The 57,671-nt window shown below is 52.0% G+C and carries 57 protein-coding genes, 4 tRNA genes and 3 rRNA genes (2 of these 64 only partly in view); 33 read left to right on the top strand and 31 right to left on the bottom strand.

What is annotated here, in order from left to right:
- On the bottom strand, positions 1–330 hold the 5' end (the start) of the coding sequence (locus AC6I2O_RS02040; protein ID WP_172510146.1) for an IS4 family transposase. 804 nt of this gene lie to the left of the window's left edge; the window shows 330 of its 1,134 coding nt (coding positions 1–330); its start codon is at positions 328–330; the stop codon falls past the left edge of the window.
- A gap of 61 nt (positions 331–391) precedes the next feature.
- On the opposite strand from AC6I2O_RS02040, the gene AC6I2O_RS02045 reads away from it, so the two are divergent.
- The 30 genes from AC6I2O_RS02045 (at position 392) to AC6I2O_RS02190 (ending at position 23,255) form a co-directional block, all read left to right on the top strand.
- Entirely contained in the window at positions 392–712 is a 321-nt protein-coding gene (locus AC6I2O_RS02045) for a hypothetical protein (protein WP_497741658.1), read from the top strand.
- Positions 696–1,940 carry a head maturation protease, ClpP-related gene (locus AC6I2O_RS02050; RefSeq protein WP_497741659.1) on the top strand — a complete coding sequence of 415 codons (1,245 nt, stop codon included), beginning with the start codon at positions 696–698 and terminating at the stop codon, positions 1,938–1,940. Before AC6I2O_RS02045 ends, AC6I2O_RS02050 begins: the two co-directional genes overlap by 17 nt.
- Positions 1,940–2,320 carry a head decoration protein gene (locus AC6I2O_RS02055; RefSeq protein ID WP_497741660.1) on the top strand — a complete coding sequence of 127 codons (381 nt, stop codon included), beginning with the start codon at positions 1,940–1,942 and terminating at the stop codon, positions 2,318–2,320. The genes AC6I2O_RS02050 and AC6I2O_RS02055 overlap by 1 nt, the downstream gene beginning before the upstream one ends.
- Before the next feature lie 16 nt (positions 2,321–2,336).
- A complete protein-coding gene (locus AC6I2O_RS02060) occupies positions 2,337–3,416 on the top strand; it encodes a major capsid protein (RefSeq protein ID WP_497741661.1) in 1,080 nt (359 codons plus the stop codon).
- A 26-nt stretch (positions 3,417–3,442) separates the two neighbouring features.
- Positions 3,443–3,886 (top strand): hypothetical protein, encoded by a 444-nt coding sequence (locus AC6I2O_RS02065; RefSeq protein WP_497741663.1) that lies wholly within the window; start codon positions 3,443–3,445, stop codon positions 3,884–3,886.
- A gap of 12 nt (positions 3,887–3,898) precedes the next feature.
- Positions 3,899–4,207: a response regulator receiver protein gene (locus AC6I2O_RS02070; protein ID WP_497741664.1), complete on the top strand. Its 309-nt coding sequence runs from the start codon at positions 3,899–3,901 to the stop codon at positions 4,205–4,207.
- A 4-nt stretch (positions 4,208–4,211) separates the two neighbouring features.
- On the top strand, positions 4,212–4,529 hold the full coding sequence (locus tag AC6I2O_RS02075) for a hypothetical protein (protein ID WP_497741665.1): 318 nt from the start codon (positions 4,212–4,214) through the stop codon (positions 4,527–4,529).
- An 11-nt stretch (positions 4,530–4,540) separates the two neighbouring features.
- A complete protein-coding gene (locus AC6I2O_RS02080) occupies positions 4,541–5,170 on the top strand; it encodes a hypothetical protein (RefSeq protein ID WP_497741666.1) in 630 nt (209 codons plus the stop codon).
- Positions 5,171–5,185: 15 nt separating this feature from the next.
- On the top strand, positions 5,186–6,658 hold the full coding sequence (locus AC6I2O_RS02085) for a phage tail sheath family protein (RefSeq protein ID WP_497741667.1): 1,473 nt from the start codon (positions 5,186–5,188) through the stop codon (positions 6,656–6,658).
- A 14-nt stretch (positions 6,659–6,672) separates the two neighbouring features.
- Entirely contained in the window at positions 6,673–7,182 is a 510-nt protein-coding gene (locus AC6I2O_RS02090; protein ID WP_497741668.1) for a phage major tail tube protein, read from the top strand.
- Between the two features lie 69 nt (positions 7,183–7,251).
- Entirely contained in the window at positions 7,252–7,680 is a 429-nt protein-coding gene (locus AC6I2O_RS02095) for a hypothetical protein (protein ID WP_497741669.1), read from the top strand.
- A 120-nt stretch (positions 7,681–7,800) separates the two neighbouring features.
- Positions 7,801–11,049 (top strand): phage tail tape measure protein, encoded by a 3,249-nt coding sequence (locus tag AC6I2O_RS02100; RefSeq protein ID WP_497741670.1) that lies wholly within the window; start codon positions 7,801–7,803, stop codon positions 11,047–11,049.
- Entirely contained in the window at positions 11,042–11,290 is a 249-nt protein-coding gene (locus AC6I2O_RS02105) for a tail protein X (RefSeq protein ID WP_497741671.1), read from the top strand. The genes AC6I2O_RS02100 and AC6I2O_RS02105 overlap by 8 nt, the downstream gene beginning before the upstream one ends.
- Positions 11,287–12,258, top strand: coding sequence for a phage late control D family protein (locus AC6I2O_RS02110; RefSeq protein ID WP_497741672.1), 972 nt, complete (start codon positions 11,287–11,289; stop codon positions 12,256–12,258). The genes AC6I2O_RS02105 and AC6I2O_RS02110 overlap by 4 nt, the downstream gene beginning before the upstream one ends.
- Positions 12,258–12,605 (top strand): hypothetical protein, encoded by a 348-nt coding sequence (locus AC6I2O_RS02115; RefSeq protein WP_497741673.1) that lies wholly within the window; start codon positions 12,258–12,260, stop codon positions 12,603–12,605. The genes AC6I2O_RS02110 and AC6I2O_RS02115 overlap by 1 nt, the downstream gene beginning before the upstream one ends.
- Positions 12,606–12,617: 12 nt before the next feature.
- Positions 12,618–13,304: a hypothetical protein gene (locus AC6I2O_RS02120; RefSeq protein WP_278941911.1), complete on the top strand. Its 687-nt coding sequence runs from the start codon at positions 12,618–12,620 to the stop codon at positions 13,302–13,304.
- A gap of 12 nt (positions 13,305–13,316) precedes the next feature.
- Positions 13,317–13,595, top strand: a complete 279-nt coding sequence (locus AC6I2O_RS02125; RefSeq protein ID WP_278941914.1) for an early E1A protein — start codon at positions 13,317–13,319, stop codon at positions 13,593–13,595.
- On the top strand, positions 13,592–14,938 hold the full coding sequence (locus AC6I2O_RS02130; RefSeq protein WP_497741674.1) for a baseplate J/gp47 family protein: 1,347 nt from the start codon (positions 13,592–13,594) through the stop codon (positions 14,936–14,938). The genes AC6I2O_RS02125 and AC6I2O_RS02130 overlap by 4 nt, the downstream gene beginning before the upstream one ends.
- Positions 14,939–14,951: 13 nt before the next feature.
- The gene (locus tag AC6I2O_RS02135; protein ID WP_497741675.1) at positions 14,952–16,085 is read left to right on the top strand and encodes a phage tail protein I; all 1,134 of its coding nucleotides are present in this window, start codon (positions 14,952–14,954) and stop codon (positions 16,083–16,085) included.
- Positions 16,086–16,109: 24 nt separating this feature from the next.
- On the top strand, positions 16,110–16,421 hold the full coding sequence (locus tag AC6I2O_RS02140; RefSeq protein ID WP_497741677.1) for a hypothetical protein: 312 nt from the start codon (positions 16,110–16,112) through the stop codon (positions 16,419–16,421).
- A gap of 18 nt (positions 16,422–16,439) precedes the next feature.
- Positions 16,440–16,865 (top strand): hypothetical protein, encoded by a 426-nt coding sequence (locus AC6I2O_RS02145; RefSeq protein ID WP_497741678.1) that lies wholly within the window; start codon positions 16,440–16,442, stop codon positions 16,863–16,865.
- Between the two features lie 2 nt (positions 16,866–16,867).
- Positions 16,868–17,260 carry a hypothetical protein gene (locus AC6I2O_RS02150; protein WP_497741679.1) on the top strand — a complete coding sequence of 131 codons (393 nt, stop codon included), beginning with the start codon at positions 16,868–16,870 and terminating at the stop codon, positions 17,258–17,260.
- A gap of 18 nt (positions 17,261–17,278) precedes the next feature.
- A complete protein-coding gene (locus AC6I2O_RS02155) occupies positions 17,279–18,400 on the top strand; it encodes an SUMF1/EgtB/PvdO family nonheme iron enzyme (protein WP_497741680.1) in 1,122 nt (373 codons plus the stop codon).
- A 73-nt stretch (positions 18,401–18,473) separates the two neighbouring features.
- The gene (gene avd, locus AC6I2O_RS02160) at positions 18,474–18,818 is read left to right on the top strand and encodes a diversity-generating retroelement protein Avd (RefSeq protein ID WP_497741681.1); all 345 of its coding nucleotides are present in this window, start codon (positions 18,474–18,476) and stop codon (positions 18,816–18,818) included.
- A gap of 38 nt (positions 18,819–18,856) precedes the next feature.
- Positions 18,857–19,138, top strand: a complete 282-nt coding sequence (locus AC6I2O_RS02165) for a hypothetical protein (protein ID WP_497741682.1) — start codon at positions 18,857–18,859, stop codon at positions 19,136–19,138.
- 101 nt (positions 19,139–19,239) lie between these two features.
- A complete protein-coding gene (locus AC6I2O_RS02170) occupies positions 19,240–20,367 on the top strand; it encodes a reverse transcriptase/maturase family protein (RefSeq protein WP_497741683.1) in 1,128 nt (375 codons plus the stop codon).
- Positions 20,358–20,714: a serine/threonine protein kinase gene (locus AC6I2O_RS02175; RefSeq protein WP_497741684.1), complete on the top strand. Its 357-nt coding sequence runs from the start codon at positions 20,358–20,360 to the stop codon at positions 20,712–20,714. The genes AC6I2O_RS02170 and AC6I2O_RS02175 overlap by 10 nt, the downstream gene beginning before the upstream one ends.
- 14 nt (positions 20,715–20,728) lie before the next feature.
- Complete coding sequence (locus AC6I2O_RS02180; protein WP_497741685.1) at positions 20,729–21,109, top strand: hypothetical protein; 381 nt, start codon at positions 20,729–20,731, stop codon at positions 21,107–21,109.
- Between the two features lie 12 nt (positions 21,110–21,121).
- Positions 21,122–22,699, top strand: a complete 1,578-nt coding sequence (locus AC6I2O_RS02185) for a phage tail tip lysozyme (RefSeq protein ID WP_497741686.1) — start codon at positions 21,122–21,124, stop codon at positions 22,697–22,699.
- Positions 22,700–22,712: 13 nt separating this feature from the next.
- Positions 22,713–23,255, top strand: coding sequence for a hypothetical protein (locus AC6I2O_RS02190; protein ID WP_497741687.1), 543 nt, complete (start codon positions 22,713–22,715; stop codon positions 23,253–23,255).
- A gap of 96 nt (positions 23,256–23,351) precedes the next feature.
- Here the strand turns inward: AC6I2O_RS02190 and AC6I2O_RS02195 are convergent, their stop codons facing one another.
- The gene (locus tag AC6I2O_RS02195; protein WP_497741688.1) at positions 23,352–23,909 is read right to left on the bottom strand and encodes a hypothetical protein; all 558 of its coding nucleotides are present in this window, start codon (positions 23,907–23,909) and stop codon (positions 23,352–23,354) included.
- 137 nt (positions 23,910–24,046) lie between these two features.
- Here AC6I2O_RS02195 and AC6I2O_RS02200 point away from each other — a divergent pair, with 137 nt between their 5' ends.
- From AC6I2O_RS02200 to AC6I2O_RS02210, 3 genes are all read left to right on the top strand, one after another.
- Entirely contained in the window at positions 24,047–24,295 is a 249-nt protein-coding gene (locus AC6I2O_RS02200) for a helix-turn-helix transcriptional regulator (RefSeq protein WP_497741689.1), read from the top strand.
- 116 nt (positions 24,296–24,411) lie between these two features.
- Positions 24,412–24,648, top strand: a complete 237-nt coding sequence (locus AC6I2O_RS02205; RefSeq protein WP_497741690.1) for a helix-turn-helix domain-containing protein — start codon at positions 24,412–24,414, stop codon at positions 24,646–24,648.
- A gap of 62 nt (positions 24,649–24,710) precedes the next feature.
- Positions 24,711–25,754, top strand: coding sequence for an IS30 family transposase (locus AC6I2O_RS02210; RefSeq protein WP_497741691.1), 1,044 nt, complete (start codon positions 24,711–24,713; stop codon positions 25,752–25,754).
- 131 nt (positions 25,755–25,885) lie between these two features.
- Here the strand turns inward: AC6I2O_RS02210 and AC6I2O_RS02215 are convergent, their stop codons facing one another.
- The 29 genes from AC6I2O_RS02215 to tsaD all read right to left on the bottom strand — a co-directional run.
- Entirely contained in the window at positions 25,886–26,956 is a 1,071-nt protein-coding gene (locus AC6I2O_RS02215; protein WP_120393579.1) for a PTS sugar transporter subunit IIC, read from the bottom strand.
- A 180-nt stretch (positions 26,957–27,136) separates the two neighbouring features.
- Positions 27,137–28,759 carry a sensor histidine kinase gene (locus AC6I2O_RS02220; RefSeq protein ID WP_497741692.1) on the bottom strand — a complete coding sequence of 541 codons (1,623 nt, stop codon included), beginning with the start codon at positions 28,757–28,759 and terminating at the stop codon, positions 27,137–27,139.
- A complete protein-coding gene (locus AC6I2O_RS02225; RefSeq protein ID WP_120393603.1) occupies positions 28,719–29,435 on the bottom strand; it encodes a response regulator transcription factor in 717 nt (238 codons plus the stop codon). The genes AC6I2O_RS02220 and AC6I2O_RS02225 overlap by 41 nt, the downstream gene beginning before the upstream one ends.
- 325 nt (positions 29,436–29,760) lie before the next feature.
- The gene (radA, locus tag AC6I2O_RS02230; RefSeq protein WP_497741693.1) at positions 29,761–31,125 is read right to left on the bottom strand and encodes a DNA repair protein RadA; all 1,365 of its coding nucleotides are present in this window, start codon (positions 31,123–31,125) and stop codon (positions 29,761–29,763) included.
- Positions 31,126–31,542 (bottom strand): endosialidase, encoded by a 417-nt coding sequence (locus AC6I2O_RS02235; RefSeq protein WP_120393582.1) that lies wholly within the window; start codon positions 31,540–31,542, stop codon positions 31,126–31,128. It lies immediately after the preceding gene.
- 84 nt (positions 31,543–31,626) lie between these two features.
- Entirely contained in the window at positions 31,627–34,077 is a 2,451-nt protein-coding gene (locus AC6I2O_RS02240) for an ATP-dependent Clp protease ATP-binding subunit (protein WP_497741694.1), read from the bottom strand.
- Positions 34,078–34,266: 189 nt separating this feature from the next.
- On the bottom strand, positions 34,267–35,337 hold the full coding sequence (locus tag AC6I2O_RS02245; RefSeq protein WP_497741695.1) for a cadherin-like beta sandwich domain-containing protein: 1,071 nt from the start codon (positions 35,335–35,337) through the stop codon (positions 34,267–34,269).
- Positions 35,338–35,365: 28 nt separating this feature from the next.
- Positions 35,366–36,637 (bottom strand): phosphoribosylamine--glycine ligase, encoded by a 1,272-nt coding sequence (gene purD, locus AC6I2O_RS02250; protein WP_120393585.1) that lies wholly within the window; start codon positions 36,635–36,637, stop codon positions 35,366–35,368.
- Between the two features lie 96 nt (positions 36,638–36,733).
- Entirely contained in the window at positions 36,734–37,366 is a 633-nt protein-coding gene (gene purN / locus AC6I2O_RS02255; RefSeq protein ID WP_120393586.1) for a phosphoribosylglycinamide formyltransferase, read from the bottom strand.
- On the bottom strand, positions 37,360–38,385 hold the full coding sequence (purM, locus tag AC6I2O_RS02260) for a phosphoribosylformylglycinamidine cyclo-ligase (protein WP_120393587.1): 1,026 nt from the start codon (positions 38,383–38,385) through the stop codon (positions 37,360–37,362). Before purM ends, purN begins: the two co-directional genes overlap by 7 nt.
- A gap of 17 nt (positions 38,386–38,402) precedes the next feature.
- The gene (gene purE, locus AC6I2O_RS02265; RefSeq protein WP_120393588.1) at positions 38,403–38,921 is read right to left on the bottom strand and encodes a 5-(carboxyamino)imidazole ribonucleotide mutase; all 519 of its coding nucleotides are present in this window, start codon (positions 38,919–38,921) and stop codon (positions 38,403–38,405) included.
- 139 nt (positions 38,922–39,060) lie between these two features.
- Positions 39,061–41,136: an aminopeptidase gene (locus tag AC6I2O_RS02270; RefSeq protein WP_497741696.1), complete on the bottom strand. Its 2,076-nt coding sequence runs from the start codon at positions 41,134–41,136 to the stop codon at positions 39,061–39,063.
- Between the two features lie 9 nt (positions 41,137–41,145).
- Complete coding sequence (locus AC6I2O_RS02275) at positions 41,146–41,469, bottom strand: DUF6142 family protein (RefSeq protein ID WP_120393590.1); 324 nt, start codon at positions 41,467–41,469, stop codon at positions 41,146–41,148.
- A 29-nt stretch (positions 41,470–41,498) separates the two neighbouring features.
- Entirely contained in the window at positions 41,499–42,008 is a 510-nt protein-coding gene (locus tag AC6I2O_RS02280; RefSeq protein ID WP_120393591.1) for a VanZ family protein, read from the bottom strand.
- Positions 42,008–42,160 carry a hypothetical protein gene (locus tag AC6I2O_RS02285; protein ID WP_497741697.1) on the bottom strand — a complete coding sequence of 51 codons (153 nt, stop codon included), beginning with the start codon at positions 42,158–42,160 and terminating at the stop codon, positions 42,008–42,010. Before AC6I2O_RS02285 ends, AC6I2O_RS02280 begins: the two co-directional genes overlap by 1 nt.
- A 28-nt stretch (positions 42,161–42,188) precedes the next feature.
- The gene (pyrE, locus tag AC6I2O_RS02290) at positions 42,189–42,860 is read right to left on the bottom strand and encodes an orotate phosphoribosyltransferase (protein ID WP_120393592.1); all 672 of its coding nucleotides are present in this window, start codon (positions 42,858–42,860) and stop codon (positions 42,189–42,191) included.
- Between the two features lie 344 nt (positions 42,861–43,204).
- Positions 43,205–45,316, bottom strand: coding sequence for a glycosyl hydrolase 53 family protein (locus AC6I2O_RS02295; RefSeq protein ID WP_497741698.1), 2,112 nt, complete (start codon positions 45,314–45,316; stop codon positions 43,205–43,207).
- A 150-nt stretch (positions 45,317–45,466) separates the two neighbouring features.
- Complete coding sequence (locus AC6I2O_RS02300) at positions 45,467–46,825, bottom strand: extracellular solute-binding protein (RefSeq protein WP_497741699.1); 1,359 nt, start codon at positions 46,823–46,825, stop codon at positions 45,467–45,469.
- Positions 46,818–48,581 (bottom strand): sensor histidine kinase, encoded by a 1,764-nt coding sequence (locus AC6I2O_RS02305; protein WP_497741700.1) that lies wholly within the window; start codon positions 48,579–48,581, stop codon positions 46,818–46,820. The genes AC6I2O_RS02300 and AC6I2O_RS02305 overlap by 8 nt, the downstream gene beginning before the upstream one ends.
- 32 nt (positions 48,582–48,613) lie before the next feature.
- On the bottom strand, positions 48,614–50,152 hold the full coding sequence (locus tag AC6I2O_RS02310) for a response regulator transcription factor (RefSeq protein WP_497741701.1): 1,539 nt from the start codon (positions 50,150–50,152) through the stop codon (positions 48,614–48,616).
- 237 nt (positions 50,153–50,389) lie between these two features.
- Positions 50,390–53,261, bottom strand: a 23S ribosomal RNA gene (locus AC6I2O_RS02315).
- A gap of 336 nt (positions 53,262–53,597) precedes the next feature.
- Positions 53,598–53,670 (bottom strand) — tRNA-Ala (locus tag AC6I2O_RS02320).
- Between the two features lie 62 nt (positions 53,671–53,732).
- Positions 53,733–53,806, bottom strand: a tRNA-Ile gene (locus AC6I2O_RS02325).
- Between the two features lie 9 nt (positions 53,807–53,815).
- Positions 53,816–53,933, bottom strand: a 5S ribosomal RNA gene (gene rrf, locus AC6I2O_RS02330).
- A gap of 165 nt (positions 53,934–54,098) precedes the next feature.
- Positions 54,099–55,629 (bottom strand): 16S ribosomal RNA (locus AC6I2O_RS02335).
- Together the 16S, 23S and 5S rRNA genes with 4 tRNA genes alongside form the textbook arrangement of a ribosomal RNA operon.
- Before the next feature lie 294 nt (positions 55,630–55,923).
- Positions 55,924–56,012, bottom strand: a tRNA-Ser gene (locus tag AC6I2O_RS02340).
- Positions 56,013–56,054: 42 nt separating this feature from the next.
- Positions 56,055–56,140: transfer RNA gene (locus AC6I2O_RS02345), tRNA-Ser, on the bottom strand.
- Positions 56,141–56,232: 92 nt separating this feature from the next.
- Positions 56,233–56,946 (bottom strand): 2-C-methyl-D-erythritol 4-phosphate cytidylyltransferase, encoded by a 714-nt coding sequence (gene ispD / locus AC6I2O_RS02350; RefSeq protein ID WP_120393391.1) that lies wholly within the window; start codon positions 56,944–56,946, stop codon positions 56,233–56,235.
- Positions 56,947–56,980: 34 nt separating this feature from the next.
- Positions 56,981–57,671, bottom strand: the 3' portion of a protein-coding gene (gene tsaD, locus AC6I2O_RS02355) for a tRNA (adenosine(37)-N6)-threonylcarbamoyltransferase complex transferase subunit TsaD (RefSeq protein WP_120393390.1). The gene runs 335 nt beyond the window's last position; only the last 691 of its 1,026 coding nucleotides appear in the window; the start codon falls outside the window, past its right edge; its stop codon occupies positions 56,981–56,983.

The raw sequence follows: 57,671 nt of genomic DNA on the forward strand, positions 1-57,671 counted from the left end.
CACTGCAAGCACCTGATAAGCTTTAAGCCAGTCAGGCTTTTTATAATGCATAATTGGATTTGGGAGAATGTTTTCCGCCAGCCATTTTATCCAGTCCCTGCACTGGACAAATTTTTTCATAAAAGCAACATCGCTGATCTTTCCAATACCACTTAACAAAGCAAACTGGCTGACATCAACCAGAGATTTATTGCCGGAAAGATAAAATAAGATCAGCCGCAGTAAATCCAGCGGATTTTTTATCGTTCGTTTTCTTGTAATCGCTTTCTTATCAAAACAAGCCTGTTCATAGCCTGACGGCAGTAATTTTATTAAATCATTTGTATCCATAGAATTCACCTCTGTTTGATTATAACAGAAATTTTATGGATTTGCATTAAAGTTAGTGCATATGGGCTATTCCACCCACGAGCAGAGCACGATCCGCCTCAATGGCGGCCAGTGGGACGCCAACGTCGAACAGCTCCAGCGCGAGAACGAAAAGCTCGGCGGGCAAGCGCCGGATCCTCACCAATCTGGAGGCGGCACCGGCGGGCAGGACGAGGAAAGCCCGGAGGGGCCGCAGGAAGGCGAAGAACCGGCCGAGGGGGACAATAACCCGCACAACCCTGAAACGGCCCGCAGACGGGGCGCTCAGGCCCTACGCGACCTCGTAATAAGGGAGCAAATAAAACAAGCCATAGGAGGGCAAGCCAATGAGAACAAAACATAACCGCCTACGCATGGGCCCAGCAGCGGCCCCGCAGGCACCACCCGCGACAAAGTTCTGGAACGTGGCAAGCGTCGGCGAGGACGAGGGCGAGATCACCCTCTACGGCGACGTAATGAGCCAGCAGCCCGTTGACTGGTGGACGGGAGAACCGGAGCCGGGCCTCTACATCACCCCGGAGGGCTTCATGGAGGATCTCGCGGCCGTCAAGGACAAAGGGCACATCACCGTGAAGCTGAACAGCTGCGGCGGCGACCTCTACACCGGGATCGCAATCCACAACGCGCTGAAAGCACTCAGCGGAGAGGTGAACGTCGTCGTGGAAGGTATCGCGGCCAGCGCCGCCAGCGTGATTATGTGCGCCGGTGACACCGTGACCGTGTACCCCGGATCCCTCGTTATGATCCACGGTGTAAGCGTCGTGCTCTGGGACTCCCTGAACATTCAGGACATGAAGCAGCTGATCAAGGGCATGGACGCCAGCGAGCGGGCCGTCGCTGAAATCTACAACGGCAAGACCGGCCTCGGAGTGGACACCCTGCGCGGCATGATGACAAAAGAAACGTGGATGACCGGCCGGGAGGCTCTGGACAAGGGCTTCGCGGACGCTATCAAGGAGGACGAGGACGATCCCGACATGAGCATGAGCTCCGATCGGAAAGTCCTTTTTGTCAATGGCGTGCGCCACAATGTCGAAGGGCTGCACAATGTACCGGGAACTATCCCGATCCAAAAAAGTGCTAAACCGGCAGCAAGACCGGCAGCAAATAAAAGGCCGACCAATAAGGCGGCGAAACCAGAAGGAGGAAAAAACCACATGACACTCGACGAACTGAAAGCTCAGGAGCCTGATCTGGTAAGCCAGATCGAGCAGGCCGCGGTGAACGCAGCACAGGCTCAGACCACCGACGCGGTGACGGCCGAGCGCCAGCGCCTCGCTGCCATTGACTCGATCGCGGCCTCTATCCCCGATCAGCAAATGGTACACGACGCCAAGTACGGCGAAAAGCCCTGCACCGCTCAGGAACTTTGCTTCCGCGTTATGCAGCAGAGCGCAGCGGCGGGCCAGCAGTTCCTCACGAACTACGCGGCCGACGGCAAAGCCTCGAAGGCAGCCGAAGTAGGCGCAGCACCTAACGGCGGCGCTCCGACCACTCAGGCCGAGCAGGACGCAGCCGACATTCAGGCAGTAGTCGCTGCCTACAATCAGACCAAAGGAGGCGCGAAATAATGAGCAAGAGACTGGACGAAACTCTGGGCTATGTAGGCCCTGACAACCTGATCGCCGACATGTACCCGCCCACGGACGTGTTCAGCGTAAAGCTGAAAGCCGGGCAGGGCGAGCTCCAGCGCGGCACGCTTCTGGCTGCCGGAGCTGACGGCAGCATGGAGAAGATCAGCACCGCAACAACCGGCAAGGCCAACGCCGTGCTCTCGGATCCCGTGGACACCGGCGACGCTGAGGGCGAAGCAGTACCCGGTATCGCCTACCGCACCGGACACTTTAACACCAACCGGCTGATTGTGGCCGAGGGCTACGAAATCACGGCAGCAGACAGAGAGGCGCTCCGCGTCGCGGGGATCCTGACCTCTGACGCCGTGGAAATCTAAGAAGGAGGACAGACAAATGGCTTTTAATTACTACGACACCCACACGCTGCTTGCTTCTGTCAAGCAGCTGGCACCGCTTCACACCTTCCTGCTGGATCGCTACTTCCCCACGAACGCAGCGACCGACATTTTCGCCACCGACGACGTGCTGGTGGAATACAAGAAGGGCCACAAGAAGGCGGCCCCGTTCGTCGCTCCCCGCAAGGGCGGGATCACTATCCTGCGCGACGGCTACACCATGAAGCGCTTCACGCCTTCCTATATCGCGCCGAAGCGTCCCCTCACCGTTGACGAGCTGAAAAAGCGCGGCTTCGGGGAGGCGCTTTACACCACCCTGACGCCTCAGCAGAGGCAGGGCGTCATTATGCTGGGCGACCTCGACGAGCTGCGCGGCATGAACAAGCGCCGCAAGGAGGCCATGGCCGCCGAGGTGATTTTCACCAACGGCTGCATTATGGACGAGTATGTGGACGACCTGCACACCTTCGAGGAACGCGAGGTGCGCTATTATGACGGCAGCACCAACCCGGCGATCTACACCCCGGCCGCTGACTGGACGACCACCGAGGCGTCCGGCAAGCAGATGATCAGCGACATGGCCGCCATGATCTCCATGCTGACCTCCCGCGGCTTGCCTGCCAGCGACGTGCTCGTGGCTCCTGACGTGGCCGACATTATTCTGGCGAACGAGTGGATCCTGAAACTGCTCGACAACCGCAACTACCAGATCGGCGGCGTGGATCCCGAAGCGCTCCCGACCGGTGCGACCAAGATCTGCCGCCTGAATGTCAAGGGACACATGGTGGACGTTTTGAGCTACGAGGACACCTACACCGAAGTGGACGGCACCGTGAAGCCCTTTATCCCGAAGGGCAAGATCGCGGTGGGCGCTCCTGCTGCTGGCCGTACCGTTTACGGCGCGATCACTCAGGTGGAGCAGTCCGACGGCGAGTTCCACACCTACACCGGCGTGGACGTGCCGAAGTATCTCAGCGACGCAAAGCACAACGTCCGCGAGCTGACTCTGAGCTCTGCGCCGTTGTGTATGCCTAACAATGAGAACCCGTTTATCACCGCCACAGTAGTGAGCGAATAAGCCACCCGGCAGAAAGGAGCAAAACCATGAAGAAAATTAGAGTAACCCGCGGCGGCTGCGGTATTACCTACACGGACGCGCACGGAGTAAAGCGCCACGCGCTCAAAATGCCGGAGGACGGCCCCTTCGAGTGCGACGACGCTCAGGCCGACCGGCTCGTCCGTCTGGGTGTGGCCGCCTATGTAACAGCAAAAACGCCGGAGGCGCAGCAGGAACCGGAGGAAAACGAAGATCAGGATCCGCAGGAACCAGCCAAAACTACGGGCCACCTCGACGCGGCCGAGCTGGAGAGCTGGGAATACAACCAGCTGAAAAAGCTCGCGGCTGACATGGGGGTGACACCGAAGGGCAAGAAAAAGGCTGACCTGATCGCGGCGATCACGGCCGTGGAGGTAACGCCCGGCAGCGAGGTGGAGTCCGACGACGAGGACGACAACCCGCCGGAGCTGGGCGCTGCCGATCCGGAGTAAGGAGGTAAGACCATGATCAGAATGATAAAAGGCACCTATGGGCTGAAAGTGAACGGAGTCGTGGAAGCCATGACGAAGCGCTCGGCCCCCTTTTCCCTCTCTGTTGAGCGCGAGGCCGAGCTCGTAAAAGCTGGCGTCGCTGCCTATGTGGAAGAAACCGCAGAGGAAAAAGCCCTCAGCAACATGAAAATGGCCGAGCTCCGCAAGACTGCTGCAGCGTATGGCGTAGACGCCAGCAAGTGCCGGAGCAAAGGTGAGGCAATTAAACTGATCGAGGCGGCAAAGGCCAAGGCCAAAACCGCCCAAAAGTCGGGAGAATAACCCTGTGAGCTTCAAAGACCAGATCCAGCAGGATCTCGACGCCGTATTCCTCAACACGGACGAGTTCGCAGAGCTCCACCGCATAGAGGGGAAAGAGATCCCCGTCGTGGTGGACAACGATCAGCTGGTAAAGCTCAAACAAGGCCAGATCCTCGGACTTGTGGAGGCTGACCTGCTGCTCATGGGTAAGGAGTCCGACTTTCCGGCCGATATGGAGCCGGGCCGACTCCTGAACGTGGACGGCAGGGAGCTGATCGTGGCGACCTCCGGCACCGACATGGGGCTCATTGAGGTGGCGCTACGCCAAAACAGAACCGGATAAGGAGGTGCAGCATGTTACTGGTGGAAAGCATTGACAAGGTGGTGGCATGGCTGAACGATAACGTGTGCAGCCAGATCCAGCTCAAACTCCCGGACGACTTCAAGAACGACAAGGAGTACGGCGTGGAGTATGTGCAGCCTGCCGCCTTCCCTCTTTACACGCCGGGGAAAGACCGGCTCCCGCCGAACGTGCGGGCCCCGATCCCTTCTGTCTGCGTGCAGCTGACCGAGGGCAGCGACGACCTGCTCAAACGGCAGCGCAGGCTCCAGATCCGGCTCTGTCTCGCCTGCTGGAACCCCGGAGAACACGGCGGGGAAGTATTACACCCCCGCAAAAATGAGAAAGCCGTCGGCGGGTATTCCTACTACCGGCTGACGGGAGAAGCCGCGAAAACGTACACCCGCAATATGGAAGGCTGGAGAGACTCGTTCAATTTTGCCGACCTCGTGCTGCGGGAAATCGAGGGCGCGGAATATATCGCAGGCCACCGGCTTGTAAAGGAGCAGGGGATCAAGTTCGGACTGTTTACCGAGGACGGCAATATCTGGGACTACTACCCCTACTGGCACAACTGGATCACCTTCACGCTGGAGGCAGGCGTCACGGCTCCAACGCCGCGAGAATATGAAAATCTTTTATAACAAGGAGGCAAAACTATGGCATACCTACATGGCGCATACGGCGAGATCCTCGCCAGCAAAACGACCTCGGCCAAACAAACCGACGCCGTACTGGCCTATATCGGCACGGCACCGGTGAACTTGATCCGGGGCTATGCTGAGAAGGATCTCGTCAACATGCCGCTCAAAATTCAGAACATGGGCGAAGTGCAGGCCAATCTCGGCTACGCAACCGACTGGGACAGCTTCACCCTCTGCGAAGCCTTCGCAGAACATTTTGACAATACCGTGGAAAACGTGGGCCCGATCTACGTCGTGAACGTGCTCGATCCTGACGCCCACAGAGACACCGAAAAGACCACCAAGACGCTGACCTTCAAGAACAACCGGGCAGAGTTTGAAAGCTCCGACATTATTCTGGACACCTTCGCGATCGCGGACATGGCCGAGGGCGTGGACTACACGCTGAGCTATAACTACGCGAAGGGGGCCGTCGTCGTGCAGCTTCTCAAAACGCCTACGGCGGCTGACGTGTCCTGCACCTATAACACAGTGGACGCTTCGGCCGTGGTGCCTGCTGACATTATCGGCCAGCAGACCGAGGAAGGGGAATACACCGGCCTCAGCTCCATGGCTCTGCTCTACACCAACTTCAACGCCGTGCTCAATTCTCTGGCGGCTCCGGGCTGGAGCCACTACCCCGAAGTGTATCGGGCTATGGTGAGCACCGTCCAGAAGCTCAACGGGCACTGGGACGGCTTCACCCACGCCGACATTCCTCTGGTAGACGACAAGGGAAACAAGATCGACACAAAAGCCAAGGCCGACAAGTGGGCCGAGGATCACGGCTACAACAGCGAGCGCAGCAAGATTTACTGGCCGCAGATAAAGGACGGCAGCGGCCGCGCCTTCCACCTCTCCACCGTCGGCGCTGCCACTATGCTGCGTGTTGACCTGAGCCACGACGGGATCCCCTTCGAGTCCCCGTCCAACAAGGAGATCATGGCAACCGCTCAATACTTCGGCGAGGGCTCCAAGAGTAAGGGCTTCGACCAGCAGGCGGCCAACGCCCTGAACGAGCGCGGGATCACAACGGCCTGCTTCTGGGGCGGGAAGTGGGTGCTCTGGGGGCCTCACACGGCGGCCTTCAAGTACAACGGCGACATGGACGCCCGCGCGATCTTTGACGTGAATATTCGTATGCTGGAGCATATCACCAACAGCTTCCAGCTGGATCACGGCACCGAGATCGACAGCCCTATGACGCCACAGGACAAAGACACGATCCTGAACTTCGAGAAGCAGAAACTTGACACCCTCTGCGGGATCGGGGCCCTGATCGGCACCCCGACGGTGGAGTTTTTGGAAAGCCAGAACCCCACCAGCGACATGATGAACGGGGACTTCGTGTGGGACTTCGCCGTCACCAACACGCCGCCGTTCAAATCTGGCACCGCCCGCGTGTGCTACACCGACGAGGGCTTCACCGCATTTTTCGGTAATGAGTAAGGAGGTGCAGAAAAATGGGAAAATGGTTAGACATTAAAGGACCGGTAGTGGCCGACACGGTTTACTCCGGCGGCGTTCTGGTAGCCAAGGACGTGTCCTTCACGCTGCCGGGCATTGAGTTTTTAACGGCTGACGTTCAGGCCATGGGTAACTTGACCGTGCCGCTGATCGGGCTTCTGGAGAACATGGAGCTCACGATCACGAAGATCGGCGTGGACATGGGCCTCAGCCGCCTGAGCAAGCTCGAAAAGCAGAACCTTGAGTTCCGCTGGGTGCAGAACGTCGTCAAGTCCGACGGCTCCCAGAAGAATGAGGGCTGCAAGGCGTTTGTGCGTACCCTGCCGGGGGCGCTGCCGGAGCTGGGCGTCGAAGTAGGATCCGCCACCGAGGCAGAGAACACCTACAACGTGACGCGCCAGCAGATTTACACGAACGGCACCGAGTACATGTGCGTGGATAGGCTCAGCCAGATCCTCCGCATTAACGGCAAGGACTACATGAGCGAGATCAACAATCTGCTTTAATCAAATAACAACGGGCCCGCCGGACTTTGCACTGGCGGGCCTTCACTTTTCTGAAAGGAGCCCAAAGGCATGAAAGAAAAAAAGAACAAATTCGAGGGCACTCTCACCCTCAAAAACCCGATCATGATCGACGGGAAGGAAGTCAAGGAAGTGACCTACAACTCGAACGAAATCGACGGGATCCTTTTCGCCACGGCTGAGGCCAAGAAAAAGGCAGCCGCAGGCATGAAGAACACGACGATCACCCCGGCGGCCGAGTTTGACGTGGGCCTCCACTTGTACCTCGGCTTCGCTGCGATCGTGGCCGTGAACCCGTCCTATGACTTCGCCGACGTGGAGCGGATCAAGGGGCGCGACGTGGTGGAGGTAATGGCGATCGGCCGAAATTTTATTCTCACGTCGGAGCAGGAACAACCGGAAAGCGGCTCCGGCGAGCCTACCGAGACTACGCCAGAGTCTACCACACAAGCACGTCCGACCTCGAAAGAAAAAGAGTAACCGACTTTATTCTGGAATACGCGGAGGCGGCCGAGGATCTCGCGGAGGAACGCAAGCGCCAAGAGAAGAAACGGCCGCCAATAAGCCGGAGGCCCAAGCATGTGAAACGGAGGTGAGGACATGGCGGGCAGAGCTTTACAATCCACAATAGAAATCGCCGGTACCCTCAGTCCTTCTTTACAGCAGGCGATCCGGCAGGCCGTTGACCGGCTGGAGGAAATGAGCGAGGAAACGCTGGAAACCGCCGGGGCGGCCGCACGGCTGGCCGACGAAATCAGCACGCAAGAGTCCGTCCTCAGAAACCTGCAAAGAGGCTACGCCGATTTTATCGTGAGCGGGCAGGAAAGCAGCGACGAGGCCCGGCAGCTCGCCGATCGGATCCAAGACCTATCCGACGAACTGGACGAGAACCGGGACACCCTCGAAGCCGCCGAGCGTGCCGCCAGAGACTTGATCGACGCGCAGGACGACACCGGCGACGCCTACGAGGCCCTGCAAAAAACCATAAGCAAGCAGCAGGGCGACCTCGAAGCGCTGCAACGGGAATACGCCAACCTCGTGCTCGAACAAGGCGAAAGCTCCGACGAAGCTCAGCAGCTCGCGGGGCGGATCGGCCGTCTGTCCGGGGAACTGAACGAGAACCGGCAGAGGCTCAACGACGCGGAGCAGGCCGCCGACCGGCTCGGCGACACCATGGAGGACGCCGGGCAGCAGGCCGAGGACTCCAGCGAAGGCTACACCGTTCTGAAAAATGTTATTGCTAACCTTGCAACCGAGGCGATCGACAAGGCGGTGGAAGCCTTCAAGGAACTGGCGACCGAAGGCGACACCGCTCTGGCTATGCTGGAGGCCCGATCCGGGGCCACGGCCTCCGAAATGGAGGGCTTCGAGGACGTTATGTACGAGGTTTACAACGCCAACTATGGCGAGAGCCTCGGCGACGTGTCCGAAAAGCTCGGCACCGTGATCCAAATGACGGACGACCTCGACAACGCTTCGCTGGCGAAAATCACCAAGAACGCGATCGCGCTGGAGGACGTGTTCGGCTTCGACACCATGGAAAGTATGCGGGCCGTGAACAGCCTCATGGATCAGTTCGGCATAACCTCCGAGCAAGCCTTTAATCTCGTAGTGCAGGGCGCACAGAACGGGCTCAACCAAAACGACGACCTTCTGGACACGATCAACGAGTACAGCGTCCAATTTAAGAACGCCGGGTACAGCGCCGACGACATGTTCAACATGCTGGCGAACGGCGTCGAGTCCGGCACATGGAGCGTCGATAAGCTCGGCGACGCGGTGAAGGAGTTCAACATCAGAATGAGCGACGGATCCGCGAAGGAAGCCGTCGAAGCTCTCGGCTTTTCGTGGGATAAGGTATCGGAGGACTGGAGCAAAGGCGGCGACAGCGCCAAAGAAGTGTTTAACATGCTGGTGAACGAGCTCGACGGGCTGGAAAACACCACCGAAGGCTACAACATAGGCGTGGGCCTGCTGGGTACTATGTACGAGGATCTGGGCCAAGACGCCGTGCTCGCTCTTTCCAACACCGAGGGGGCTATAAACAGTGCCTCGGACGCTATGGCACAAATGGACGCCGCAGCCTATGACACGCTGGAGAGCTCCCTCTCCCAGCTGGGCCGGACGGTAAAGGCCGAAGTGGTGCAGCCAATCGCCGAGGAACTGACGCCCGCTATCAAGGACGCCGTGAACTTCGTCAACGACCGAGTTGGCCCGTCGGTGGACTGGCTGCTCTCCCACCTGCCAGAAGTGGGCATTGTGCTGGGAACGATCGGCTCCATAGTCGCCGCTATGAAATGGGGATCCATAACAGCGCAGCTCGGCAAGCTCTCCGGGGGCTTCTCCAGTCTTATGAGTGCGCTCGGAAAGATACCGGGCCCAGCTCTGGCGATAATCGCCGTAGTGGCCGCGCTGGCTGCTGGCTTCATGTACCTATGGAAAACAAACGAGGACTTCCGCAACAACGTGACAGCCGTATGGGAAGAACTGCAAGGCAGCTTTTCCGAACTGGGCGGCACGATCAGCGAAATGCTAAACCAACTCATGCCGCTGATCTCACAGATAGCAAGCACGGTCTTGACGGCCTTCGGCCAGATAGCCGCGGCGGTGCTGCCCGTGCTGATCCAGATCATAGCTGAGATCCTGCCGGTTATTATCGACCTGATCAACAAGCTGCTGCCCGTCCTCACCACGATAATTGAGAGCGTCCTCTCTGTTCTGGTGGACGTAATCAACCAACTGCTGCCGCTCGTTATGCAGATAATCGAGGCGGTGCTGCCCGTGCTGCTCCAGCTCGTGCAGACGCTACTCCCGATCATCACTCAGATCGTGGACGCCGTGCTGCCGGTGCTGATCCAGCTCATTAACGCAATACTGCCGATCATCACGCAGATAATCAGCGCGGTGCTGCCGGTACTGGTGGAAATTTTGAACGCACTGACGCCGATCCTCAACATGGTGATCTCGCTATTGCAGCCAATTTTGAACCTTATTATTTCACTGGTGACGCCGATCCTCAACCTCATAATGACGGCGATCACTCCGCTGATTGAAATATTCACGACGCTGATCTCGTCGATCCTCCAGCCAATCATGCCGATTTTGTCGGCGGTGGCGAACGTGATCACCTCCGTGCTGGGCTCGGCCATTCAGGCGATCCAGCCGATTATTCAGGGGCTAACCTCTGTTTTCCAAGGGCTGATCGACTTCATAACCGGCGTATTTTCCGGGAACTGGAGCCAAGCGTGGAACGGCGTCGTCCAAGTATTCGGCGGGCTCTGGGACAGCCTCGTCGGTATCGTGAAGGCACCGATCAACGCCGTGATCGGCCTGATAAACAAGGCGATCGGGGCTCTGAACGGTATTAGCGTAACCATTCCCGACTGGGTGCCCGTCGTAGGCGGTAACACCTTCGGGATCAATATCCCCACCATACCAATGCTCGCGGCCGGTGGATTTACCGACGGCGTATCAATCGCGGGCGAGGCAGGCATGGAGGCGGTGATCTCATTCGACAAGAGATACCGCTCGGAGAATATAGCAATCTGGGAAAAAGCCGGTCAAATGCTCGGAACCCTCGGCGACTCTGCCGGGGAAGGCGACGGGCTAACGAGTACAGCCGGGAAACTGCTCACGCTGGACGACTTCTCTCTGGGAAGTCTGGCGAACGACGCCAGCACCGTGATCTATTATGATTTTTCCGGCTTCACATGGAGCCCACAGATCCAGACGGGAGGCACCGGCGACGACACAGACGACTTCATGGCCCAGCTCAGGGCACACGAGGCCGAGTTCTTCGACTGGCTGGAGGAATTTATTCAGGCAAGGGAGGTGGCCGCTTATGCGTAGAGTGACAGCCTACAAGGAATACACCACGCGCGAGGGCGACACCTTCGACGCGCTGGCGCTCCAACTATACAACGACGAGAGACTCGCCCACTACATCATAGAGTTTAACCCCGACTATGCGGACGTGGTGATCTTCGGCGCGAATGTGGCCCTCCGGCTGCCGATCGTCGAGGACGCAGAAACGCCGGAAACTCTGCCGCCGTGGCGTCGGGGCGCTGAGGACAGCGAGGACTCAGCATGAATTTTTTCTACAACGGGACGGACATTTACAACGACGTGTCGGTGAACTACTGCGTGCATGAAATGTTCGCGGAAAAGCAAGCCGACACGCTCGTGATCCGTTTCAATGACACCAAGGGCGTGTGGAGCAAATGGCAACCGGCAGCCGGTGACACGGTGCGCTTCAAGGAAGGCGCGAGCGACACCGGGAAAATGTTCATTCACTCCATGAAACCCGAAAACGGGCTTTTCACAATCCGGGCCATGTCAATGCCAAAGACCGGCCAGATCCGAAAGTCCAAAAGCTGGGAGGGCGTGCGCTTCCTGCAACTGGCGAACGAGTTCGCCGCAGGCCACGGCCTCGACTTCAAGAACTACGGCTGCGCGGATCAGCTGTACCCGTACATTAAGCAGGAAAACGAGAGCGACTTCGCCCTGTTCTCCCGCCTCTGCACGCTGGAGGGCTGCCAAATGCTCATATTTGACGGGGCCCTGCTGGCCTACAATGAGCAATACATTGAGGGCCAGCAACCGGCGGGCAGTCTGGAGATAGACGAAAACGGCGTTTTCACCTATGCCGACGACCGCGAGGCCATGTTCGGATCCTGCGAGGTGGCGGGCGGCAGCTTCTCCGGCAAATTCGTGGCCGACGCCGCGAACAGCGTCGTGCTGCGGCCGAAGTCAATCATGGAAGCGTCGCGGGCGGTGACGGGGCTCCCCGCCTCAAAAGACCGGCAGGCGCTCCAATGCACCAGCAACGCAGAGGCAGCCCGCTTCGCCAAGGGCCTGCTCCGAAATGCCAACAAATACGGCCGGACGGGGCAGTTCTCCAAGGCTCTAATGACGGGCTATGCTGCGGCCAGTCTGGTGACACTCAGCACCACGAAGGCAAGCATGTGGGACGGCACCGTGTTTGTGTATAAAGTCCGGCATGACTTCGTGGGGAACAAATCAACCGTTTATTTCAGGGATCTACTGGAGGGCTACTAATGGGAAACATCAACAAGGGCACGATCGCGGGCATAGAAGGAAACACAGCCCGCGTGGTGCCTTCTGACGCAGGCACAAAGCCTACGGCCAAAATCGTGATCCCGTGGCACCTCAGAGGCGACACGGGAAAGCTCACAAAGGGCACGGCCGTGGTGTACGTCGAGTTTGACGACTCCACCGGGCTGCTGCTGGGCCGTGCTGACGGCGAGTGGGGCGAATACCTGCCGCGCCTGACAGCAGGAACCATAACGGCAGCCGTGCCCGACGGTGACGTGACGGCCGCAGGCATAAGCCTGAAAAAGCACGCCCACACCGGTGTGCATGGAGAAACCAGCGGGCCGCACTAAAGGAGGGATCACATGGCGACAATGGCAAAATGGGGCTCAAAGACATGGGCCGTATCAACAAAGAAAGTCGTCGCTCTGGAGGGGCTGTCCTTTTCCTATTCGCAGGTGGCCGACAACAACACCAGCACCGAGGAAAAGAAAACCACCAACGAGCGCGGCACCGACCTTTTCCCCCTCAGCTTCACCACCGTGCTGCATAGCGGCGCAGGCGTGGACGTGAGAAAAGAGATCGAGAGCTGGAAGGCTCTTGTCACAAAGGTGAATTATTTTTATCTGGGCGGCAAGAAGCTGGGCCCGAAGCTCCAGCTCCGCAAGGTAAGCGTGAGCAACGTCAAGATCGACGATATGGGCCGCATGAGGCTGGCGACGCTCTCCTTCGAGTTTAAGGAGTACGATCCAGACACTACCAGCGTTAAGGTGAGCACCTCGGCGCTGAATGTGAAGGCCAGCACCTCGGCCAAATCCACCAAAAAGACCGAAAACAAGCAGGTGGCAAAGGCCGAAAAGAAAACAATCAAGGTGGGCGACCGCGTGAGGCCCACCGGCCAGAAATATGCAACCGGGCAAAAGATCCCCGGCTGGGTGAAGGAGCGCAGCCATGTGGTGAGCCAAATCAAGGAAAGCCAAAACAAGGTGCTGCTCGGACACCCAAGCGGGATCAATAGCTGGGTATATTTGAGCGAAGTCACGCTCGTGTAAAGGAGGGAGGCCATGAGAGCAAAAGGCAACGGCCGCCCGGAGGTATGCGCTGCCAACCTGCTGAAAATCACCCGCGGGGAGGTATCGTTCGACCGGATCAGGGGAAGGGACGGTGCCCTGATAGACCAACCAAACGCAGCAGACGAGGCGGCGGCTGACGCCGAGTGGCTGCTGCAAACCTACGAGCCACGAGTGGACGCCGAGGCCCTCGCTGCGGACGCGGACGCGCGAGCGGGCGACTTTGACACCATTGTGGACATAACCAGAAGAAAGGAGGACGAGGAAACGTGAGCGATCTCAAATTCATAGAAACAGACGCCGGGAAGGTTTACGACACCATACTGGGCGAGCTGGAAAACGGCGTCCGGGAGCCCTTATATCCCGGAGACGAGCGCCGGATCTTCGGCGAGTCTCTGGCTCAGGTGATCGTCGCCGTCTACAACAGCGTGAACGACGCCTGCCGCCAGAAAATGCTCCGGTATGCCCGCGGCTCCGTTCTGGACGCGCTGGGCGAAAACCGGGACACACCCCGCCTCGATCCTACCTTCGCCACCACGACGCTGCGCTTCGGTATCAATGAGGCCATGGCGTCAAATATCATCATACCGGCCGGGCTGCGGGTGACGGGTGACTTCGTTCACTATTTCCTGACAGACGCCACCGTCGTGCTCTACGCCGGGAGCCTCACCGTCGAGGTGACAGCCACAGCCGAGCAGGGCGGCGCAAGCTACAACGACATGGCGATCGGGGAACTCTCCCAGATCGTTGACGTGTCGGACGTGCCGCTGATCGACTATGTAACCAACACCGAGCCGACGGGTGGAGGCGGCGACCGGGAGGGCGACGAAGCCTACCGGGAGCGGATCCGGCAGGCCGAGAACAAGCTCAGCACAGCAGGCCCGGCCAAAGCCTACAAATACTGGGCCCTGAGCGCGAACCCGCTCGTCACCGACGCGGTGGTGGAGTCCGAAAAGGAAACAATCACCCGGACGCTGACGACCTACGCTGGGCACGCCTTCCAAGGCGGTGCCAATCTGCTGCCGGACACACTGACGGTATATCTGCCGGGCGGCGGCGAAGCCGTGGCGGGTGCCGACTACACGGCCACCTACGACGACGAGCTGCTGACGCTGGCCCTCTCAGGGGCTCTGGCGGGCGCTGCGTCCGTCAATATCAAGATCACCCGGAATATGTACGGCCGCGTCAAAATCGTGCCTATATGCGCCGGTGGCGAAATACCAGACGAGGACATTCTGGAGGACGTGCTGCTGGCCTGCTCGTCTGACGACGTGCGGCCACTCACGGACATGGTGCAGGTAGAGGCTCCGGCCGTCCACGAGTACGACATAGAGCTGGAATACTACACCACCAAGGCCGACGAGTCCGAAGTCGTCCAAAACGTCGAGGGCACCGGCGGCGCGATCAGCCGGTACATTTACTGGCAGGGCTCCAACCTCGACCAAGACATAAACCCGGACGAACTCAGGAAGCTGATCCTCTGCCCTCACTGGGAGGACGGCCTGAAAGGGGCCACGCGGGTGAACATCATCAAACCGGAATACACAGAGCTGGAGAGCACAACCGTGGCCGTTTTCTCCGGCAAGCTGAAAGTGTCCCACAAAGTAAAAGACTAAAGGAGGCGGTGACATGGGCGGCATGAAAGTGTCAAATATTGATTTTATACGCCTGCTGCCCGCCTTCATGCAGGACGACGAGGCAGCGATCGCACTCAGCAAAGCCGTGAACAATCTCATAAGCGAGCCCGGCAGCCGGATCCCTTCGATCCGCACATGGGACGAGGTGGACAATCTGAGCGAGGCAGAGTGCGACGAACTGGCGTGGGAGCTGGACGTGGACTGGTACGACTCCACCGGCATGAGCCTGGAGGAAAAGCGGAACACGATCAAGCTCGCGCAGCAGATCAAGCGCAAGCGAGGGACGAAGTGGGCCGTCGAACGGCTGATCTCTGCATACTTCGGCGAGGGCTACGTCGTGGAGTGGTACGAAATGGGCGACAGCCCGTACACCTTCGTGGCCCTGACTACCAACACACACACGGACGCCCGCAATTTTGAGAAGTTCGTGGAGGCCGTAAAGGCCGCGAAAAATTCGCGCTCACATCTCGTGGGCGTTTTTTATTTCTGGCAGCAGGGCCCGGATCCCGGCATTGAGTACAGACTGGACACCAGCATGCACCGGTATGACTTCGTGAAGTGTGGCACCCGTCCAAGGATCGCCACGGTGGGATTTATCGTCAAGCCGGGCATAGAGCTGGAGCCGGACGAGACGCTGCACCGGTATGGCTTCACCCATGCGGGCGAGTTTGAGTGCGGCACATATCCACGGCCCGGCACGCTGGGCGCTGCGGTAAAGGCTGGGATCCCCGCGGATCCTGACGTGCAGGCGCTCCGGTACGACTTCGGGAGAAAAGCCGGGACATATCCAAGGCCCGGTACCATGGGGCAGGCAATCCGGCGGCCGATCCGGGCAGAGCCCGCGGCTGGCTTCCTGCTTTACCCTCACCCGAAAACCGGGGATCTGATATGCGGGACATACCCGCGACCGGGGACGCTGGGAAGCGTGCTGCAGCAGCGGGTAGCCGACGAGCTGGCGGCCGTCCTCTATTCCTACCAGCACACCAAAGCGGGGACGGTAAAGTGCGGTACCGTGGGGGCGGGTACAATCGGCGAGGCCCTCACCAACAAAGCAGCTACAGCTCCGGGCCTCACATTCACGGCGTACAGCTTCGTGAAATGTGGGACAAGGCGCTGCGGTGAATAAATAAAACCGAAAGGAGGACACAGTATGGGCTACTTTTACGACAGCTTTATGGGCCACCGAAGGAACCAGTGGCTCCGCTCGATCCACGCCGCAGAGGTACAGACCGGCGGCAGCTGGCACCGGGGGACGATCAACAAGAAGATGATCGAGGGCGACACCCTCACTATTCTGGCGACCTTCCCCAGTCTGGACTCCGTGGCCTGCACGATCGACGCCTCGCGGCTGATCGACACCCGCGGAGAGATCGCCGCATACCAGCAGCGGACGATCACAAAGGTGGAGGGACAGGGCACCATGATTAAGCTCACAGTCCCGATCTATGAAGTCACAACCTAAAGGAAGGAGGAAAAACGCATGTATAGACGCACGTTCTGGCTCGACAAAGTGGAGGACGTGGACACCCACGAGATCATTCAGGAAGGCACCGACCAGAGCGCCGGACACTTCAACAATGCCGAGCACGGCATTTCTGACGTAAATCTGGCGGCAGCCCTGATCCTGATCTCGTCCTCTCTCACCGCCGAGCAGGTGGCGACCGAGGAAAGGACGATCACGCTCACCAACTCCCAGAGCTACCCGTTCAACAACTCCGCACAGACGATCGCGCTCGCAACCGCGAGAAACTTCACGGACTACACCGTGGAGGCCGAGGTGCTGGATCACTCCGGCAACGTCGGCGACGTGAGGATCTTCGACCGTATGCTGAACGGCTTCAAGGTAGCATACGACGGCAGCGCAAAAAGCGCCACCATTAAGCTGAGAATTAAAGGAGGAATGTAATCATGGCAACCAATAAAGTGAAAGTTATCGAAAAGAACGCGGGCGAGAAAATCGCCTTCGAGCAGAGCGGCACCCGCCTGATCTTCGGCGACGACGAGATCATGCTGAACGCGGCCAAGTATCAGAAGGACTGGCCCGTCGAGGTGGATATTTGCCGCGACAAGGCCGACAACCTGACGATCGGCACCGCCTCCGGGCTGCGCTATGTGGCGCAGGTAATGATCCCGGCCGCAACATATACCGAAACCGTGATCGAGGAACCCGAAGCTCCCGAAGCTGACGCCGAGGACACAGAGCAGACCGAAAACGGCGGTATGAACCAGCAGAACGTCCAGAGAGACAAGAACCCGCTCAACATAGGCGACGTTACCGTCGTTCTCTGGAGCATTGAATAAAAAAAGGAGGACACAACAATGGCAAATTATGATCTTTCCAGTCTGGCGCTCCAGTCGGTGTGCCCGAACAATGTAATCAAGGTGGACGACTCCGATCTTCCCTCTGTTCTTGTGTATATTCCCAAATTCAAGAACAGCGACGTGCTGACCGGCGGCAATAGCGCCACCCACCCGGCGTTTATCGTCAACGGCTCCGAGATCCCCGGCTTCTACTACTCCAAGTACCAGAACGTCGTCCACACCACCAAGCTGACCGACGGCGACGTGACCGCGGCGTACAGCCTGCCGGGTGAGGATCCGGCCGTGAATATCAACTTCGACACCTCCCGCGCACGCTGCGAGGCCAAGGGCGCAGGCTGGCACCTCAGCACTAACGCCGAGTGGGCCGCGATCGCCCTCTGGTGTAAGAAAAACGGCTTCCTGCCCTACGGCAACAACAACTACGGGAAGGACGGCCGAGAAAGCAACTACAAGGCGATCCCGACCTCTAAGGACGGCGACAAAATCGGCCGCGTAGCTACCGGCACCGGCCCGCTGACATGGAGCCACGACAAGACTCTCTCCGGTATCTGGGACATGAACGGCAACGTCTGGGAGTGGCAGGGAGGGATCCGCTTCGTATGGGGCGAGCTCCAGATCCTTGCTAACAATGACGCTGCGGATCCTGATAACCCTCAGAACGAAACAAGCGTGTGCTGGAAGGCAATCAACGCAGCCGACGGCTCTCTGGTAGAACCTGAGTGCCATGTGAGCGATCCTTCCGCGAAGCTCTCCGGCAGCACGATCAAGCTCGACTATGTGAGCGGCGCGTGGGTATATACCACCACCGTGACAAGCTCCAACAATCAGGGCCGGTACTGCTTATTCGCCAAAGTCACCGCAGCGGCAGCAGTCGGCGCAGCGGCCAAGGTGCTGCTCCGTTCCCTGGCCCTGCTCCCGGACGAAGGCACGACCGAGGCAGACTACGAGGGCGACTACTTCTACCTGATTAACGGCGAAGCCGAGCGCTGCGTGGTCCGCGGGGGCCACTGGAACGTCGGTGCGTACGCTGGTGTGTTCGCCTTCCACGGCAACTGTCCCCGCTCCAGCGTCGGCGCGTCCGTCGGCTTCCGCTCCGCTTATATCCCGGAAATCGGGTAATCTGGCAATCTGAAAATCTGGCAAGGGCGGCCCCCCACCAAAGGGCCGCCCTTTACCATGCAAGGAGTAAAACATGGATAACCTACAACTGCGGCAGCGTATCGTCCGGGGCATGATCCGGGTGAGCGAACGCACCGCCAATATGCGAAAGCCGGAAAAGTTCGAGTACCGCAAGCACATGACGGCCGCGTTCATGGATATGCTGGAGCTCTGCATTGAGGCCAACCGATCACGGGGCCAGAAACGTGCAGAGCTGCAAAACAGAATGGACACGAAGCTGGACGTGCTGCGCTCTCTGGTAGATACGGCAGTATCGCCGGAGGATCGTCTGATCTCTCCGGGGCTCCATGAAATCTGGAGCAAAGAACTGAACGAAATCGGGCGTATGCTCGGCGGCTGGAAAAAGTCGAACGAGTGAGCCCGTGGGGAATGTGTCGTGATAAAAGGGGGCGCTGCGTGATCCGCGGGGGCAACTGGAACAACGGTGCGAACGCTGGTGTGTTCAACTTCAACGGCAACAATCCCCGCTCCAACGTCAACGCGAACATCGGCTTCCGCTCCGCTCTTGCCTTTTTCGCTTATTTCCTGCGGGCCAAGGCCCAGCAGGGGCACCAAGGCAAAAGGGACGCATTTCCCGGCCGACAAGGCCAAAGATACAAGCTCGCACAGCTCGCCGGTGGAGGCCACCGGGAGCGGCGGGCAAACCGCGCAGGCTGGCCGATCCTGCTATGCGGGTGAAGGACGGCCGGGAACCTGCGGAGCGGCAACCGTCGGGGAACGGCCGATCCAAGGAATGTCACACGCGGGCCATTTTTTGAAATCAAGGAAGGAGTGAAGGCATGGAACCAATAAACCGGCCCTCCCTTCTGGAGAGGATATACTCGTGGGAAAATCTGCTGAACGCATACCACGAGGCAGCAAGAGAAAAGTGGTACCGGGACGACGTGACGGCCTTCTCGGCCCAGCTGGAGGAAAACCTGATCAGCATACAAAACGACTTGATCTGGCGCACCTACACCGTGGGCCGATACCGGCAGTTTTACGTCTCGGAGCCAAAGCGTCGGCTTATTATGGCGCTGGGCTTCCGGGATCGCGTCGTTCAATGGGCCATTTATTTGCAAGTAAACCAAGAGCTCGACAATGGCATGATATACCACAGCTACGGGTGCAGAGTCGGCAAAGGCACCACCCGATCGGCTGAGCGGCTCCAATACTGGGCTGCGCTCGTTGACCGCAAAGCCGGGCCACCGTGGCACTACTTAAAACTGGATATTTCAAAATATTTCTACCGAGTGGATCACAGTGTTCTGCTCGGTATTTTAGCGCGGAAATATCCGAGCGAGGACGGTTTTCTCTGGCTCATGGGCGTGATCATCAACTGCGACCATACGCCCTTCGGCCTGCCTCCGGGCAAGTCGGCCGACGAGGTGCCGCCAGCGGAGCGGCTTTTCGAGGTGGGTATGCCGATCGGCAACCTCACCAGCCAGCTGCTCGCAAACGTCTGTCTCAACGAGCTGGATCAGTATATCAAGCACGAGCTGAAAGCTCATTTTTACGTCCGGTATATGGACGACATGGTGCTGCTGCACCGGGACGCCAGCGTGCTGAACGAATGGCGGGTACTCATTGAGGGCTACCTCAACGAAGTGCTGCACCTCGAACTCAACAGCAAGACCACGATCGGCCTCGTGAAGCACGGGATCACCTTCGTGGGCTGCCGTGTTTTTCCGGGCGGCCGGAAACCAACGAGGCAGAGTATCAAGAAAGCAAAGGCCCGTATGCGCTATATCGCCAAGGAATACGAGGCCGGGCTGATTGACTTCGACGCGGTGGACGCCACCATGCAGAGCTACTTCGGTATGCTGGGCCACTGTTCGACGCATGGGCTCCAGAAGTGGATCGAAAACAACATCAAATTCAAACGCAGGGACGGAGAACAGTCTCAGGAGGTGAACACATGGACGTAACAGAGATCATTATAGCCGCAAGCATACCCTCGGCGCTGACCGGCTTCTGTTTTTGGCTGATCGAGCAGCGACTCCAGAAGCGGGAAAAGAAGCGCGACGACGAGGAAAAACAGCGTCGAGCTGCTGAGGAAAAGCGGGAAAAGAACCGCGAAAAGCAAGAGCTTTTTCTGGTGCAGGGCGTCGGAGCTGCGATCGCTCTCGGCGAGGCGACAGCCAGAGCCGTGCAGCGGATCCCGGACGCAAACTGCAACGGCGACATGCACGCCGCGCTGGAATATGCGGCAAAAGTGAAACACGAACAAAAGGACTTTTTGACCGAGCAGGGGATCGGCGCACTGTTCGACTAAGGGAGGTGGAAACCATGCACGGAGAATACGAAGAAATCACCGTGGAAGCCGAGGATCCGCAGGCACAGATCGAACGGCTAACACTGGAGAACCAGAAGCTCAGGAAACAGATCCGGCAGCTGAGGGCGGCGGCCAAGCTCAACAAAAAAGTGGAGTTTTCAAAGCTCATTTTCGTGGGCGTGAGCGTCGTCACCGTGGCGATCGTTCTGTTTTCCTGCCGCATGATCTGGATCACCATGGACACCTCGGCGCTGGCCTACCTGATCCCGGCAGTATTCACGGAAATGGCCGCAGCTACGGGCTTTTACTACTCCAAGGCCAAGGCCGAGAACAAGATCAAGCTAATGGCTGCCACCGGTGTGCAGCCGGAGGCGTCCAACTTCAACGACATGTAAGGAGGTGCAGGCATGGGACTGACCGGAAAGACCAACGAGGAAAGGATCTGGAACTTCCTCAAAGGCAAGGGCCTGAGCGACCACGGCGTCGCCGGGCTCATGGGGAATTTATACGCCGAGAGCGCACTCAATCCCCATAACCTCCAGAACACATACGAAAAGAAGCTGGGGTACACGGACGACGCCTACACAGCCGCCGTAGACTCTGGCGACTATACCAACTTCGTGAGGGACTCGGCAGGCTTCGGGCTGGCTCAGTGGACATACTGGAGCCGCAAGGAGGCGCTGCTGGCATACGCGAAAGCGGCCGGGGCCTCGGTGGGAGATCTGGCGACTCAGCTCGGCTTTTTATTCAAGGAGCTGAGCGAGGGCTACACCGGAGTGCTGGACACCCTCAAAACAGCCACCAGCGTGCGGCAGGCGTCCGACGCGGTGCTGCTGAAATATGAGCGCCCGGCCAATCAATCCGAAGCAGTAAAACAGAAAAGGGCAGGCTTCGGCGAGAAGTACCTCAAAAAGTACGCAGCCGAAAGCGATCCCGGAAAGGAAGGCAACAATATGAGCAATAGTTCATTGGTGGACTGTACGAGGTACAGCCCGAACCACAGCGGAAAAAGAACGCACACCATTGACACACTCACCCCTCATTGTGTAGTCGGCCAATTATCGGCCGAGACGATCGGCGACTGCTTCCCTAAAGGCAGGGAGGCAAGCTGCAACTATGGCATAGGACACGACGGCCGCGTCTGCCTGATCGTTGACGAGTGCAACCGGAGCTGGTGCAGCTCGTCCAATTCAAACGACCAGAGGGCGATCACGATCGAGTGCGCCAGCGATAAGACTCACCCCTATGCCATGAAGTCGGCCGTCTACGAGAAACTGATCAAACTCTGCGCCGACATCTGCAAGCGCTACGGCAAGACCAAGGTTTTGTGGCTCGGCAGCAAGGAGAAAACGCTCGCCTACACACCGAAAAGCGACGAAATGGTGCTGACGGCACACCGCTGGTTTGCGAACAAGTCGTGCCCCGGCGACTGGCTGTACTCCCGGTACGGCGAGCTGGCGAACCGGATCAACGCCCTGCTGGGCTCTGGCAGTTCTGGCGGCTCAGGCAACGCAGGGGGCGGCGGTAGCTCCGGCGGATCCGGCTCTGTCCTGTACTACGTCCAGAGCGGAGCATATAAGCAGAAAGCCAACGCAGACGCGCAGGCGAAAAAGCTCAAAGCAGCAGGCCACGACGTCCTCGTCAAGCTGGTGGACGGCTATTACAAAGTGCAGACGGGGGCATATTCCAAAAAGGCCAACGCGGACGCCGAGCTGGCAAAGCTGAAAGCTCAGGGCTTCGACGCTTTTATAACCACCAACGGCGGCAGCGCCAGCGCTGACGGCTTCAAGGTGGGCGACAAGGTAAAGTGCAACGCCGGAGTGACGACATACAGCGACGGCACAAAAATGGCCTCGTGGGTGCCCGGATCCGTTCTCTACGTTCGGGCCGTAGAAAGCGGCGGCAAGGTTTTACTTGTGAGCACTGAGCCCACAAAGAAGGTATACACCGGCCGCGTGAAGGCGTCGGACGTTCACAAAATTTAAGGAGGTAGCAACCATGAGCGAAACAATGCAGCAAATTATGAGCGCTTGCCTTCCTGTCCTCTGCCTGCTCATTACAGCTGGCGGGGCCTATGCGGTGGCCCTGCTCCGCAGGGAAACCGCGAGGATCGAGAAGGAGCTCGACAACGAAACGGCCACCAAGTACATGAACATGGCAGCCGACGCGGTGGCGCAGGCCGTCACCTACACGGCCCAGACCTTCACCGACGCACTGAAAGCTGAGGGCAAGTTCACCAAGGAGAAGCAGCTCGAAGCCTTCAACAAAGCCAAGGAGAAAACGTTGGAGATCCTCGGCGACACCGCCGTCAAAGCGCTGGGCGAAATTTACGGCGACTTCGACACATGGGTGGACACCAAGATCGAGCAGGTATGCCGCGAAATCAAGGTACCGGAGGCCGACAAGACCGCAGCCACAACCGCAGCGGCGACAGCTGCCAGCGTAGCGACCACGATCGCCACCACAGCGGTGCAGCAGATCGCGGCCGAGGCTGTCCCGACGACAGCGGCCACCGAAACGCAGGACACGAAAGCAGAATAAAAAGGCCCTGAGAGCTTGTGCGAGCCTCCCAGAGCCACGAAAGAGCCCGGCGGGTAGTTTATACCTTCCGGGCCCTTTTTTGCTTTTTTACGCGAATTATTCAACATTCTGGCCGATTGCTTCGAGCGACTCTTTGATCTGTCCGAGGTTTTCCTGCGTGGCGTCGTCCTCCACCTTTTCGGCTCCGCGGTACACATACTTCACGGCCTGCTCCATATCCATGCCGAGCTCGGCATAATCGCGGGCCGCCTCGTCGTCGGCGTATGCGTATTCCAGCCAATACCCGTAGAATATGGCCTGCTCCATTGTTTCATTATCGCCGTAATAGTCCGGGTAATGTTCCACAATGAACGCCACCGCCTCGTCCCGCTTCTCGTCCGTGACGCCTTCTGCCACGGAGTCCTTCGCGTCCCTTGCCAGAGCGTCCACCTTCGCGCTCGTGTTCGCCTCCGGCTCTGATGCCGTGGGCTGATCCGTTTCCGCTGGTGCGCCGGACTGAATGGACGGCTCCACCTCCGAAGTCCCGGCCGTCTGATCGCCGCCCTTATTTCCACCAACGGCGGCGGCTATCAGAACGACGGCCACCACGCCAACAATGATCCATTTCTTTTTGCTTTTTCCGGCCTGCCCTGCTTCCTGCTCCTTTTTGCTCATGTTTTACCTCCATTTCCATGACTTTTTATTTGCGTTTTTTCGCGTTAGTCATGTTTGGGATAATTATAAGCGGTGAAAGGTGCTAAAGTCAATATGCTATCTACCTATCTTTGGGATAAAAAAGGAGGCGCAACGCCATGAAATTATACAGATACACGAACGGCAGAGCCAACGCCTCCGGCTGCAAAATAAAAGAGCGCCGGGAGGCTGCCGGACTGTCTCAGGAGGAACTCGCGGCCCGGCTTCAACTCGCTGGGCTGAACCTAAACCAAAAGGCAGTGAGCCGGATCGAAACCGGGGACAGAGTGGTGCCAGACTTCGAGCTGCTCTACTTCTCGGAGGTGCTGGAGGTGCCGATCTGCGAGCTATTATCTGCTGATAACTGAGGGCGGGAAACCGCCCTTTTTCTTTTTGCGAAAAAATGCGAGGGACGCTTGACAAAGCGCCAATAATGGCGTATATTATAAGTACGCCAATAAAGGCGCAAAAAGGAGGCAAGGCTATGAACATCAAGGAAATGAGGAAAGAAAAAGGACTGACTCAGAAGCAACTCGCTGAGCAAATCGGTGTAAATATCCGCTGGGTGCAGAAATTAGAGGCCGGAGAGATAAAACTTGAAAACATCACATTTTTGAACGCGGCGAAGCTGATCATGGCGCTGACACCGTTCGACGACGAAAAGCAAATTGCAAGGGACATATATTTCATAGCAAAACGAACACTCGAAAATAACGCTTGAAAAAGCAAGGAGGGGGAGCGGCTGCGGCTGCTCCCTATTTTTTATTTACGGAGGACGCGAACATGAGACGCTTCAAACACTTAACCAAGACAGACCGGCTCCGCATTGAGCAGCAGCTCCGGGACGGAAAAGAGCCGAAGGAGATCGCCGAGTCGATCGGCGTCCACATTTCCACCATTTACCGGGAGAAAAAGCGCGGCGAATATCAGCACCGAAACAGTGACTACACCGAAGAAACCCGGTACAGCTCCGACCTCGCCGAAATGAAATACCGGGCCAACCTCGCAGCCAAGGGCCCAGACCTGAAAATAGGCAAGGATCACGAGCTGGCCGACTACATAGAGCGCCGGATCGCAGACGATAAGCTCTCCCCCGCTGCCGTTCTGGGCGAAATCGAAGCCAACGGAATGAGCTTCGAGACTTCGATCAGCGTCAACACGCTATACAGCTACATAGGAAAGGGCGTTTTCCTTCGGCTGACAAATAAAAGCCTGCCGCTCAAAGGTGAGAAAAAACGCGGCTATCACAAAGTCAAAGCCCAGAAGCGCCCACCAAAAGGCGAAAGCATAGAAAAGCGCCCGGAGGAAATCGGCGACCGATCCACCTTCGGGCACTGGGAAATGGACACAGTAGTGAGCGCCAGACCGGGCAAGGCTGCCATTCTGGTGCTGACCGAGCGGCTCACGCGCGAGGAAATCACAGCGAAGCTCCCGGACAAGAGCGCGGCCAGCGTGGTGCAGGCTCTCGACGATCTGGAGCGTGAATGGGGCGACAAGTTCCCTCTGGTATTCCAGACAATCACCGTAGACAATGGGAGCGAGTTCGCAGACTGTCCCAGCATGGAGCGCAGCGTTCTGGGCGACGGCTCCCGGACAAAACTCTATTATTGCCACCCGTACAGCTCATACGAACGCGGCAGCAACGAAAATCTGAATAAGATGATCCGGCGCTGGCTGCCGAAGGGTACGAACTTCGACGAAATCGCCGACGAAGTGATCGAGGCCGTCACCAGCTGGATCAACAACTACCCGCGAAAAATCCTCGGCTATTTGACCGCCGATCGGGTATTTCAGGCCCATTTATCGGCCGTTTTTGGGGCCCATTAAATTTTTTGGATTTTTTTCGCATTTACTCTTGACATTTGCCAAATTTTGCCAGTATATTTGATATAAGCCGTGAAAAGGGCAAAGCTACTTTTTGCCGCTCCCCTTTTCACGTTTCCTATCCTCAGTATATGTTACACATCCAGCTTCATCTGTCCGTCCTGGATATATCCCATATTTTTCATTCCACGGTAAATCATATAAGAAAGCACGCCAGGAAGGATAAAATGGAACACTGCAATCTTCAGTAATACCGTCATAGGATCTTCCGTTGCCGCCATCGTCTGATAAGTCATGATCTGTCCCACAAGCCCGGATGTTCCCATCCCTGCACCCGTGGCATTATTAATCATATGGAACGGCCCTGCAATTGCAACAGGCCCGAGAATTGCAGATGCTAATGTGGGCGGCACCCAAATCAGCGGTCTTCGCACAATATTGGGAATCTGCAACATTGAGGTACCGACGCCCTGCGCAAACAGCCCTCCCACTCCATTGTCTTTAAAACTCGTCACTGCAAACCCGACCATCTGACAGCAGCAGCCGATCGTAGCCGCGCCTGCTGCCACCCCATTCAGTCCCAGAATAATTCCAAGCGCCGCTGAACTGATCGGCAGAGTCAGCGCCATTCCCATCAAAACAGAAACGACAATTCCCATCAAAACAGGCTGCTGTACCGTTCCCCAGTTAATCAGGTTTCCAATCCAGGACATAAATTCGGAGATACCAGGTCCGACAAGCAATCCCACCGCTCCGCCAGACAAAATCGTAACCGCCGGAGTAATCAATAAGTCAAGCTTTGTCTTTCCTGCTACAAGTCTTCCCACGGTAATTCCTATGTACGCAGCAACAAAAGCGCCCAGCGGTTCTCCAGGGCCTGATAACAGAAGTGCCCCCTGTTCCGTAAACAATGTCCCTGCAATTAAGTTACTTGCATACGCGCCGATCATACCCGCCGCGCCTGCTGACAACAACACATAGGTAGATTCTTTGAACTTATACGCAACGCCGATTCCAATTCCCGCGCCAGTCAGTCTCTGGGCAATTACAGCAAAAGAACTTAAATATCCTCCGTACGTACCCCCGATCAGATCGCCTGCCTGCTTCAAAATGGTACCAATAATCAATGTGGAAAAAAGTCCCAGTGCCATGCCACTTAAGCCGTCAATAAAAATGTTATTCAGTATCTTTTTGATTTCTTTCATCTGCTCATATTCTCCCTTATCCTGTCTGGCCCGGCGTCTGAGTGACACCAAAGGCTGCGTTCTCGTGTCATTTGACATAATAACATAAAACCCACACGCTTGGGAAACTTTTTTTGCAGATTGTTAAAAATTTTTCAATCATTTTCCATGTTTATTTACGGGGACGTATTTTTTGTTTCTCTATCGCCTCTGTTCATGATCTCGAAATGGAAAGCGCATTACTACCTTAAATAAATCTCCGTCAATACTGACCTCCAGAGTTCCTCCCATATTGTGGACAAATCCTGATGCTATGGCAAGCCCAAGTCCATGCCCCTGCGTTGTCCTCGACTTATCGCCGCGCACAAAACGCTCCATGATTTCCTCCGGATTAAAATCCATCTCATAGGATGCAATATTTTTCAGCTGCATTTCCACCTGACTGCCTTTTCTTCTGGCTTCCAGATAGATTCTCGTGCCTTCCATAGAATACTTCAGCGAATTTTCCAGAAGATTCTGCACGACGCGATACATTTTTCCATTGTCACCTTCAAAAAGCAAAGGTTCATCCTGATAGCTGGTACGTATTTCTCTTCCGCTTTCACAGACGGCATCCTCCATATTGCCCAGTGTCTGTTCCAGCAACCTGCGCATATCAAGCACCTCTATCGCCATCTGCGTCTCACCGCTTGTTGCCTTTGACAGATCAAACAAATCCTGAATCATATTTTTCAACTGCTCCTGTTTCAGTGAAATAACGCCCACATAATCCCGCGCTTCTGCGCTCAGTTCTTCCTTTTTCAGCAAATCCGTATACCCTACCATTGAAGTCAGCGGAGTTTTCAGGTCGTGCGACAAATTTGTAATCAGGTCAATTTTCAATCTCTCCGTCTGAATTTGCTTTTCCATACTTTTTTTCATAGCCGTATCAATATGCAAGAGCTGCTGTGACGCCTCATACAGAGCAGATTGCTCCGTGAGGATATTTTCCTGTGGAATTTCGCGATCTTCCGTCATGCACTGAATCTGATATGTCAGGCAGCCAACCTCCCGCTGCATCCGGCCAGTATATCCGTTTTTGATAAACAGGAGAAACAGCCCCGCACATGACACAATCACCAAAAACCCTACCGTTGGGTCACACACCCCCATTGATAGCATTCCCGCAAAAGCACCGACTGCCAAAAACAATAACGCCAGAACAAGCGCGCCTTTCCTGCGGTTCTGCATACGGATTTCAACTGGCGTCCGATTCCGATATCGCCACACTTCCGACCAGATCAATGAAGTCTGTTTCATGATTCCGAGAAGCCACTGCCGTACCAGAAGCAACAGACTTCCATAAAAAACGAAAAGCACAATTGTCAGATGAAGCACAAACGCAAACAGAATATCCAGCCTGTCGTTGATCGGATATTTCCCCCACACTGCTGTTGAGTAAAAAATAAAACAGGTTCTCCATTTCAAGCTGCTATAACATAGTAAAATGACGAGTAATTCCGTCTTTATTCTGTCGCCTACAAAAGTACCGCCTGACAGCTTTGTTATCAGCATTTTCCGATGAAAAAACAGACCGCGCATGGTCATAAAACCAGACAGAAACATCAGTAAAAAGCAAAAAAAAGCAGAAAACTGATACCCGTCTATATATTCCCAGGAATGAAGATAATAATTATAATACTGATAATAAATAACCGTCAGCGTCAGAAAAACAGACGTCACGATCAGACTGCCTGCCAGGAAAAACGGCCCTCTCTCTTTTGTGAACCAGCCCTTCCATCTCTCACCTTGCCTTTTCATCGAATTTTTCAATCTTGTAACCAATTCCCCACACCACCTTCAGATATTTTGGATATTTCGGAGTAATCTCAATCTTTTCCCGAATTCGTCTGATATGTACCATCACCGTATTTTCGATTCCATAAGCGTCCTCCTGCCACACACGGCAGTAAATTTCTTCCGCCGAAAAAACGTAGCCTGGATGGCTCATCAAAAGCTCTACAATTTTATACTCTGTCGCTGTCAGACGCACCGGTTCCTGATCTACTGTCAGTTCCTTTTTATTTTTGTCCAGTACCAGGCCGCCGTTTTTCAGTATATTTTCTCCGGAAATCGCAGTCACTGCTCCTAGGGAAAAATAACGCCGAAGCTGTGATTTGACCCTGGCCATCAGTTCTGCTGTATTATAAGGCTTTGTCACATAATCATCCGCCCCCATCGTAAGTCCGAGCACTTTATCACTCTCCTCTGTTTTTGCAGAAAGCATGATGACCGGTATGTTATTTTTTTCTCTGATTTTCATAAGCGCAGCCAGCCCGTTGAGCTGCGGCATCATCACATCCAGAATAATCAGATGGATTTGCCTTTCTGTCACCATTTCCAGCGCCTGCATCCCATTGTATGCCTTCAGTACCTGGTACCCTTCCAGCTCCAGAAGTCTTGCAAGTGATTTCACAATCTCCCGATCATCGTCCACCACTAAGATACGATATGTTTCCATTTCCGGCTCCTTTATCTCAATATAAAATTCTGGTATCTTCCATCCGTCTTTTTTCTCTCTTAGTATAACAGATAATGCCACTATTTTTTTTATAGAAATCTGACTTTTTTCTTACAGAATATCCGGCTGGATACTCCTTGTATTTCGATGCTTTTGCATAAATACATAAATAAAAGGACTGTTGCAAAATACAGCGTTCCGACCATATATGGTTTTGATGCCGCTTACATCTACGCCATATATGGTATGGATTCGCCATTTTGCAACGGCCCCTCTTTCTCTGATATTTACTGATATTTATGATTTCTCTCAAAATTTGAACCGGCTACAGAATCGCTCCCAGCGCGTCTTTTACATTCCGAACGCCGATCAGCTTTATTCCCTGTACCTTCTGGGCCTGCTTCCGGCAAACCTCCGGAAGAATTACTGTGTCAAATCCCAGCTTCTGCGCTTCCCGCACGCGCTGTTCTGCCATACTGACGGAACGGACCTCACCGCTTAACCCTACCTCGCCAAACGCGATCGTCTTCGCATCAATCGGCCGGTCTTTCATGCTGGAAGCTACAGCTAAAATAATCCCCAAATCCAGCGCCGGTTCATTCATCCGTATCCCGCCTGCAATGTTTACATACGCATCGCAGGAAGAAAGTCCGAGTCCTGCACGTTTTTCCAGAACCGCCATTAGAAGATTAACTCTATTTAAATCTGTTCCGGCAGCAGTTCTTCTCGGAAACGCCAGATTGCTCCGGCATACAAGTGCCTGTACCTCTAAAAGCACTGGACGCGTCCCCTCCATTGTGCAGGCCACAACAGAACCGGAAGCCCCTTCCGGCTTTCCTTCCAGCATATACTCAGACGGATTGGGCACCTCCTCAAGTCCGGATTCTCTCATCTCAAATACGCCGATCTCATTCGTGGAACCAAATCGATTTTTCACACCGCGCAGCACGCGATAGGAGGCATGCCGGTCGCCTTCAAAATAAAGCACTGTATCGACCATATGTTCCAGCACTCTCGGTCCTGCCACAACGCCTTCCTTTGTCACATGTCCGACAATGAAAACGGAAATGTTCATACCCTTCGCAATCTGCATCAGTACGGCAGTTGACTCCCGCACCTGTGAAACGCTGCCTGGCGCTGACGTGACATTTTCATGAAACATCGTCTGAATGGAGTCAATAATCACGATCTCCGGCTTCACTTCCGTGATCGCCTCCCGAATCGCCTCCAGATTCGTCTCACAAAGAATCATCAGATGCTCTGTAAAGGTCCCCATACGTTCTGCACGCATCCGAATCTGCTGCAAAGATTCCTCGCCTGAAATATACAATACCTTTTTGCCACATCCGGAGAGATTGCGGCACATCTGAAGAAGAAGCGTTGATTTGCCGATTCCGGGATCGCCGCCCACCAGAACCAAAGAACCGCACACAATCCCGCCGCCAAGCACACGGTCCAGCTCCGCACTGCCCGTTGCCAGCCTTGCGTCCTGACTGAATGCAATCTGCGAAAGTGTCTTTGGCTGGGACTGCTCCCGGTGCGCTGCGCTGGAAAGAGCTGTCTTTTTAAGCGTCTGTCTCGGCTCTTCTGCAAATGAATTCCATTCTTTGCAGCCCGGACACTGTCCCATCCATTTGGAAGACTCAAACCCGCAATTCTGGCAGAAAAATACTGTTTTTGCTTTTGTCATTTACAGCTTCACAACCTTTACCGGAACACTGGCATCACTTGCACCAATTTCCACGCTGAGCACTAGCTTGCCGCCCATGTTTGTCTTCATGGTTCCGATACTCATGTCATCAATATAAATCTTATACTCTGCATCCTCCTCAAGGCCGAGAATAATCTGTGCATCCTGCTCGCCTTCCACTTCAAACGAAACGCCACTCTCTGTTGCGCTGAAATGATGAACCGCGGTTCCAGGAACAGACTCATATGCAAACATTCCGTTTTTCTCAAGCTTCGTAATCTCTGCATATGTTTTTATCTTATATAAATCGCCTTCGTGCTCATAATCTGAACGTTTTGCCTTCTGTGCAAGCTCATAATCCCCAAAGCTGAGCGTACCATTTTCTTCCGTGCGTATAAGCTCTTTAATACCTGACATTTACATGCCCTCCTGATTTTGTCGTATAAGTTGTTAACTGATATGTCATCTTACCATAAATCCAACTAGATTTCCAGACAGAAATTATGATTCCCGATGAAACTGTATCTTCCCCTTCTGGCAGGACACAGACACCGTATCCCCTGCTTTTATATTGCCGGCAAGAATTTCTTCTGCCAGCGCGTCCTCCACCTGATTCTGCACTGCGCGGCGCAGCGGACGCGCCCCATACTTCGGATCAAAGCCTGCTTTTGCAATATGGCGTTTTACGGCAGGGCTGATTTTCAGTACGATCCCCATCTGTCCCTTACATCGCTCGGACAGCTCTTTCAGTAACAGGCCTGTAATTTCCTGAACGTTTTCCTCGTTCAGTGCATGGAACACGATGGTTTCATCAATTCTGTTCAGAAATTCCGGCTTAAAAATCCGGCGTACTTCTTCCAGAACGCTCGCTTTCATGGATTCGTGATTTCGTTTTTCATCATTCCCTGCCCCAAATCCGAGATGCTTCGGCGCTATGATCGACTGTGCGCCTGCATTTGAAGTCATAATCAGAATTGTATTCTTAAAATCAATCTTTCTTCCCTGACCATCCGTAATATGCCCCTCATCCAAAACCTGAAGCAGAATATTAAACACATCCGGATGTGCTTTTTCAATCTCGTCAAACAGCACCACAGAATAAGGATTCCGTCGCACCTTCTCACTGAGCTGTCCTCCCTCGTCATACCCTACATATCCGGGCGGGGAACCGACCAGACGTGAAACACTGTGCTTCTCCATATACTCAGACATATCGACCCGAATCATCGAACGCTCACTGCCAAACACCACGTCTGCCAAAGCCTTTGAGAGCTCTGTTTTGCCGACGCCGGTTGGGCCGAGGAATAAAAAGGAACCAATCGGCCGATTCGGGCTTTTCAGTCCTGCGCGGCTTCTTCTGACTGCCTTTGCAACAGCCTGCACTGCCTCCTCCTGGCCAATTACTCGCTGATGGAGCAGTGCGTCCAGCTTCAGAAGTTTTCTTCCCTCTGCATCGCCGAGCTTTTGTACTGGTATTTTTGTCCACATCGAAACAATCTGTTCAATGTCCTCCACGATTACCACTGCATTTTTTCCCTGATATCTCGCATGAAGACGTTTTTTCTGGCGGGCAATCTGCATTTCCAGCCGTTCCTTTTCCTCATTGAAAGCTTTGGCATCTCCGAGCCTTCCTTCTTTAATTGCAGCTTCTCTGGCAGCAACCACTTCATCGTACTGCTCTTGAAGTCCGTTTTCTGCCTCTGACGCCTGATAATATCCAAGCTGCTTTCTGGCCGAAGCCTCATCAATCAAGTCAATCGCCTTATCAGGCAGAAACCGGTCATTGATATAACGCCTTGAAAGCTTCACTGCTGCTTCAAGTGCCTCATCTGAGATCGTAACACCGTGATGCTTTTCATATGCCGGACGAAGCCCTTCCAAAATGTGTACGGTATCCTCCTCGGACGGCTCTTCCACATGCACCGGCTGAAATCTGCGCTCAAGTGCAGAATCCTTTTCTATATATTTGCGGTATTCCTCCAGCGTCGTTGCTCCGATCAGCTGCAAATCTCCTCTCGCCAGAGACGGCTTCAGAATGTTGGAGGCATCCATCGCGCCTTCCGCACCTCCTGCTCCGATAATCGTATGCAGCTCATCCACAAACAAAAGTACATCTCCGCTATCCGTCACTTCTTGGATAATCCGCTTGATGCGCTCCTCAAATTCACCTCGGTACTTTGACCCTGCCACCATCCCTGCCATGTCAAGCGTCACAACACGTTTGCCGCGCAAAGTCTCCGGCACCTGATCATTTACCATACGTTGGGCCAGCCCTTCCACAATCGCTGTCTTTCCGACGCCCGGTTCACCGATCAGACAGGGATTATTTTTTGTACGTCTGCTCAAAATCTGAATAATGCGTTCCGTCTCCTGTCCTCTGCCGACCGTAATATCCAGTTTTTTCTGATATGCAAGCTCTGTCAAATCCCTGCTGTACTGATCGAGCATCGGTGTAGAACTACCTCCGCTGCTGTCCATTTTCATGCTGCGCGCCAGCTCCTTGTATTTCTCCTCCGAAAGCCCTATCGCGGAAGCCACATCATTGCACAGCTTCTGAAGGTTCACACCAAGTGTATGCAAGAGCCTTGCCGCAACATTCTGCGCATCCTGCAAAATCGCAAGAAGCAGATGTTCTGTCCCCACTGATTCACAGCCAAGCATTTCAGCCAGGCTGCCGCTGTCCTTCAAAATATCCTCCGCGCGCGGTGTCCATGCCTTTTCATCTGCAAAAGCGATACTTCCCTCCGGGGCAATCAGACGCTCAATCATTGCTTTCAGTTTTTCTTCCTCAACATGATACGATCTCAACACTTCACCCGCAGTTCCCTTTTGCTCCTGCACAAGTCCGATCAGCAGATGCTCCGTTCCGATATAGCTGTGACCACTGCTTTTTGCTGCCTTCACAGCAAGTTTTAACACAGCACTGGCACTTTGTGTATAATTTTCCTGCATGAATGTTCCTCCCGTTTTCCGTTTATCCGGTCAGCGTCTACACACGTACGCTGCCATTCTTCCTGAAACCTTCGTCTTAAAAAATCCACCCGGCAATCACTGGTTCCTTTTTCCAGCTTGTTCGGGCGGATTTCTCTTAACGTATTATTCTTTTTCTCTGCTCGTTTCTTTCCGCCGCCAAAGGATTGTCTACAGATCGATCATTGTTACTTCCACATCTTTGTCCGCCTGCTTTTTTCCTGCAGGCTGTCGATACGTATACTCTGGCTGCTGCTGATACTCCGGCATTTTTTTCGGTTTTTTCTTTGCTTTTGAAGGCTTCGGCACAGTCGTGGGATCATCATCCTGGCCATACCAGTCCTGTGAATCGGTACTTTCTTCATCATACCACATCTGATCCTGCACGCCTTCCTGATCATATCCGGAGGAAGCTGTCATACGCTCCTGTTTCTGCATCATATCTTCCCCGCCCTTTTTTCTGCGGCGTTTTGATGATGTTTTGTCCTTTTTCTGATGTTTAGCCGGTACGTCGTCAAAATATTCTTCTGCCTCATAATTCTGGCCTGTCGCATAGTCAGATCCGCTCCCCTGCGGATATCCAACCCCGTAGTATTCATTCAATTCTGTTTTCAGATCTCTTTTCTTTAAAATCAGGTTGATGACCACAAAAAGCAAAATCACACAGAATGCAATCATTCCATACAATATTTTCATCAGAATACCAGACCGGTCACGATAGCTTCCCACTTCCGTCTTCAGCGCTGTAATCGTTTTTTCTGCTTCCTCCATCGCTGTTCGGTCAACCTTAACATAGCGTGGATCTTCGGTCTGAGGTTCTGTCTCTGTCTCCTTTTCCGTCTCCGTCTGCGGTTCCGTCTCAACCGGAGCAACAGCTCCTCCGGCCGCCTTCACATGCAGATGATACGGATACTGTTCTCCGTTCTCTGCTGACACTGTAATAGTTACCGTCGTCTCTCCATTTGTCAGCTCCGTCCCTGTAATATCCGCAATCCATGCTGCTCCATGGGAAGGAATTGGTTCCAGTTCCAGCTTCTGCGTCCCTGCAGGCACCGTTACCTCGTACTCCGTTCTGCCATATTCAAACGCCGGCGATACTTCCGCTCCCTCAGTCAGAATACCAAGAGAGGACAGAGAGTTATCATTCGATGCGCTCCCTGCAAATACAGGCATACAAAGTCCCCATACCAATGTAATCACAAGCAGGATTGCTGCTTTAACGCAGTATCTTTTCTCGTTCATTTTACACTCCTTTTCCTCTGGCACCGGCTTATGCCTCGTCAATTGCCTTACCAATATCATGTCTGTAATATTTATTCCCAAAATGCACCCACTCTACTGCCTCATATGCATTTTTCCGTGCAGATTTTAGATCAGCCCCTGTCGCAGTCACGCCCAGCACCCTTCCGCCGTTTGTGACAATACCGCCCTTTCCTTTCGCAGTTCCTGCATGGAACACATAATATCCTTCTTTTCCATGAAACGTCTCAAGACCCTCAATCAGATAGCCTTTCTCATAGCTGACCGGATAACCCTCCGATGCAAGTACGACGCAGACTGCCGCATTCTCCTCAAACACAAGATCAATTTTATCCAAAGTGCCGTCAATACAGGCCTCAAACACATCCACGATGTCGGTCTTCATCCTTGGCAATACTACCTGCGTTTCCGGATCGCCGAATCTTGCATTGTACTCCAGCACTTTCGGACCATCCGCAGTCAGCATCAAACCAAAGAAAATAATTCCTTTAAATATTCTGCCTTCTGCCGCCATGGCATCAACCGTTGGCTGATAGATATGCTTCTGGCAATAGGCATCAATCTCTTTTGTATAAAACGGACTTGGAGAAAAAGTACCCATACCGCCAGTATTCAGTCCTGTATCTCCGTCTCCGGCTCTCTTATGATCCTGCGCAGAGGTCATCGTCTTAATCGTCTTTCCGTCCACATAGGCAAGTACCGATACCTCTCTGCCTGTCATAAACTCCTCGATTACCATACAGTTGCCTGCTGCGCCGAACTTCTTATCTGTCATAATCTCCCGGACACCGGCCTGCGCTTCTTCAAACGTATTGCAGATCAATACACCCTTTCCAAGTGCCAGACCGTCTGCCTTCAAAACAATCGGAAACTTCACTGTTTTCAGATAGTCAAGTGCCGTTGCCGCATCCGTAAAATTCTCATAGGACGCTGTCGGAATCTGATACTTTTTCATCAGGTCTTTGGAAAAAGCTTTTGATCCCTCAAGAATAGCCGCATTTCTGCGCGGACCAAATACCCGAAGTCCCTGTTCCTCAAACACATCTACAATACCGCCCACAAGCGGATCATCCATTCCGATCACTGTGAGATCAATTTCATGTTCTTTTGCAAATGCAGCCAAAGCCTCAAAATCCATCGCCTTGATGTCCACACACTCTGCGAATTCTTCAATTCCTGCATTCCCCGGAGCACAGTAAATTTTATCTGCCCGCGGACTCTGCGCAATTTTCCAGGCAAGGGCATGCTCCCGGCCGCCGCTGCCGACGATCAATATTTTCATTCGGTTCCTCCATTGTATCTCAATCGGTCTGTTCTCGTCCCAGACAGATTTTCATGTTCCTGATTTATTCATTACGCATCTTCTCTGATTTTTTGTTTACCGATCTTTCCTGAACCTGACCCTGCCATCCACTACTTCCAGACAATCATTTGCGATCAGATCAATCGCCTGCGGCAGAAGCTTCCACTCTGCCTGCTCCATCACTCTTCTTTGCAGCGTCTCCGGTGTATCATCATCCAATACTTCCACTGCCTTTTGCAAAATAATCGGCCCAGTATCTGTTCCACTGTCAACAAAATGAACCGTAGCCCCTGTCACCTTCACTCCGCGGGCAAGGACTGCCTCATGAACGCCCAGCCCATAATACCCGGTACCGCAAAAAGACGGAATCAGCGCCGGATGAATGTTAATAATCCGATTGGGATATGCATCAACCACATTCTGCGGAATTACAACGAGACATCCGGCCAGAACAACCAGGTCTGCTCCTGATTCCTGCAAAGCCCGCAGCAATGCTTCCTGAAACTGCTTTTCCTCCGGATAATCCCTGCGCGTGACGCATTCTGACGGAATCCCTGCCACCGTCGCACGTTCCAGTGCATACGCCTTCCGGCTGTTGCTGATTACTTTTACGATCTGTGCATTTGTTATTTTTCCATCTGCCACAGCGTCAAGAATCGCCTGCAGGTTCGTACCGCCCCCGGAAACCATAACCGCAACTTTTAACATAAAACGACTCCCTTTTCTCCATCTTCGATACCGCCGATTTCATATACGGTTTCGCCAGCCGCTTCTATCGCTTTCTTTGCTGCCTCTACATCTTCCGGGGCAACCGCAACTACCATACCGATTCCCATATTATAGGTATTGTACATCATCTCTTCCGCAATCTGCCCGCGCGCAGCAAGCATACGGAAAATCGCCGGTACCTCGTAACTGTCCTTTTTAATAACCGCGCACACACCGTCTCTTAGCATACGAGGAACATTCTCATAAAATCCGCCGCCTGTGATGTGGCTACATCCTTTCACCACCACGCCAGCCTCACGGATATTGCGAAGCGCTTTTACATAAATCTTCGTCGGAGCGAGCAGCGCCTCTCCAAGCGTTGTGCCGAGTTCGTCATAATAAGTCTCCAGTGCCTCTTTTTCCATTGGGAATACTTTACGCACAAGAGAAAAACCATTGCTGTGTACACCGGAAGACGCAATACCAAGCAGCACATCGCCCGCCTTCAATTCTTTCCCGGTAATCAAATCCTTCTCATCCACAACACCAACTGCAAACCCTGCCAGATCGTATTCATCTTCCGGATAAAAGCCTGGCATCTCCGCCGTCTCTCCGCCAATCAGCGCTGCATCTGACTGCACGCAGCCCTCTGCCACACCGCTGACAATCTCTGCTATTTTCTCCGGATAATTCTTGCCACATGCAATATAATCCAGGAAAAACAGTGGTTCTCCGCCTGCACATGCGATATCGTTCACACACATGGCCACACAGTCAATACCAACTGTATTATGCCTGTCCAAAAGAAAAGCCAGCTTCAGCTTGGTCCCCACGCCGTCTGTGCCGGAAACAAGCGTCGGCTTTTCCATATGTTTGAATTTTTCCATGGAAAACGCTCCGGAAAAACCGCCGATATTCGTCAGTACCTCCGGTCTCATGGTCTTTTTGATATGTTCCTTCATCAATTCTACAGACTTGTAGCCTGCCTCAATATCTACTCCAGCTTTCTTGTAATCCATGGCTTCCTCCCGTGTATTTATCTCTTCTGTTCTGACATATACTGCCTGTATCCGACTTCCTTCAGCTTTGCATCCTTGGCCTCCACCTGGCCTTTCAGCTCAGCCGCATAATCCTTCACCTTCTGCAAAAGCTCCGGATCTGAAACTGCAAGAATCTTTGCAGCCAGGATCGCTGCATTCGCCCCGCCGCCAATCGCCACGGTCGCTACCGGAATCCCGCTCGGCATCTGTACGATCGAGTACAGGGAATCACGTCCTCCAAGAGATGTCGTGTGCATTGGAATACCGATCACCGGCATTGGGAAAATAGCCGCGCACATCCCCGGCAGATGTGCCGCCATACCTGCACCTGCAATGATCACCTTAAAGCCCTTTTCTTCTGCCGTTCTGGCATATTCAAAAAATACATCCGGCTCTCTGTGCGCAGAGATGATGGTCATCTCATAATCAATCCCGAACTTTTCCAACATATCTGCTGCTTTACTCATTACAGGCATGTCTGAATCGCTGCCCATAACAATACCTACTTTTGCCATAGTATCTGCTCCTTTTCTTTTCGCTGCCGCTCTACCTCATACGGTATCTGCGCGGTATCGTTCAAAAAACACTGCGTTTAAATTCTACCCACTAAAGCCAGGGTTGTCAATGCTCCATTTTGTTTTTTCGGGATTTTTCTCAATCCATTTCCTCCGCCAACGGACCGTTTAGTTCTTCTGTCCCCGGCAGTACAAACCTTCCGTTCTCAATAAGTAAAATCCTGCCGCCGTCCTCCCGGAGCACCTCAATATGCCCCAGCTCTTCATACGGTATTGTGATATCCGTGTGACAGCCAAAATATGCGCTGGCCGGATCTTCTTTTCGGAGCAGGGAAACTTCATTGTCACGGGCAATAATCTCCTTGCCGTCCGCATTGTACACAGGAGTATCTTCCTGCCAGCTGTAACACGTATCTCCCAGCGCAAAATGCGGTCCCATCTTCTCCGCAATCAATATTGGCAGCTTGTCCGCAATATGATACTTCTTTGCCATCCGGTATGCCGTCGTATTGGTACCGATGGCGAATTCTCCGAGCGGCAGCGTATCATGATGATGCATTACATTTTCAAAGAAATACTGATGATTTTCTTCCGGCGTCTCAAAATTTCCGCACGAATATCCACACACCATGCCATCCTCAAACCGGATCTCCAGATCCATATAATTCAATTCATTCAGATATACCTGCCGGATGTGCAGCACACCGTTTGTCCCTGCAAGACGCGGGGACGTAAAGACTTCACCCACCGGAATATTTACATCTGCCACACAGTTTTCAAACAGCGTTTCCTTTTTCGGATCTGTCAGGGACGTAAGCGCCACCGTAAGGTCCGTGCGGTTGCCGTCCTTTCCCTGAATATGAACCGCAGTGCCCTGATCAAGCGCATCAATGAGCTTTTGCTGAATCTCCTGATAACGCTTATAATCCAGCGTATTAATCTTGACCGTCTCACGGAAGATTTCCTCAAACTGTGCACCGATTTCCGGAACCGGGAATGCAATGATTGTAAAACTGCGTTCCTTTCCTATGATATATTCATTGGTGAGCTGCGACGCCTCATGGTCCGCCTGAGCCAGAAGCTTCTGCTGTTTTTCAGAGAGTCTGTACGCTTCAGGTTTTACGGCCGGAACAAATGGCGCCTCGCCAAACACTTCAACAACTGCAGGTCCTCCATGCTCCTTCGCAAGCGTACGATACGTCTCATACGTCTTTCGCATCACCTCAAGCTTCCTTTTTATAAATTTTTTATCCAAATAAATAGCCTGATCTGCACGGTGGTCATAGTCAAACTGTTTGTTCGGGACAGCCCCTGTATATCCGATGCGCAGATGCTGCCGCTTATTCACCGTGCTCACTGCTGCCCGGTAGATCGTCGGCCGCAGCCCCATACGTTCAAAATTCTCGATTGCCCTGCGTATCATACGTTCAAAGCCAAGTTGATACCGCAGATTGACCGTTTTTTTCAGCGAAATATCTTTCCCTCCCATGAGAAATCCGATCCGATACCCTTCCGTATACGTATCTGCCATAGCTGAAATCTCCCCGTCCGAAAGGGAATTTAAAAATTCAGCGGTTTTCAGCTCACTCTCTGACACATATTCTCCATAACGGTACAGATAACGCAGATCATTCAGATCAGAATCCATAATAATCCTTGCCGCAAAATCAAGTTCCGGGTCCAGATTTTCCTGAATACGCCGTGCCACAAACAATTCGCTGTAATCGCTCACAAACCAGTATATGATCTGCTGTATCTCCCTGCGTTTTGGGAGTTCCTCCTGCTCAAAACAGTTATAAACTTCAATAAACAGTTCCAGAAGAATCACAATCTCTTCCAGCCTCTGTTCAAATACATACACAATCAGACCGCGAAGCTCCGCATACAGAAAACTTAGCAGCTTCCCGTACGTCTTCCCTAGTACTGCTGCTGCGTACGCCGGATTGCCATAACTCGTGTCATACTGTCCGGGAAGAATATCAAAATACAGAGATACATTCAGCTCCTGCCACTGTTGTAACGTATAGAGTTCCGTCTCACCGTTCTCAATCGCGTTCTTCACTTCTTCCATCAACAGTAAAAACTGCACTGTCTTTTTAAAATAAATGCAAAAAGGCGCGGAAACCGTCTCCTCTGTACAGATTCCGTGAATCCGTTCCATTGCGAGATGATACCGCTCCTTTAAATACACTTCCTTTCTGTTGTCCTGCTCCATCCTAACCTCCTACATATTGACCAATCCAATGCATACGATAAAAAACCAGCCCGCAATGGAAACTGTCCCGAGTATCGTTCCGACTTTGCTGCAAAAATAGGACTTACATTCATCCTTGAACCCTGCAAAACCATACCACAGTCCGCCGAATGCCATCAAAATCCCACAAAATCCAACCGCACCAATCCAGGTATTTGCACGTCCCTTCAACACAAAAGATACAAACAAGAGCCCCACCAGTAAAAGAACCGACACTACACTGAACACTGCTGCGATCACGCTGTTTGTCGAATATTTTTTTTCTTCAAACGAATATACCTGTCTCTTTGCCATAATTTCTCCTTTTCCGGAACTTATCGTTTCTACGCTGCGCGCTCCTGCCTTTCGGCCTGCGTTTCCGTCTTTTGCCTGCCGCTCTCCAGCCATAAATAACCATGCCTTCCAACCCAAAAGACTGCATATCCCAACAAACCGCCAAGCGTATTCAGCATAATATCATCCACATCAAAACAGCCCACCTGAAAAATAAGCTGGGACACTTCCACAAGCGAGCTGATTTCAAAGCTGATCAGCACCGTCTTCCACCATTTTCTTGCGCTCCTCGCCAGCACGGGAAGTAATGCGCCAAAAGGCATAAATCCAATCACATTCCCTGCCAGATTCAGAAACACTGCGCGCGTCCCAAGTATTTCCCGGTAAGAAAGAAAACGCCTGATCTCCCGAAAGGGGCAGAGATTGTAATCATATACCATGCCTTCCACACCCCTGCCATACTCTTCCGCAAAAAACAGGAAATAAATCAATCCTGTCATGTAAACCAGGAACAGAATTGTCCCGAAAATTTTTATCCCTTTCCGAATCGTCCCTGCCATTAAATCATCAAATCATCCTTTTTCTTCATTATTTTGGCTCCACTGACAATCAGAATAACACCTGAGGTCACACCTGTAACGATAACAATAATCCCCATCACCAGATTTGAAATCCCTGTATTTGCAACCAGTTTAAAAAATTTTTCGTTCATGTGAATGAACCCCTCCTTTTTATGAGTACTATGCGCCGTATGTCTCATAATATGCATCAATCGCCGCTTTTATCGCATCATCAATGATTACTTTTCCCCGATATTCTTTTCCATATAAGTGCTCCACAACCTCTGCCATCGTAACAATCGCTGTTGTCTTTAATCCGTACTTTTCTTCGATTTCCGCAAGTGCGCTCTTCTCGCCCTGTCCGCGCTCCATGCGGTCTACTGACACAACCAGTCCCATCACATCCACATCTCCTTGTGCCTTTATAATAGGAAGCGTTTCCTGGATCGAAGTACCTGCTGTAGTCACATCCTCAATAATAATCACCTTGTCCCCATCCTTAATCGGACTGCCAAGCAAGATCCCTTTATCTCCATGGTCCTTTACTTCTTTACGATTCGAGCAGTAACGAATGTCCCTGTCATACAGTTCGCTGATCGCTGTCGTAGCAGCCACGGTCAGTGGAATACCCTTGTAAGCCGGCCCGAACAGTACGTCAAAATCAAAGCCAAACTTCTCCTGAATCGCTTTTGCATAGTATTCTCCCAGTCTGCGAAGCTGTGTCCCGGTCCGGTAAAATCCGGTATTCACAAAAAACGGAGTCTTTCTGCCGCTCTTTGTCACAAAATCGCCGAACTTCAAAACCTCACAGTCCACCATAAACTCAATAAATTCCTGCTTGTACGCTTCCATCTCTCTGACTCTCCTTTATTCTCAGTACTTTCGCCCGTTTCTTTTATGCATAATCTTTTCTTTTTATCTTTCTCAGACCTTCTGTGATATCTCTCCCATTCTACCATAACATTTCCGAAATAACAACCAGTCAAAACACGCTTTTGCCAGTCTGCCCACCGAATCCTCAAAGCCTACCCTGCAATTAATACTTCTCCCCTTCACTGGCACAGTTATTCCCGCGACATAAAAAGAATCCGCCATTTCTTTTCACAAAATTCGGCGGATTCCCTTTTGTTTTCTTTTCTGTTGCTGTCGTATTTCTAATTTACTCTTCTGCTCATTTGCGGTTTAATTTCCAAGAGCTACGCTTCCAGTACTGTTACAATCGCCGTCACGTCCTTCATCGCCTGTCCTCTTCCTTTGTCCGAAACATTCACATCCGCCACGCCCGATACCTCAAAGATACCTGCTGCTGCATACGCATCTGCATCAATTGCATCCCAGTTTACTTCCACATCTGTAATCTCACCTGTCGCCATATCCATACTCTTCACGGTTTCCGGAAGTACAGGAGCTTCACCTGCTGCCGTTGTCACACTGATACTGCTCTCTACAACATTCTTAGCAAACGCATCATTCCACGCTTGAAAGGATGCATACAGGGTATAACTATGTTCGTTTTCTTCTGAATTTACACCATATACACGCTGTCCGTTCCACGGCCATACACCCTTTCCGGCGTTGTTTGGAACATCATTGATTGTTTTCATGATTTCAATAGCAATATCCCCTGCCAGCTGTACAGTAAATTCTGTTCCTACCGGATAGTTCGGGTTATCCAGTTCATGTTCCACCGCACCGGTATGAGCAGGAGAACACTCTGCAATATTGAATGCTACTTCCGGAAGCATTTTGGAAAGCTCCACGATATTCCGCTGCACCTGATCATACGTACCATGCCAGTCTGGATAATAAGAAACACCAATACGATCTACCATGCCGCCCATACCGTCCAGATCTTCGGCCAGCAGGCCGATCAGAGTCGTTACCTTTTCAAAAACATCTCCTTCATCCAATACCACCTTCTCGCTGTCCTGTGGTTGTTCAAATACATTAAACGCGAAATGCATCTCGCTCTGGATATCCAGTCCGTATTCCTCGTTCAGAGCCGTGATCGCCCGGTTTCCTGCATCAACCAATCTTGCAAGATTGTTAACAGAAGCTACAAACTCCTGGTACGCTTCCGATTCCTTATCTCCGTTCGCTTCCGCATATTTCACCCATTTTACACCGCCGCCTTCCGCTGCCTCCGGGTTAATTCTGCTTCCGTCAATCGTCCGTCCGTCTGCGTCCAAATTGTCCTCTGAATTGTCGCGGATAAAACGCTTATAATAGTCATGAAAATGCGCAAATTCATTCACGTCGAGATATTCTGAGCCCCACATCATCCCGTTCGTAATCTCATTACCGATAGCTACGATGGAAGGAACTGTACCCTGATCAATCAGTTGCTTGATGTAATCATACGTATAAGCATACACTGCATCTACCAGCTCATCAAAAGTAAGGTTGGCCCATGCATACGGCTTTGGCTGATTCTGCGGGTCCGACCAGCTATCTGAGTAGTGAAAATCAATCGCTAACTCCTGTCCCGCTCCTATAATATATTTCGCATATTCCATCTGTGTTTCAGGAGCACAGTTCGTTCCAACTTCCGGTGCATGCTCCAGATCTATTGCCTCGTTAATGTCCGCCGCCATACGCCAGTCACCTTCACTCTTCGGCTCATTCCATACACGCAGTCGCGTAACATCCCAGCCCAAATCTTTCACAAGGCCAAAATAATTTTCACCTGTTTCCATAGAAGCCTGTGTCAGCTGACCGCCCCGCACACCTTCCTGCACTGGTTCATTATCTCTGTTATAATAATACAGATCCTCAAGTCCCACTGTGGAACTGTCTGAACCATTGTTCATGTCCCTACGGAGATAATTCATCACACGAAATTCCTTCACACCGGAAATTCCTTCTGTTTCTGCCGTAAACTTTACATAACGCAAACCCTCGAATGCAAACAAATCTGTATAATTGGCTCCGGCCGCCTCATTTTCCATACGATCTGCAAACACCGTCCAGCTCTCACCGTCAGCAGAACCTTCAATTTTATACTTATAAACAGAAGCACTGTCCGCAAATACGGTCTGAATTTTATGAATCTCATTGTAAGTACCGCCAAGATCCACCAGAAGCGACGCCGAATCTGCATCCCACGTCCATGTCGTATTCAAGTCCCCGTCTGCCGCAAGCGCTGCCTCACCCTCATCAGAGGAAAACGAAACCCAGTATTTTCCGGAAAGATTGCTCTCTGCCGGCTTATACTCTGCCTCTCCCTCCAATGCAAATACAGTCGTCGGCAGCATACCGGCAATCAGACTGGTGCTCAATAAAAGCGCTGCAATTTTTCTCTGTTTCATAGTGTGTTCTCCTTTACCTTTTTCTCTGCCAAAGAGCTGTTCACTCTGCTTTGCAGGACAGTATTAGCGTATCATTTTTCACAATCGCCAGCCAGAACACATTCTATAGAATTTGTTTTTATTTGATAGATCATTTTACCGAATCTAGTTTTATTGAACCGTTAAATCCGGAAATTCTCTGCGTAGTTCACTCCGCAGTGTATTGAGCGCCTCATCTGCGGTCATATTCCGGTCAGCATCCAGCACATTGGAAAGCAGTCCCAGCCGCTCAAAGATAACGCCATCCTCTGCAGTCAGCGCTCGCGTTTTTATATTTGGAATAATCTTATCCATATAATAAACACCAATATCCTGCTCGCCAAACCACCCGCTCTTGTAACTTTTCAGTTCCGGTTTTACTTCATACGGCCTTTTTGCTGCTGTCATCAGTCCCATAGAATTGAGAATCTCCGCTCCCTCTGTTGAAAGAGTCGCAAACTTCAAAAATTCCCAGGCCAATCTTTTGTCTTTACACATTTTCGTAATTCCCATTGCTGTACCGCCCCAGCTCACATTCCCTTCTGGTATCCCCATAAGCCCCCACCGGCCCTTTTTCCTTCCATCAAGGTCATTATACTCAATAGATTTTACAGACCACGTCGCACACGGCAGAAAAATATGAGAATTTTCCTGGAGCGCAGCATACCATGCAGGCGTCCACGCAACAAGGTCATCTGAAATGTGTTCATCACGGAAGCTACAAATCAACCTGAGCGTCCGACCAAAAACCGCTTCCACATCAATCATCTGATTCTGTACCCACGGAAGCTCAACCTGCTCCTGTAAAAACTGGCGCACATCGCCAATACCTGCCCACATGCACACCTGCCCATTGCTTTTATTGTATACTTCTTTTCCCTTTTCCATAAACGTTTCCCAGTCCGGAAGTAATTTCTCCAGCTCTTCTGGCTCGTCCGTTCCCAGATATTTCTTTGCCAGATCCCTGCGGTACGCCAGGCCTGCCGGGGAAAGAGACTGCTCAATCCCACAGACATTTCCGTTCGCATTTACCATATGGGGATGTATGTACTCATACACGTCTGCAAGCTGAAAACAATACGGTTCCTGTTCCAGCGCCTCCCACATATCCAGCTCAAACGCCTCACCTCTTGTATCTACAATCGCCCATGCAAGATCGGGCAGTTCGCCTCCCATAATAAGTTCCGTTTCATAACGCTGTACTACGTTTTTATTCTGTATTTTAACAAACTTAAATTCCACATTTGGATAATGCTCCTGAAATGCCTCAGACATCATCTTGAAATAGGTTTCATCCCATCCCCATGTCGTCAACGTTCCGCAGTAATCTTCCGGAAGCGGTTCGTCATAAGGTAGTTCTAAAGTAGTATGTAGTTCTGTTTCTTTCTCCATCATTACTTCTGCCTCTTCCTCACTGCCACTGCAGGCAGTCAAAAGAACTGTGCACAGCAAAAGAAATAAGAGCCCTGTCTTTTTCTTTCTCTTATTCACGCCTCTCTTCACCTCCCTGTGTCTTTTCCCACAATAACGGCAGACGCAGCCAGACACGAGTCCCCTTTTCTTTTCTTCGCTCAATCTTCATTCCATATGTAGCGCCATATAGAAAGCAGATTCTGTCCCGCACATTGCTGATCCCGATATGTTTTCTCCCGCCTTGTTCCGCTCTCCCCACTTCTCCCTGTGCAAACTGCTCCAGACATTCTTTTGCAATTCCGACTCCGTCATCCTCCACAGTAATGTGAAGCTGTCCATCTTCCACAAAAATGCGGACACAAACATTCCCCGGTTCTTCTGCTGGCAATATCCCATGCAATATCGCATTCTCAACGAGAGGCTGGATAATTGTTTTTGGCACCACACATTTTTGCAGCCCTTCCTCACAATGTATATTCACCGTATATCTTCCTGGATACCGGTACGTCTGAATCCTAAGATAACATTCCGTCAACTCCAACTCCTGTTCAATCGTTGCTTCAATACTGTGCTCTCCGATATTGAGCGTCTCATGCAGAGAGTACAAAAGCGAACGGACAATCTCCACCACATCCCATTCCTGTTTCGCCGATGCCAGGTACACCACAGTATTCAGCACATTATACAGATAATGTGGATTAATCTGTGAAAGCATAATGTCAAATTCCATTTCCTTTTTCTGACGTTCATATCTCATCTGCGCCTCAGTTCCACGCTTTATTTCCTGAAGCATGTGATCGCAGCATTCATATAGTGTCTCTATCTCATCTCCTGTATGGATTAGTTGCAGCATTTCCATATTGCCACATTCCATTTTTTCCATTTGTTCGGAAAGCTGTGTCACAGGCCAAATCATACGCTCCATCATCCGAGAAATAAAAACCAGAATTAATCCCAGTGATATAAAAAACGACAGTGCAAAAAATTCCAGCACAAACTGACTTCTTTCCCACAGAAACTCGTTCGGAATCAGCATACACAGTTTCCAGCCCGTCTCCTCCACAGATTCGCAAAGCAGATAGCCTCTGTCTACCTTTACAGCCTGCTTGTCGGTCACTTCTGTCATTTGAACCAGATAATCCTGCAAAAGTCCCTCTGCATCCTGCGCGTACAAAACAGCGCCATCACCGCGCACTAGACATACATGTTTATAATTTTCTGCATAGAGACGAACCTGTTCCAGAAAAGAATTCAGATAAATTTCGAGATATAACGTTCCCTTTCGTTCTCCAAAATGATACTTGTCCAGCATCTGAACCTGATAACAGATAATCGGTTCCCCGTCGGCTCCACGATTATAAACCTTGGAATATGGGCTGTCCTCTGTACTATTTTGCACAATAAGCTCCTCGCCGGGCATCTGCTCACTGTAACGTACATAACTTGTCCCATACCAGATTCCGCTCTCCATTTTGAGCATGGAATTGTTGATATAACTTCGCAGATTATTATAAAAAATTAACCGGTTCGCTATGCGGTCATACGAACTCTGCCTCTGAAACTCACTGGTAAAAGGTTCCAACGCAAGACTTTCCTGCAATTCCTGGTCAATCAGAATGCTCTGCGCAAATCTCTGTACATCTTCCACCATAAAACGAATCTGACCAGTAACCTGACGAAGCTTTGCTCTTTCATCGGATATTTCCTGGCTTCGCACAACCGCTTCAAAATAAACGAAGCTGATAACTGAACCAAGTACCATGGAAGCAGCCAGAATCAGAGAAATATTCCGTAGCATCCGCCATTTAAACTTTCTTTTTCTCTGTTTTTGCATGTTTATCCTTTCTACAACGCCCACTTGGGCACTCATCTCTTTCTGCGATAATCCTGCGGCTTTTGTCCTGTTTTTCTGGCAAAAATCTGGCTGAAATACTGGCTGGTCTGATATCCCACCAAGCGCGCCGTCTCAGACACAGTACAATTTTCCTCCCGCAACAGTCTTTTGGCCTCTTCTATCCGAAGCATTGTCTGATACTTTAAAACAGTCAACCCCACTTCTTTCTTAAAAATCTGTCCTAAATAAACGCCGTTCATATGAAATTCTTCTCCGAGAAGTTCCAAACTCAATTCTTTCTCAAAATTTTTTCTTATGTATGAAACCACGCCAGCCACAATGCGCGAATACTTCTCATTCTCTTTCTTACTTATATACTGATGTAATGTTTCAAATGCTTCTCTATAATAACCGATCAGTTCATCCATTGAAACACAGTAGTTTTTTTCTGTTTTTATTTGCTTTTCTGTCCTTTTTTCCATTGGCGGCTCCATTCCCGCCTTCCGTTTTTGTTCTAGCAAAAGATTATTCATCTGCGGAAGCAAGGAACGAAGTGCTTCCATTTGCCGGTCTTTCCATAATGTCTCAAGCCATTCTTTGATCAAATCTCCAGGTTTGCCAGCCTCGGCATACAACACACTTTCCAGCGTTCGAAGCTGTTCTCCCCACAATACTTTTTCTTCTTCTCTATATGTCTCCAAAAAACACCAACTGTTTGGTCTCCAAAAAAATGCCTGATGCACTTGCCGTGACATCAGGCGAAAAGTCTCGCTGATTTCTTGCGGCGCAATCTGTCTGCTACAAATTGCATGAAACAGATTGCCCGATGTTCCATCTAATAATCCAATCATCTGCCCTGCCCATTGATTGATTCGGTTGTCCAAAAGCTGTCTGCTCGGTGTATGAGTCATTCGGCACAAAACAACCCAGTTATCCGCTGAAACCGGCACTTCTGCCACGGAAGAAATCCCTTCCCTTTCCATCTGCGGCAATATTTCTTCCATTACCCTGGCCTCCGCTGTGTCCCACTCAGCTTTAACAAATTCACCGGACACAAAGCAGCTTCTTTTATGTACCATCATCAAAAACAATACCTCACCCGCCTTTGGAACATAAAGCTCATTTGCTGCCGACTGATCATAAATCAACTGATTCATAAGATATTTCTGGTACATCTTTTTTCTTCTGTTTCTGATCTCCAAACTCTTTTGCACCTTCTGCAACTCTGCTAACAGGTTATCCCCGCGCAACTCATGCTTCAACAGATAGTTGGACACACCATAGCAGATTCCTTTTTGCGCATATGCAAAGTCGCGATACGCAGATAAAAGGATAATCACCACATCTGAATTTTTTTCTTTCAACTGTCTGGCAAGCTCCAGGCCGTCCATTCCGGACATTTTTATATCAGAAATTATAATCTCCGGAATCAATTTTTCATATAGCTCCAAAGCCTTTTTGCCATTTACCGCTGTTCCGACAATGTGATATCCATTTCCTTCCCAATTGATCAAATTCTTTAAATATTCCAGAGCCAGCACTTCGTCATCCACCAGCATGACATTAATCATAACAAACCCCTCTTTCGTTTCTTATGCGTCTCATGCTTAAAATTTTCTTTGTATGCAAAAAAAGAACCTTTTAAAGGTTCTTCTGAAAACAAAAGCATATAAAATTAAAATCTTAACATACCTTCAAAACCACATACAGGATACTATATCTTTCCGTTTTTTGCAAGTCCTTTTTTCTCTTTTCTTTCTAACCCTTCCGTTTTCGCTTCGAAAGTCTTCTTCTTCCTTTCTCCACGCTTGGATAAGCTTGCGACCTATTAGTAGCAGTCAGCTCCATGCATTACTGCACTTCCACCTCTGCCCTATCTACCTCGTGTTCTTCAAGGGGTCTTGGGATATCTCATCTTGAGGGGGGCTTCACGCTTAGATGCCTTCAGCGTTTATCCCTTCCCGACTTGGCTACCCGGCCATGCCTTTGGTAAAACAACCGGTACACCAGAGGTCAGTCCACCCCGGTCCTCTCGTACTAAGGGCAGCTCCTCTCAAATATCCTACGCCCGCGCCGGATAGGGACCGAACTGTCTCACGACGTTCTGAACCCAGCTCGCGTACCGCTTTAATGGGCGAACAGCCCAACCCTTGGGACCTACTACAGCCCCAGGATGCGATGAGCCGACATCGAGGTGCCAAACCACTCCGTCGATGTGAACTCTTGGGAGTGATAAGCCTGTTATCCCCAGGGTAGCTTTTATCCGTTGAGCGATGGCATTCCCACTTAATACCACCGGATCACTAAGCCCTACTTTCGTACCTGCTCCACCCGTCGGTGTCGCAGTCAAGCTCCCTTCTGCCTTTGCACTCTTCGAATGGTTTCCAACCATTCTGAGGGAACCTTTGGGCGCCTCCGATACCCTTTCGGAGGCGACCGCCCCAGTCAAACTCCCCGCCAGACATTGTCCCCCAACCGGTTCACGGTTGCAGGTTAGAAACCCAATAACGCAAGGGTGGTATCCCAACAGCGGCTCCATGGAAACTGGCGTTCCCACTTCTTCGCCTCCCACCTATCCTGTACATGCATTACCGGATCCCAGTGTCAAGCTGGAGTAAAGCTCCATGGGGTCTTTCCGTCCTGGCGCAGGTAACCAGCATCTTCACTGGTACTTCAATTTCACCGGATGCATTGTCGAGACAGCGCCCAAATCATTACGCCTTTCGTGCGGGTCGGAACTTACCCGACAAGGAATTTCGCTACCTTAGGACCGTTATAGTTACGGCCGCCGTTTACTGGGGCTTAAATTCAAACCTTCGCTTGCGCTAAGCTCTCCTCTTAACCTTCCAGCACCGGGCAGGCGTCAGCCCATATACTTCACCTTTCGGTTTTGCATAGACCTGTGTTTTTGCTAAACAGTTGCTTGGGCCAATTCTCTGCGGCCTGGTCTCCCAGGCACCCCTTCTCCCGAAGTTACGGGGTCATTTTGCCGAGTTCCTTAACAATGCTTCTTCCGTCGGCCTTAGGATTCTCTCCTCATCCACCTGTGTCGGTTTATGGTACGGGTACGATATAAGCAATAGCGGCTTTTCTTGGCACATGGCTCACATGCTTCCCTACTTCTATTCGGTCCGCCTCACGTCTTTGCCTTATGCGGGGGTTTTTCCTCCCGCACAGCTCCTTCGCTTGCACGCAGCTTTCCATTCTGCGCCCATGCTCTCCACATGCGTCCCCACAGTTCTGTTATACCGTAGTACAGGAATCTCAACCTGTTGTCCATCGACTACGCCTTTCGGCCTCGCCTTAGGTCCCGACTTACCCAGAGCAGATCAGCTTTACTCTGGAAACCTTGGATATTCGGCCGGAAGGATTCTCACCTTCCTCTCGCTACTCATTCCGGCATTCTCTCTTCCATACGCTCCACAGCTCCTTTCGGTACTGCTTCTTCGTGTATGCAATGCTCCTCTACCAATCCTTGCGGATTCCTCAGCTTCGGTGTCGTGTTTTAGCCCCGGACATTTTCGGCGCAGGACCTCTCGACCAGTGAGCTATTACGCACTCTTTGAATGTATGGCTGCTTCTGAGCCAACATCCTGGTTGTCTTCGAAATCCCACATCCTTTTCCACTTAACACGCACTTTGGGACCTTAGCTGGAGGTCTGGGCTCTTTCCCTTTTGACTACCCAACTTATCTCGTGTAGTCTGACTCCCGTACATCATCTATATGGCATTCGGAGTTTGATATTCTTCGGTAAGCTTTGACGCCCCCTAGGAAATTCAGTGCTCTACCTCCACTAGACTAATACGAGGCTAGCCCTAAAGCTATTTCGAGGAGAACCAGCTATCTCCGGGTTCGATTGGAATTTCTCCCCTACCCACACCTCATCGCCACCCTTTTCAACGGATGTGCGTTCGGTCCTCCACTACCTCTTACGGCAGCTTCAACCTGGACATGGGTAGATCACCCGGTTTCGGGTCTGCATCCACTGACTTTACGCCCTATTAAGACTTGGTTTCCCTCCGGCTCCTCACTTTCCGTGATTAACCTCGCCAGTGATCGCAACTCGCCGGACCGTTCTACAAAAAGTACGCGGTCCTACCTTAACGTAGTTCCACAGCTTGTAAACACAGGGTTTCAGGTTCTCTTTCACTCCCCTCCCGGGGTTCTTTTCACCTTTCCTTCACAGTACTATGCGCTATCGGTCACTAAGTAGTATTTAGCCTTACGGGGTGGTCCCCGCTTGTTCCCACAAGGTTCCACGTGTCTCGTGGTACTCTGGATCCCGCCATGCTTCCTTTCGTTTCGGGTACGGGTCTTTCACCCTCTTTGGATGGCTTTCCCAAAACCATTCCCCTACAATCAGAAGATCAATTATGCGGTCCGAACCCCAGGGTGCACGCACCCTGGTTTGGGCTCTTCCGGTTTCGCTCGCCGCTACTCCCGGAATCGATGTTTCTTTCTCTTCCTCCGGCTACTTAGATGTTTCAGTTCACCGGGTTCCCCTCCATACGTTATGGATTGGCGTATGGATACTGGAGCTTTCCTCCAGTGGGTTTCCCCATTCAGATATCTCCGGATCTATGGATATTTGCTCCTCCCCGAAGCTTTTCGCAGCTTATCACGTCTTTCATCGGCTCTTAGTGCCAAGGCATCCACCCTGCGCTCTTATTCGCTTAACCTGTAAATCGCGGAGAAAACACAGTTCTCGAGGTGTTTTCGTCGCTTTCTACTTTCTCACATATATAGCGTTATATGTGTGGTTGGGTTGTTTTTCTGAGTTTTCTCTCCGCAGCCTTCCCCTTTCGGTTCCTGCTGCTTTACTTGCTTGTTTCTAAGCTCAGGTTTCCCTGAACTTATCCTCGGATGTCTTGTGATGAATTCTTTCTTGTTCCATCCATTTATGATCTATAAATGTTTGTTCAATCAGATTCATCGGATATTTTTTTCTGTATGCGGTTTTCAAGGTACGTTATTGGTAACAAAAACTATCCGTATAGATGCTTTTTATTACCAAATGGAGATGGAGAGATTCGAACTCTTGACCCCCTGCTTGCAAGGCAGGTGCTCTCCCAACTGAGCTACACCCCCATTTAAGGAATTCTATTTTGTTTTCCTTGTTTGGACTATAAGGTTTTATACCTTTAATCCAGTGGGCTTAAGTGGACTCGAACCACCGACCTCACGCTTATCAGGCGTGCGCTCTAACCGGCTGAGCTATAAGCCCTTTTTTATAATCTGGCAGCCACCTACTCTCCCACACCGTCTCCAGTGCAGTACCATCGGCCGCTTAGGTCTTAACCATCGTGTTCGGGATGGGTACGGGTGTTTCCCCTAAGCGCATCGCCACCAGAAGCTTTGAGCACTTATTGAGTGCAAGTTTTGCGCCGCACGAATTTAGTGCGAAAGCTGTTCGTTGCAACTTGGCGAGGTCTTTTCGAGCCTAGTACAATCGAACTTCCTTGTCTCCCTTAATAACTCAACAGTGATACAACCTTTACTTCTCGATTCTTCCTTAGAAAGGAGGTGATCCAGCCGCACCTTCCGATACGGCTACCTTGTTACGACTTCACCCCAGTTACCAGTCCCGCCTTCGGCAGCTCCCTCCTTGCGGTTGGGTCACTGACTTCGGGCGTTACCGACTCCCATGGTGTGACGGGCGGTGTGTACAAGACCCGGGAACGTATTCACCGCGACATTCTGATTCGCGATTACTAGCGATTCCAGCTTCGTGCAGTCGAGTTGCAGACTGCAGTCCGAACTGGGACGTTATTTTTGGGATTTGCTCCAGATCGCTCTCTTGCTTCCCTTTGTTTACGCCATTGTAGCACGTGTGTAGCCCAAATCATAAGGGGCATGATGATTTGACGTCATCCCCACCTTCCTCCAGGTTATCCCTGGCAGTCTCTCCAGAGTGCCCACCTTAAATGCTGGCTACTGAAGATAAGGGTTGCGCTCGTTGCGGGACTTAACCCAACATCTCACGACACGAGCTGACGACAACCATGCACCACCTGTCTCCTCTGTCCCGAAGGAAGGACGACGTTACTCGTCTGTCAGAGGGATGTCAAGACTTGGTAAGGTTCTTCGCGTTGCTTCGAATTAAACCACATGCTCCACCGCTTGTGCGGGTCCCCGTCAATTCCTTTGAGTTTCATTCTTGCGAACGTACTCCCCAGGTGGAATACTTATTGCGTTTGCTGCGGCACCGAAGAGCTTTGCTCCCCAACACCTAGTATTCATCGTTTACCGCGTGGACTACCAGGGTATCTAATCCTGTTTGCTCCCCACGCTTTCGAGCCTCAACGTCAGTTACCGTCCAGTAAGCCGCCTTCGCCACTGGTGTTCCTCCTAATATCTACGCATTTCACCGCTACACTAGGAATTCCGCTTACCTCTCCGGCACTCAAGATTTACAGTTTCCAATGCAGTCCAGGGGTTGAGCCCCCGCCTTTCACATCAGACTTGCACATCCGTCTACGCTCCCTTTACACCCAGTAATTCCGGATAACGCTTGCTCCATACGTATTACCGCGGCTGCTGGCACGTATTTAGCCGGAGCTTCTTAGTCAGGTACCGTCATTTTCTTCCCTGCTGATAGAGCTTTACATACCGAAATACTTCTTCGCTCACGCGGCGTCGCTGCATCAGGCTTGCGCCCATTGTGCAATATTCCCCACTGCTGCCTCCCGTAGGAGTTTGGGCCGTGTCTCAGTCCCAATGTGGCCGGTCACCCTCTCAGGTCGGCTATGGATCGTCGGCTTGGTGAGCCGTTACCTCACCAACTACCTAATCCAACGCGGGCCCATCTTACACCACCGGAGTTTTTCACACAGAAACATGCGTTCCCGTGCGCTTATGCGGTATTAGCAGTCATTTCTAACTGTTGTCCCCCTGTGTAAGGCAGGTTGCCCACGCGTTACTCACCCGTCCGCCACTCAGTCATTTTAAAATCCACCCGAAAGTCTCATTTAAAATGCTTCGTTCGACTTGCATGTGTTAAGCACGCCGCCAGCGTTCATCCTGAGCCAGGATCAAACTCTCTAATAAAGTGTTGTTCAATCCGGTCAGATAACGTCTTGGCTATCTTTCCTTTTACTGTTTTTAAAGGTCAGTTCCTTAGAAAAAAATCTCTTAGAATCTTTTCAAGGTTGTCTCACTGTTCAGTTATCAAGGTGCTTCTTGATCGTTTTTCCTGATGATTTATCAGTTTTTTGATCTGTGACTTTTCGTCTTTTCTGTTGTCTCTCTACCGGAGCAACTCTGATATCATATCATGTCTTTTTCGGTTTGTCAACAACTTTTTTTGACTTTTTTCACTTTTTTATTCTCTTCAGAATAAAACGGAGAAGGAGGGATTTGAACCCTCGCACCGCTATTAACGATCTACTCCCTTTCCAGGGGAGCCCCTTCAGCCGCTTGGGTACTTCTCCACACGCCTAATCAATAAGCCTTCTATCTACAAATTTAAAAAGCGGAGAGGGTGGGATTCGAACCCACGCGCCCTTTCGGACAAACGGTTTTCAAGACCGCCTCGTTATGACCACTTCGATACCTCTCCATACCTTTTCAGTAATCAGCGCGAATATTATAATACCAGCTTTGGTGAATTCTGTCAACACAATTTTAAGATTTTTTAATCGTTTTTTGCAACTAGCTTTTTACCAGTTTTCCAAACCGTTTTTTCCAGATCATCTCAGCATACAAAAGATCTTCCGGCGTCGTAATTTTGATATTCTCATAGGAACCTTCTATGAGTTTAACCGGAATTTGTTCTGTATATTCAATTAACATTGCGTCATCCGTAATTTTCATTTCCAGCCCCCCCTCTGCGCGCAGCTCATGCGCCCTGCGAATTAAGTCATACGCAAATGCCTGGGGCGTCTGAATATTCCAGAGACGCTCGCGGGGTAATGTTTGTTCAACAAAACCCAAATTGTCACTGAGCTTAATTGTATCCTTTACCGGCATTCCAACCGTGCAAGCGCGAACAGACGGAAGCTCTGACCATATTCTCTCCAGCATTTCTTCATCAATGAAAGGTCTGGCTCCGTCATGAATCATCACATATGTACAGTTCTCCAACGCTTTCAACCCTTCAAATACAGAATCGTGGCGCTCTTTTCCACCGGATACGATTTTCTTCACTTTTGTGAAACCATAGGGCATTACAATTGTCTCGCGACACCACTCTATATCTTCATGGCTACAGACAAGTATAATTTCATCAATCCGGCTGCTTTTTTGAAATGTTTCCAAAGAGTAATACAGCACCGGCTTTCCACCTATTAAAAGGTACTGCTTTTTCACATCACTGCGCATCCGTTTGCCACTACCGCCTGCAAGCACGATTGCCGCGTTTTTCACCGTTACATCTCCTCCTATATTGCTACCGTAGCTTTTACCGTTCACCCAGTCTCAGATTCGGTACCGCATTTAAATCAAGGTCATGCCGCACGCCCTTCTGAAATTCATAAAAACCTGCTGCGCCTATCATTGCCGCATTGTCTGTACAGTAAATTGGCGATGGTCGGAAAAATTCAATTTTATTTTCCTCACATGCCGCTTCCATTGCGCTCCGAATCGTACTGTTTGAAGCGACGCCTCCGGCAATCGCGAGTTTTGTAAGCCCGGACTCTTTTACAGCCATCATTGCATGTTCTACCAAGACATCCGTTACTGCTTTCTGAAATGATGCCGCCACATCTGCTTCATTCACAGTCTCTCCCCGCATTTTACATCCGTTCAGATAATTCAGGACAGCAGATTTCAAACCGCTGAAACTGAAATCATACGGCGCATCTTCTATTTTTGCCTTCGGAAAATGAATTGCATCAGGATTTCCTTCTTTGGAAAGCCTGTCAATCTTGGGCCCACCCGGATAGCCAAGTCCAATCGCCCGTGCCACTTTGTCAAATGCCTCTCCTGCTGCATCGTCTCGCGTTCGTCCAAGAATTTCATATTCCCCGTAATCTGACACTTTTACAAGATGCGTATGGCCCCCGGAAACTACAAGACAGATAAACGGGGGTTCCAGTTCCTTATTTTCAATGTAATTAGCCGAAATATGCCCTTCAATATGATGAACGCCT

This window comes from Blautia sp. St.27G3, assembly GCF_059728505.1.

What these genes read in the sequence shown, in the direction of transcription:
- AC6I2O_RS02045 (WP_497741658.1), top strand. Translation starts at nt 392, where the DNA reads ATGGGCTATTCCACCCACGAGCAGAGCACGATCCGCCTCAATGGCGGC.
- AC6I2O_RS02050 (WP_497741659.1), top strand. Translation starts at nt 696, where the DNA reads ATGAGAACAAAACATAACCGCCTACGCATGGGCCCAGCAGCGGCCCCG.
- AC6I2O_RS02055 (WP_497741660.1), top strand. Translation starts at nt 1,940, where the DNA reads ATGAGCAAGAGACTGGACGAAACTCTGGGCTATGTAGGCCCTGACAAC.
- AC6I2O_RS02060 (WP_497741661.1), top strand. Translation starts at nt 2,337, where the DNA reads ATGGCTTTTAATTACTACGACACCCACACGCTGCTTGCTTCTGTCAAG.
- AC6I2O_RS02065 (WP_497741663.1), top strand. Translation starts at nt 3,443, where the DNA reads ATGAAGAAAATTAGAGTAACCCGCGGCGGCTGCGGTATTACCTACACG.
- AC6I2O_RS02070 (WP_497741664.1), top strand. Translation starts at nt 3,899, where the DNA reads ATGATCAGAATGATAAAAGGCACCTATGGGCTGAAAGTGAACGGAGTC.
- AC6I2O_RS02080 (WP_497741666.1), top strand. Translation starts at nt 4,541, where the DNA reads ATGTTACTGGTGGAAAGCATTGACAAGGTGGTGGCATGGCTGAACGAT.
- AC6I2O_RS02085 (WP_497741667.1), top strand. Translation starts at nt 5,186, where the DNA reads ATGGCATACCTACATGGCGCATACGGCGAGATCCTCGCCAGCAAAACG.
- AC6I2O_RS02090 (WP_497741668.1), top strand. Translation starts at nt 6,673, where the DNA reads ATGGGAAAATGGTTAGACATTAAAGGACCGGTAGTGGCCGACACGGTT.
- AC6I2O_RS02095 (WP_497741669.1), top strand. Translation starts at nt 7,252, where the DNA reads ATGAAAGAAAAAAAGAACAAATTCGAGGGCACTCTCACCCTCAAAAAC.
- AC6I2O_RS02100 (WP_497741670.1), top strand. Translation starts at nt 7,801, where the DNA reads ATGGCGGGCAGAGCTTTACAATCCACAATAGAAATCGCCGGTACCCTC.
- AC6I2O_RS02105 (WP_497741671.1), top strand. Translation starts at nt 11,042, where the DNA reads ATGCGTAGAGTGACAGCCTACAAGGAATACACCACGCGCGAGGGCGAC.
- AC6I2O_RS02110 (WP_497741672.1), top strand. Translation starts at nt 11,287, where the DNA reads ATGAATTTTTTCTACAACGGGACGGACATTTACAACGACGTGTCGGTG.
- AC6I2O_RS02115 (WP_497741673.1), top strand. Translation starts at nt 12,258, where the DNA reads ATGGGAAACATCAACAAGGGCACGATCGCGGGCATAGAAGGAAACACA.
- AC6I2O_RS02120 (WP_278941911.1), top strand. Translation starts at nt 12,618, where the DNA reads ATGGCGACAATGGCAAAATGGGGCTCAAAGACATGGGCCGTATCAACA.
- AC6I2O_RS02125 (WP_278941914.1), top strand. Translation starts at nt 13,317, where the DNA reads ATGAGAGCAAAAGGCAACGGCCGCCCGGAGGTATGCGCTGCCAACCTG.
- AC6I2O_RS02135 (WP_497741675.1), top strand. Translation starts at nt 14,952, where the DNA reads ATGGGCGGCATGAAAGTGTCAAATATTGATTTTATACGCCTGCTGCCC.
- AC6I2O_RS02140 (WP_497741677.1), top strand. Translation starts at nt 16,110, where the DNA reads ATGGGCTACTTTTACGACAGCTTTATGGGCCACCGAAGGAACCAGTGG.
- AC6I2O_RS02145 (WP_497741678.1), top strand. Translation starts at nt 16,440, where the DNA reads ATGTATAGACGCACGTTCTGGCTCGACAAAGTGGAGGACGTGGACACC.
- AC6I2O_RS02150 (WP_497741679.1), top strand. Translation starts at nt 16,868, where the DNA reads ATGGCAACCAATAAAGTGAAAGTTATCGAAAAGAACGCGGGCGAGAAA.
- AC6I2O_RS02155 (WP_497741680.1), top strand. Translation starts at nt 17,279, where the DNA reads ATGGCAAATTATGATCTTTCCAGTCTGGCGCTCCAGTCGGTGTGCCCG.
- avd (WP_497741681.1), top strand. Translation starts at nt 18,474, where the DNA reads ATGGATAACCTACAACTGCGGCAGCGTATCGTCCGGGGCATGATCCGG.
- AC6I2O_RS02170 (WP_497741683.1), top strand. Translation starts at nt 19,240, where the DNA reads ATGGAACCAATAAACCGGCCCTCCCTTCTGGAGAGGATATACTCGTGG.
- AC6I2O_RS02175 (WP_497741684.1), top strand. Translation starts at nt 20,358, where the DNA reads ATGGACGTAACAGAGATCATTATAGCCGCAAGCATACCCTCGGCGCTG.
- AC6I2O_RS02180 (WP_497741685.1), top strand. Translation starts at nt 20,729, where the DNA reads ATGCACGGAGAATACGAAGAAATCACCGTGGAAGCCGAGGATCCGCAG.
- AC6I2O_RS02185 (WP_497741686.1), top strand. Translation starts at nt 21,122, where the DNA reads ATGGGACTGACCGGAAAGACCAACGAGGAAAGGATCTGGAACTTCCTC.
- AC6I2O_RS02190 (WP_497741687.1), top strand. Translation starts at nt 22,713, where the DNA reads ATGAGCGAAACAATGCAGCAAATTATGAGCGCTTGCCTTCCTGTCCTC.
- AC6I2O_RS02195 (WP_497741688.1), bottom strand. Translation starts at nt 23,909, where the DNA reads ATGAGCAAAAAGGAGCAGGAAGCAGGGCAGGCCGGAAAAAGCAAAAAG.
- AC6I2O_RS02200 (WP_497741689.1), top strand. Translation starts at nt 24,047, where the DNA reads ATGAAATTATACAGATACACGAACGGCAGAGCCAACGCCTCCGGCTGC.
- AC6I2O_RS02205 (WP_497741690.1), top strand. Translation starts at nt 24,412, where the DNA reads ATGAACATCAAGGAAATGAGGAAAGAAAAAGGACTGACTCAGAAGCAA.
- AC6I2O_RS02210 (WP_497741691.1), top strand. Translation starts at nt 24,711, where the DNA reads ATGAGACGCTTCAAACACTTAACCAAGACAGACCGGCTCCGCATTGAG.
- AC6I2O_RS02215 (WP_120393579.1), bottom strand. Translation starts at nt 26,956, where the DNA reads ATGAAAGAAATCAAAAAGATACTGAATAACATTTTTATTGACGGCTTA.
- AC6I2O_RS02225 (WP_120393603.1), bottom strand. Translation starts at nt 29,435, where the DNA reads ATGGAAACATATCGTATCTTAGTGGTGGACGATGATCGGGAGATTGTG.
- radA (WP_497741693.1), bottom strand. Translation starts at nt 31,125, where the DNA reads ATGACAAAAGCAAAAACAGTATTTTTCTGCCAGAATTGCGGGTTTGAG.
- AC6I2O_RS02235 (WP_120393582.1), bottom strand. Translation starts at nt 31,542, where the DNA reads ATGTCAGGTATTAAAGAGCTTATACGCACGGAAGAAAATGGTACGCTC.
- AC6I2O_RS02240 (WP_497741694.1), bottom strand. Translation starts at nt 34,077, where the DNA reads ATGCAGGAAAATTATACACAAAGTGCCAGTGCTGTGTTAAAACTTGCT.
- AC6I2O_RS02245 (WP_497741695.1), bottom strand. Translation starts at nt 35,337, where the DNA reads ATGAACGAGAAAAGATACTGCGTTAAAGCAGCAATCCTGCTTGTGATT.
- purD (WP_120393585.1), bottom strand. Translation starts at nt 36,637, where the DNA reads ATGAAAATATTGATCGTCGGCAGCGGCGGCCGGGAGCATGCCCTTGCC.
- purN (WP_120393586.1), bottom strand. Translation starts at nt 37,366, where the DNA reads ATGTTAAAAGTTGCGGTTATGGTTTCCGGGGGCGGTACGAACCTGCAG.
- purM (WP_120393587.1), bottom strand. Translation starts at nt 38,385, where the DNA reads ATGGATTACAAGAAAGCTGGAGTAGATATTGAGGCAGGCTACAAGTCT.
- purE (WP_120393588.1), bottom strand. Translation starts at nt 38,921, where the DNA reads ATGGCAAAAGTAGGTATTGTTATGGGCAGCGATTCAGACATGCCTGTA.
- AC6I2O_RS02270 (WP_497741696.1), bottom strand. Translation starts at nt 41,136, where the DNA reads ATGGAGCAGGACAACAGAAAGGAAGTGTATTTAAAGGAGCGGTATCAT.
- AC6I2O_RS02275 (WP_120393590.1), bottom strand. Translation starts at nt 41,469, where the DNA reads ATGGCAAAGAGACAGGTATATTCGTTTGAAGAAAAAAAATATTCGACA.
- AC6I2O_RS02280 (WP_120393591.1), bottom strand. Translation starts at nt 42,008, where the DNA reads ATGGCAGGGACGATTCGGAAAGGGATAAAAATTTTCGGGACAATTCTG.
- AC6I2O_RS02285 (WP_497741697.1), bottom strand. Translation starts at nt 42,160, where the DNA reads ATGAACGAAAAATTTTTTAAACTGGTTGCAAATACAGGGATTTCAAAT.
- pyrE (WP_120393592.1), bottom strand. Translation starts at nt 42,860, where the DNA reads ATGGAAGCGTACAAGCAGGAATTTATTGAGTTTATGGTGGACTGTGAG.
- AC6I2O_RS02295 (WP_497741698.1), bottom strand. Translation starts at nt 45,316, where the DNA reads ATGAAACAGAGAAAAATTGCAGCGCTTTTATTGAGCACCAGTCTGATT.
- AC6I2O_RS02305 (WP_497741700.1), bottom strand. Translation starts at nt 48,581, where the DNA reads ATGCAAAAACAGAGAAAAAGAAAGTTTAAATGGCGGATGCTACGGAAT.
- AC6I2O_RS02310 (WP_497741701.1), bottom strand. Translation starts at nt 50,152, where the DNA reads ATGATTAATGTCATGCTGGTGGATGACGAAGTGCTGGCTCTGGAATAT.